49 protein-coding genes and 2 pseudogenes are annotated in these 50,495 nt (G+C 73.7%); 19 read left to right on the top strand and 32 right to left on the bottom strand.

The window, feature by feature from the left end:
* Positions 1–306: 306 nt before the first annotated feature.
* From RM555_RS27845 to RM555_RS27815, 7 genes are all read right to left on the bottom strand, one after another.
* Positions 307–642 carry a hypothetical protein gene (locus tag RM555_RS27845; protein ID WP_311414497.1) on the bottom strand — a complete coding sequence of 112 codons (336 nt, stop codon included), beginning with the start codon at positions 640–642 and terminating at the stop codon, positions 307–309.
* A gap of 55 nt (positions 643–697) precedes the next feature.
* Positions 698–1,345, bottom strand: coding sequence for a transcriptional regulator (locus RM555_RS27840; RefSeq protein WP_311414496.1), 648 nt, complete (start codon positions 1,343–1,345; stop codon positions 698–700).
* Positions 1,346–1,421: 76 nt separating this feature from the next.
* A complete protein-coding gene (locus RM555_RS27835) occupies positions 1,422–2,438 on the bottom strand; it encodes a branched-chain amino acid ABC transporter permease (protein ID WP_311414495.1) in 1,017 nt (338 codons plus the stop codon).
* Complete coding sequence (locus tag RM555_RS27830; protein ID WP_311414494.1) at positions 2,435–3,316, bottom strand: branched-chain amino acid ABC transporter permease; 882 nt, start codon at positions 3,314–3,316, stop codon at positions 2,435–2,437. The genes RM555_RS27835 and RM555_RS27830 overlap by 4 nt, the downstream gene beginning before the upstream one ends.
* Before the next feature lie 7 nt (positions 3,317–3,323).
* Positions 3,324–4,583, bottom strand: coding sequence for an ABC transporter substrate-binding protein (locus tag RM555_RS27825; RefSeq protein WP_311414493.1), 1,260 nt, complete (start codon positions 4,581–4,583; stop codon positions 3,324–3,326).
* A 40-nt stretch (positions 4,584–4,623) separates the two neighbouring features.
* Positions 4,624–5,316, bottom strand: a complete 693-nt coding sequence (locus RM555_RS27820) for an ABC transporter ATP-binding protein (protein ID WP_151455606.1) — start codon at positions 5,314–5,316, stop codon at positions 4,624–4,626.
* On the bottom strand, positions 5,303–6,064 hold the full coding sequence (locus RM555_RS27815) for an ABC transporter ATP-binding protein (RefSeq protein ID WP_311414492.1): 762 nt from the start codon (positions 6,062–6,064) through the stop codon (positions 5,303–5,305). The genes RM555_RS27820 and RM555_RS27815 overlap by 14 nt, the downstream gene beginning before the upstream one ends.
* 309 nt (positions 6,065–6,373) lie before the next feature.
* Here RM555_RS27815 and RM555_RS27810 point away from each other — a divergent pair, with 309 nt between their 5' ends.
* Entirely contained in the window at positions 6,374–7,234 is an 861-nt protein-coding gene (locus RM555_RS27810) for an SPFH domain-containing protein (RefSeq protein WP_311414491.1), read from the top strand.
* Between the two features lie 41 nt (positions 7,235–7,275).
* Here the strand turns inward: RM555_RS27810 and RM555_RS27805 are convergent, their stop codons facing one another.
* The 5 genes from RM555_RS27805 to RM555_RS27785 form a co-directional block, all read right to left on the bottom strand.
* Positions 7,276–8,313, bottom strand: coding sequence for an aminotransferase class V-fold PLP-dependent enzyme (locus RM555_RS27805; protein ID WP_311414490.1), 1,038 nt, complete (start codon positions 8,311–8,313; stop codon positions 7,276–7,278).
* Positions 8,314–8,384: 71 nt separating this feature from the next.
* A complete protein-coding gene (locus RM555_RS27800) occupies positions 8,385–9,308 on the bottom strand; it encodes a hypothetical protein (RefSeq protein WP_311414489.1) in 924 nt (307 codons plus the stop codon).
* Between the two features lie 29 nt (positions 9,309–9,337).
* Positions 9,338–10,579, bottom strand: a complete 1,242-nt coding sequence (locus RM555_RS27795) for an RNA polymerase sigma factor (RefSeq protein WP_311414488.1) — start codon at positions 10,577–10,579, stop codon at positions 9,338–9,340.
* Positions 10,580–10,647: 68 nt separating this feature from the next.
* The gene (locus RM555_RS27790) at positions 10,648–11,019 is read right to left on the bottom strand and encodes a YciI family protein (RefSeq protein ID WP_311414487.1); all 372 of its coding nucleotides are present in this window, start codon (positions 11,017–11,019) and stop codon (positions 10,648–10,650) included.
* A 41-nt stretch (positions 11,020–11,060) separates the two neighbouring features.
* The gene (locus RM555_RS27785; protein WP_311414486.1) at positions 11,061–11,696 is read right to left on the bottom strand and encodes a DUF998 domain-containing protein; all 636 of its coding nucleotides are present in this window, start codon (positions 11,694–11,696) and stop codon (positions 11,061–11,063) included.
* 150 nt (positions 11,697–11,846) lie between these two features.
* Between RM555_RS27785 and RM555_RS27780 the strand changes: the two genes are divergently transcribed.
* On the top strand, positions 11,847–12,272 hold the full coding sequence (locus RM555_RS27780; RefSeq protein ID WP_151455613.1) for a DUF1579 domain-containing protein: 426 nt from the start codon (positions 11,847–11,849) through the stop codon (positions 12,270–12,272).
* A gap of 44 nt (positions 12,273–12,316) precedes the next feature.
* On the opposite strand, the gene dnaE is transcribed toward RM555_RS27780, so the two are convergent.
* Positions 12,317–15,847 carry a DNA polymerase III subunit alpha gene (gene dnaE / locus RM555_RS27775; RefSeq protein WP_311414485.1) on the bottom strand — a complete coding sequence of 1,177 codons (3,531 nt, stop codon included), beginning with the start codon at positions 15,845–15,847 and terminating at the stop codon, positions 12,317–12,319.
* A gap of 269 nt (positions 15,848–16,116) precedes the next feature.
* On the opposite strand from dnaE, the gene RM555_RS27770 reads away from it, so the two are divergent.
* From RM555_RS27770 to RM555_RS27760, 3 genes are all read left to right on the top strand, one after another.
* Positions 16,117–16,680, top strand: coding sequence for an RNA polymerase sigma factor (locus tag RM555_RS27770; protein WP_311414484.1), 564 nt, complete (start codon positions 16,117–16,119; stop codon positions 16,678–16,680).
* Complete coding sequence (locus RM555_RS27765; RefSeq protein ID WP_311414483.1) at positions 16,677–17,309, top strand: hypothetical protein; 633 nt, start codon at positions 16,677–16,679, stop codon at positions 17,307–17,309. Before RM555_RS27770 ends, RM555_RS27765 begins: the two co-directional genes overlap by 4 nt.
* Positions 17,310–17,408: 99 nt before the next feature.
* Positions 17,409–18,257 (top strand): NmrA/HSCARG family protein, encoded by an 849-nt coding sequence (locus tag RM555_RS27760; RefSeq protein WP_311414482.1) that lies wholly within the window; start codon positions 17,409–17,411, stop codon positions 18,255–18,257.
* Here the strand turns inward: RM555_RS27760 and RM555_RS27755 are convergent.
* Complete coding sequence (locus tag RM555_RS27755; protein ID WP_311414481.1) at positions 18,254–19,774, bottom strand: serine/threonine-protein kinase; 1,521 nt, start codon at positions 19,772–19,774, stop codon at positions 18,254–18,256. The genes RM555_RS27760 and RM555_RS27755 overlap by 4 nt on opposite strands.
* Before the next feature lie 207 nt (positions 19,775–19,981).
* Here RM555_RS27755 and RM555_RS27750 point away from each other — a divergent pair, with 207 nt between their 5' ends.
* From RM555_RS27750 to RM555_RS27720, 7 genes are all read left to right on the top strand, one after another.
* Entirely contained in the window at positions 19,982–20,617 is a 636-nt protein-coding gene (locus RM555_RS27750; RefSeq protein ID WP_311414480.1) for a hypothetical protein, read from the top strand.
* Positions 20,618–20,749: 132 nt separating this feature from the next.
* Positions 20,750–21,091: a PadR family transcriptional regulator gene (locus RM555_RS27745; protein WP_089001033.1), complete on the top strand. Its 342-nt coding sequence runs from the start codon at positions 20,750–20,752 to the stop codon at positions 21,089–21,091.
* Positions 21,088–22,038, top strand: a complete 951-nt coding sequence (locus tag RM555_RS27740) for a permease prefix domain 1-containing protein (RefSeq protein ID WP_311414479.1) — start codon at positions 21,088–21,090, stop codon at positions 22,036–22,038. The genes RM555_RS27745 and RM555_RS27740 overlap by 4 nt, the downstream gene beginning before the upstream one ends.
* Before the next feature lie 127 nt (positions 22,039–22,165).
* On the top strand, positions 22,166–23,452 hold the full coding sequence (locus RM555_RS27735; RefSeq protein ID WP_311414478.1) for a sensor histidine kinase: 1,287 nt from the start codon (positions 22,166–22,168) through the stop codon (positions 23,450–23,452).
* 14 nt (positions 23,453–23,466) lie between these two features.
* The gene (locus tag RM555_RS27730) at positions 23,467–24,168 is read left to right on the top strand and encodes a response regulator transcription factor (protein WP_311414499.1); all 702 of its coding nucleotides are present in this window, start codon (positions 23,467–23,469) and stop codon (positions 24,166–24,168) included.
* 81 nt (positions 24,169–24,249) lie between these two features.
* Entirely contained in the window at positions 24,250–25,143 is an 894-nt protein-coding gene (locus RM555_RS27725; RefSeq protein WP_311414477.1) for an ABC transporter ATP-binding protein, read from the top strand.
* Positions 25,140–26,204 carry an ABC transporter permease gene (locus tag RM555_RS27720; protein ID WP_311414476.1) on the top strand — a complete coding sequence of 355 codons (1,065 nt, stop codon included), beginning with the start codon at positions 25,140–25,142 and terminating at the stop codon, positions 26,202–26,204. The genes RM555_RS27725 and RM555_RS27720 overlap by 4 nt, the downstream gene beginning before the upstream one ends.
* Before the next feature lie 120 nt (positions 26,205–26,324).
* Here the strand turns inward: RM555_RS27720 and RM555_RS27715 are convergent, their stop codons facing one another.
* From RM555_RS27715 to pgsA, 8 genes are all read right to left on the bottom strand, one after another.
* Positions 26,325–26,987: a DUF402 domain-containing protein gene (locus RM555_RS27715; protein WP_311414475.1), complete on the bottom strand. Its 663-nt coding sequence runs from the start codon at positions 26,985–26,987 to the stop codon at positions 26,325–26,327.
* Between the two features lie 196 nt (positions 26,988–27,183).
* A complete protein-coding gene (locus tag RM555_RS27710; protein WP_101409175.1) occupies positions 27,184–27,933 on the bottom strand; it encodes a YebC/PmpR family DNA-binding transcriptional regulator in 750 nt (249 codons plus the stop codon).
* Positions 27,934–28,340: 407 nt separating this feature from the next.
* Positions 28,341–28,949, bottom strand: a complete 609-nt coding sequence (gene pdxT / locus RM555_RS27705) for a pyridoxal 5'-phosphate synthase glutaminase subunit PdxT (RefSeq protein WP_311414474.1) — start codon at positions 28,947–28,949, stop codon at positions 28,341–28,343.
* Between the two features lie 99 nt (positions 28,950–29,048).
* Positions 29,049–29,966, bottom strand: coding sequence for a pyridoxal 5'-phosphate synthase lyase subunit PdxS (gene pdxS / locus RM555_RS27700; protein WP_151456191.1), 918 nt, complete (start codon positions 29,964–29,966; stop codon positions 29,049–29,051).
* 215 nt (positions 29,967–30,181) lie between these two features.
* A complete protein-coding gene (locus RM555_RS27695; protein WP_311414473.1) occupies positions 30,182–30,685 on the bottom strand; it encodes a hypothetical protein in 504 nt (167 codons plus the stop codon).
* Positions 30,686–30,688: 3 nt separating this feature from the next.
* Positions 30,689–31,849: a glycosyltransferase family 4 protein gene (locus RM555_RS27690; protein WP_311414472.1), complete on the bottom strand. Its 1,161-nt coding sequence runs from the start codon at positions 31,847–31,849 to the stop codon at positions 30,689–30,691.
* 15 nt (positions 31,850–31,864) lie between these two features.
* Entirely contained in the window at positions 31,865–32,797 is a 933-nt protein-coding gene (locus RM555_RS27685) for a phosphatidylinositol mannoside acyltransferase (protein ID WP_311414471.1), read from the bottom strand.
* Positions 32,798–32,840: 43 nt separating this feature from the next.
* Complete coding sequence (gene pgsA, locus RM555_RS27680; protein ID WP_101409171.1) at positions 32,841–33,473, bottom strand: phosphatidylinositol phosphate synthase; 633 nt, start codon at positions 33,471–33,473, stop codon at positions 32,841–32,843.
* Between the two features lie 252 nt (positions 33,474–33,725).
* On the opposite strand from pgsA, the gene RM555_RS27675 reads away from it, so the two are divergent.
* The gene (locus RM555_RS27675; protein WP_311414470.1) at positions 33,726–35,888 is read left to right on the top strand and encodes an elongation factor G-like protein EF-G2; all 2,163 of its coding nucleotides are present in this window, start codon (positions 33,726–33,728) and stop codon (positions 35,886–35,888) included.
* Positions 35,889–35,924: 36 nt separating this feature from the next.
* Here RM555_RS27675 and RM555_RS27670 read toward each other — a convergent pair whose 3' ends face one another.
* Together RM555_RS27670 and RM555_RS27665 are read right to left on the bottom strand one after the other, a co-directional pair.
* Positions 35,925–36,983 carry an aldo/keto reductase gene (locus RM555_RS27670; RefSeq protein WP_311414469.1) on the bottom strand — a complete coding sequence of 353 codons (1,059 nt, stop codon included), beginning with the start codon at positions 36,981–36,983 and terminating at the stop codon, positions 35,925–35,927.
* Positions 36,984–37,177: 194 nt separating this feature from the next.
* Positions 37,178–37,690, bottom strand: coding sequence for an HIT family protein (locus RM555_RS27665; RefSeq protein WP_199729380.1), 513 nt, complete (start codon positions 37,688–37,690; stop codon positions 37,178–37,180).
* 224 nt (positions 37,691–37,914) lie between these two features.
* On the opposite strand from RM555_RS27665, the gene RM555_RS27660 reads away from it, so the two are divergent.
* Positions 37,915–38,652 carry a D-Ala-D-Ala carboxypeptidase family metallohydrolase gene (locus RM555_RS27660; protein ID WP_311414468.1) on the top strand — a complete coding sequence of 246 codons (738 nt, stop codon included), beginning with the start codon at positions 37,915–37,917 and terminating at the stop codon, positions 38,650–38,652.
* 61 nt (positions 38,653–38,713) lie between these two features.
* On the opposite strand, the gene thrS is transcribed toward RM555_RS27660, so the two are convergent.
* A complete protein-coding gene (thrS, locus tag RM555_RS27655; RefSeq protein WP_311414467.1) occupies positions 38,714–40,714 on the bottom strand; it encodes a threonine--tRNA ligase in 2,001 nt (666 codons plus the stop codon).
* A 275-nt stretch (positions 40,715–40,989) separates the two neighbouring features.
* On the opposite strand from thrS, the gene RM555_RS27650 reads away from it, so the two are divergent.
* Positions 40,990–41,895: a YcnI family protein gene (locus RM555_RS27650; RefSeq protein WP_311414466.1), complete on the top strand. Its 906-nt coding sequence runs from the start codon at positions 40,990–40,992 to the stop codon at positions 41,893–41,895.
* 75 nt (positions 41,896–41,970) lie between these two features.
* On the opposite strand, the pseudogene RM555_RS27645 reads toward RM555_RS27650, so the two are convergent.
* Positions 41,971–42,882 (bottom strand): annotated as a pseudogene (locus tag RM555_RS27645) (ADP-ribosylglycohydrolase family protein); the annotation flags it as partial.
* 74 nt (positions 42,883–42,956) lie between these two features.
* Here RM555_RS27645 and RM555_RS27640 point away from each other — a divergent pair.
* Together RM555_RS27640 and RM555_RS27635 are read left to right on the top strand one after the other, a co-directional pair.
* A complete protein-coding gene (locus RM555_RS27640) occupies positions 42,957–43,646 on the top strand; it encodes a response regulator transcription factor (RefSeq protein WP_089001050.1) in 690 nt (229 codons plus the stop codon).
* A 29-nt stretch (positions 43,647–43,675) separates the two neighbouring features.
* Complete coding sequence (locus RM555_RS27635) at positions 43,676–45,064, top strand: HAMP domain-containing sensor histidine kinase (RefSeq protein ID WP_311414465.1); 1,389 nt, start codon at positions 43,676–43,678, stop codon at positions 45,062–45,064.
* Positions 45,065–45,303: 239 nt separating this feature from the next.
* Here the strand turns inward: RM555_RS27635 and RM555_RS27630 are convergent, their stop codons facing one another.
* Together RM555_RS27630 and RM555_RS27625 are read right to left on the bottom strand one after the other, a co-directional pair.
* Positions 45,304–46,329, bottom strand: a complete 1,026-nt coding sequence (locus tag RM555_RS27630; protein WP_311414464.1) for an adenosine deaminase — start codon at positions 46,327–46,329, stop codon at positions 45,304–45,306.
* Positions 46,326–47,123, bottom strand: a complete 798-nt coding sequence (locus RM555_RS27625) for a class I SAM-dependent methyltransferase (RefSeq protein WP_396888853.1) — start codon at positions 47,121–47,123, stop codon at positions 46,326–46,328. The genes RM555_RS27630 and RM555_RS27625 overlap by 4 nt, the downstream gene beginning before the upstream one ends.
* Between RM555_RS27625 and RM555_RS27615 the strand changes: the two are divergent.
* Both RM555_RS27615 and RM555_RS27610 read left to right on the top strand, forming a co-directional pair.
* Positions 47,007–48,191 (top strand): annotated as a pseudogene (locus RM555_RS27615) (aldo/keto reductase); the annotation flags it as partial. The gene RM555_RS27625 and the pseudogene RM555_RS27615 sit on opposite strands and share 117 nt — an antisense overlap.
* 40 nt (positions 48,192–48,231) lie before the next feature.
* Positions 48,232–48,426, top strand: a complete 195-nt coding sequence (locus RM555_RS27610; protein ID WP_151456903.1) for a hypothetical protein — start codon at positions 48,232–48,234, stop codon at positions 48,424–48,426.
* A gap of 196 nt (positions 48,427–48,622) precedes the next feature.
* Here RM555_RS27610 and RM555_RS27605 read toward each other — a convergent pair whose 3' ends face one another.
* From RM555_RS27605 to RM555_RS27590, 4 genes are all read right to left on the bottom strand, one after another.
* Positions 48,623–48,826 (bottom strand): cold-shock protein, encoded by a 204-nt coding sequence (locus tag RM555_RS27605; protein WP_007075740.1) that lies wholly within the window; start codon positions 48,824–48,826, stop codon positions 48,623–48,625.
* A 293-nt stretch (positions 48,827–49,119) separates the two neighbouring features.
* Positions 49,120–49,392, bottom strand: coding sequence for a DUF4235 domain-containing protein (locus RM555_RS27600; RefSeq protein WP_089001055.1), 273 nt, complete (start codon positions 49,390–49,392; stop codon positions 49,120–49,122).
* Positions 49,389–49,739, bottom strand: coding sequence for a DUF3618 domain-containing protein (locus RM555_RS27595; RefSeq protein ID WP_311414463.1), 351 nt, complete (start codon positions 49,737–49,739; stop codon positions 49,389–49,391). The genes RM555_RS27600 and RM555_RS27595 overlap by 4 nt, the downstream gene beginning before the upstream one ends.
* A complete protein-coding gene (locus tag RM555_RS27590) occupies positions 49,736–50,170 on the bottom strand; it encodes a phage holin family protein (protein ID WP_311414462.1) in 435 nt (144 codons plus the stop codon). Before RM555_RS27590 ends, RM555_RS27595 begins: the two co-directional genes overlap by 4 nt.
* Positions 50,171–50,495: the final 325 nt, after the last annotated feature.

The raw sequence follows: 50,495 nt of genomic DNA, 5'->3' as shown, positions 1-50,495 counted from the left end.
GGATGGCAGGACATGCCCCTGACCAAGGCCGCCCAGACCGTGCAGGTGTCGGCCTACCCCGACCACTACGCCCAGTGGGAGCAGCAGGCCGCCGACCTCGTCACCGAGCACTGGAACAGCTGACACAGACTTTCCACCACAAGGGGGATCGCTGGCCGGCACCCGAACACGGGGTGCCGGCCAGCGGCACGTCCACCGTCGGCCATCCCGCGAGGACTCGACGTCAGGTTCCTGGCGGACGGCGGCCGAAGCCGACGGGCTGGTGGGCAGCCGGAGGCGAGCGGGTGGGCAGCCGGAGCGGACGCTCTACCCTTCGTCAGGGGCGGACGGCTGGCTGAGCCCGTAGATCTGGTTGAGGTCGAGTACGTGGTGCCCGGCCACCGATGCCGTCCGAAGGTCGAGCACGAGCGCCAGGAACACGTTCGGGGTGTCGCAGGCGATGAGGACGTGCTGATGCGTCCCGTCCGGCATCTGCCACACGTGGGTGACTTCCTCGTTGCTGAAGTCGTGCCCACCGAGGTCCTCGCGGGGGATGGCGTCGAAGTAGGGCCAGAAGTCGAACGGAGCAGACTCATCGACGTTCACCGGCGTCGGTGGTGTGCCGATCGTGGCGGTGAACTCCTCGGCGGTAAGTAGTCGCACGGGCTGATGGTGCCTGGTCCGTCGGCGGGGACGTGGTGTCGCCCCCACGCCCCCGTCAGGGCAGGAGCGGCACTGGCGGTGACGGCGGCGCGGCGCAGGCGGTGACGGCGGCGGGCAGCGTGGACAGTCGGGTCGCCGGCGCGGCGAGCGGCTCGATCCAGCCCGGGCCGGCGCCGTACACCCGGATCGCCGGGAAGTCGCGGGCGAAGCGCACCAGGCGGTACGCGCGCCCGGTGACCGGCGTCTGCGCCCAGACCACGACGATGCGCGGGCGGACCCGACGGGCGGCGCTGGCGAGCGCCGTCCACGGCAGTGCCGGCCCGAGCAGCAGGCTGCCCCGGAACCGCTCGCGCAGCGCGGCGGCCAGCGCGTGCAGGCCGAGGCAGTGCGTCTCCTGCTCCGCGCCGGCCAGCAGCACGCCGCCGGTGGGCAGGGGACGGCCCGGTACGCGCCGGAACACGTCCAGGCCGACGCGGACGCCCTCGGCGAGGGCGTGCTCGACGGCGACCTCGATGGCGGTGTGCCCGGGCAGTGCGGCCAGCATCGGCACGCAGACCTGTTCCCACAGCGCCGCCGCGCCCCATTCGTCGGCCACCTCGACGACGAGCGCGGCGACCCGGTTGGCGTCGAGGTCCTCGGCGGCCAGCGACAACCGCTTTCGCGCGGTCTCGACGGCCCCGACCGGCATGGGATCTGTCAGCACCAGACGTACCCCCGGGTAGACGTTCACTACCCGGGGGTTCGTCGGGAGGGCCGCGGATGGATGCGCCCGGGTGCGACTACCGGCGGCGGGACGCCGCCCAGCGCGTCGCCAGGGCGGCGGCGCTGCCCCAGATGCCGCGCCGGAACACCAGGACGACGAGGACGAAGATCCCGCCGGTGACCAGGCCGATCGCCTCGAACCCGGAGAACGACAGCCAGTCCTCCAGGCGGACCAGGATGCCCGCGCCGAGCACCCCGCCCCAGAGTGTGCCGATGCCGCCGAGCACCACCACGATGACCGCCTTGCCGGAGGTGGTCCAGTGCAGCACGTCGAGGGAGACGAAGCGGTGGCCGACGGCGAACAGCCCGCCACCGAGCCCGGCGATGAAGCCCGACAGCACGAACGCGGTCAGCTTGTAGCGGTGCACGGGGTAGCCGAGCGCGCGGGCGCGGGCCGGGTTGTCGCGGATGCCGACCAGCACCCGCCCGAAGGGCGAGTGCACGATCCGCCAGGCGGCGGCCAGCCCGAGCAGCACGATCGGCAGGATCGCGTAGTAGAAGTAGTAGTCGTCGGTCAGGTCCAGCCCGAACAGCTCGCGGGGCACGCCCTGCAGGCCGTTCTCGCCTCGGGTGACCGAGCGCCACTCGTTGGCGACGTAGTAGACCATCTGCGCGAACGCCAGGGTGACCATGGCGAAGTAGATGCCCGTCCGCTTCACCGCCAGGTAGCCGATCGGCACCGCGAGCACGGCCGCCGCGAGCGCCCCGGCCAGCACGGCCGCCGGGAACGGCAGGCCGAGGTGGATGGCCGTCAACCCGGTGACGTACGCGGAGGCGCCCCAGAAGGCCGCGTGTCCGAAGGACATCAGCCCGGTGAAGCCGAGCAGCAGGTCCACGGCGACGGCGAACAACGCCCAGCAGAGGATGTCCACCGCCACCGCCGGATAGAGCCCGTTGGGCAGCCAGAACGCCACCAGCAGCCCGACGGCGAGCAGCGCGTACCGGACCCAGCCGGGGGCCCGGGTCACGGCGACCAGCCCGGACCTCGGCGCCGGGCGACCGGCGTCGGTCCCGGTGTCGACGGTGCTCGTCATGCCGGTGCCTCCTCACGGCCGAACAGCCCGGCCGGGCGCCAGAGCAGCACGGCGGCCATCACGATGAAGACGATCGTCTGCGACACGATCGGGAAGTCGGACAGGTACGCCTCGCCCCACGCCTGCACCAGGCCGATGCCGAAGCCGGCGGCGACGGACCCGAAGATCGAGCCCAGCCCGCCGATCACCACCACCGCGAAGACCACGATGATCAGGTCGGCGCCCATCAGCGGGTTCACGGCCCGCATCGGCGCGGCCAGCACCCCGGCCAGCCCGGCGAGGCCGATGCCGAAGCCGAAGACCGGGGTGACCCAGCGCCCGACGTCGATGCCGAACGCCCGGGTCAGCTCGGGCCGCTCGGTCGACGCCCGGACCACCATGCCGATCCGGGTGCGGGTGAGCACCCACCAGACGCCGGCGCAGACGGCGAGCGCGAAGCCGAGGATGAAGACGCGATAGGTGGGGAAGTCGAAGAGTCCGAAGTCGACCGATCCGCTGAGCGCGGACGGGGTCTCGTACGGGCTGGACTGCACGCCGTAGCGGAGCTTCACCAGGTCCTGGAGGATGAGCGTCAGGCCGAAGGTGAGCAGGAAGTTGTAGAGCGGGTCGAGCCGGGTGAGCCGGTGGATGAAGGCCCGCTCCAGGGCCATGCCGACCAGGGCCAGCCCCACCGGCATGATCACCAACGCCGCCCAGAACGGCACGCCCGCCTCGGTGAGCAGCACGTACGCGCCGAAGGCGCCCAGCATGTAGAACGCCCCGTGGGCGAAGTTGACCACCCGCAGCATGCCGAAGATGACGGCGAGCCCGAGGGCGAGCAGGGCGTAGAACGCCCCGCTCACCAACCCGTTGAACGTGTTCTGCAAGAAGCTGGTCATGCCCTGGTCACATCTTGCAGTCCGCCGACGGGGCGCGGAACGCCTCGGCGGCGGGGATGGTCTTGAGAACCTTGACGTAGTCCCACGGCTCACTGACCTCGGACTGCGGCTTCACCTGGGCGAGGTAGGCGTCGTGGATGACCCGGTGGTCCTCGGCGCGGAACTTGCCGTTGCGCAGGAAGACGTCGTTGACCTCCTTGCCCTCCAACTCCTTGACGATCGCGTCGGCGTCGTCGGTGCCGGCGGCCTGCGCGGCCTCCAGGTACTGCATCGCGGCGGAGTAGTTGGCCGCGTGCGCGAAGGACGGCCGGGTGCCGGTCTCCTTCTGGAACCGGTCGGCGAACTCGCGGTTCTGCTGGTCGGAGTTCCAGTACCAGGCGTCGGTGTAGGTGGTACCGGCGAGCGCGGCCGGGGTGAGCGAGTGGATGTCGGTGATGAACATCAGGCCGACCGCCAGCCCGACGCCCTTGTCACGCAGCTTGAACTCGTTGTACTGCTTGACCACGTTGACCAGCTCCGCGCCGGCCTGCATGGTGCCGAGCACCTGCGGCTTCGGGTTGAGCGTCGGCGCCTTGAGCAGGAAGGTGGAGAAGTCGCCGCTGGTGTTCGGGAACGGCGCCCCGTCCTTGCCGACGACCTGCCCGCCGGCGGCGGTGATGGCGGTGGTGAAGCTCTTCTCCATGTCCTGGCCGAAGGCGTAGTTCGGGTAGAGGATGTACCAGTTCCTGCCGACCTGCTCGGTGGTGACCTTGCCCGTTCCGTTGGCCAGCATGTAGGTGTCGTACGCGTAGTGGAACGTGTACTTGTTGCAGCTCTTGCCGGTCAGGTCGGTGGTCGCGGCGCCGATGTTGAAGTAGAGCTTCCTCTTCTCCTTCGCCACGTCGGCCACCCGCAGCGCCGCCGACGAGGTGGGCACGTCGAGGATCAGGTCGACGCCCTGGCGGTCGTACATCTCCTGGGCCTTGGTGTTGGCGATGTCCGGCTTGTTCTGGTGGTCGGCGGTCTCCACGGTGATGTCCTTCGTCACCGCCTTGTCGCCGTGCTTCGCCTTGAAGTCGGCGATGGCCATCTCCACGGCCTTGACCGAGTTCTTGCCCGACAGTTCGGAGTACGCGCCGGACTGGTCGTTCAGCACGCCCAGCACGATCTTGCCGCCGGTCAGCTTCTGGTCCCCGCCCGCCTGGGGACCACCGCCGCCGCAGCCGGCGACCAGCACCATCGCCGCCGCCGAAGCGGCGGCCACACCCACCGTCCTACGCATGCCCATCCCTCCATCCCGCGCGCCGCGCGGGTCGTCGAATCGGAATTCAGATGCCGAGGTACGACAGCAGCTCCCGTTCCCGGGAGCGCACCTCGGAGTTGTCCATCGCCTCCACGACGCGTCCCTCGGCCAGCAGGTAGTGCCGGTCGGCGACGCCGGTGGCGAAGTGCAGGTTCTGTTCGACCAGCAGCACGGTCACCCCGTGCCGCTTGGCCTCGCGCAGGAGGTCGCCGACCTGCTGCACGAGCAGCGGCGAGAGCCCCTCGGTCGGTTCGTCGCAGAGCAGCAGCCGGGCGCCCATCCGCAGCACCCGGGCCAGCGCGAGCATCTGCTGCTCGCCGCCGGAGAGCATGGTGGCGGCCGAGTCCCGCCGCTGGTGCAGGGCGGGGAACGCCTCGTACACGCGCTCCAGCGACCACGGGTCGGGCCCGACGGTCGGCGGCAGGGTGAGGTTCTCCGTCACGCTCAGCGTGGCGTAGCTGCCCCGGTCGTCGGGGACCCAGCCGAGCCCCAACCGCGCCCGCCGGTACGCGGCCAGCCTCCCGACGTCCCGCCCGTCCAGCTCGATCCGGCCGCGCTGGCCGGCGTGCAGGCCCATCACGCAGCGCAGCAGGGTGGACTTGCCGGCGCCGTTGCGCCCGACGAGGGTGACCACCTCGCCGGCGGCGACGTCCAGGCTGACCTCCCGCAGCACCTGCGCCTCGCCGTACCAGGCGGACAGGTTCTCAATGCGCAGCATCGGCGGCTCCCAGGTAGGCGGTGATCACGCGCTCGTCGGCGCGCACCTGCTCGTACGGGCCCTCGACGAGGACCTTGCCGGCCTGCAGGACGGTGACGGTGTCGGCGAGCCGCCCGACCACGCTCATGTTGTGCTCGACCAGCACCACCGTCCGGCCCCGCCGGACCCGCGCGACCAGTTCGACGGTGCGGTCGACGTCCTCCAGGCCCATTCCGGCGGTCGGCTCGTCGAGCAGCAGCACCTTCGGGTCCAGGGCGAGGGCGATGGCCAGCTCCAGCGCCCGCTTGCGCCCGTACGCCAGCGCCTCGGCGGGGGCCTCGGACAGCTCGGCCAGCCCGACCATGTCGAGCAGTTCGCCGGCCCGGTCGGTGTAGCGGCGCATCAGCTTCGCCGAGCGCCAGAACCGCCAGCCCAGCCCGCTCGGGCTCTGCAACGCCAGCTCGACGTGCTCCCGCGCGGAGAGCTGCGGGAAGAGGCTGGTGATCTGGAACGACCGGGCCACGCCGAGCCGGGCGACCCGCTCGGGGGGCAGCCCGGTGACGTCGCGGCCGGCCAGCTCGATACGCCCGCCGCTGGGCCGCAGGAAGCCGGTGAGCAGGTTGAACAGGGTGGTCTTCCCGGCGCCGTTGGGGCCGACGAGCGCGTGGACGCTGTCCGCCGCGATGTCGAGGTCGACCCCGTCGACCGCCCGGAAACCCCGGAAGTCACGGGTCAGCCCGCGGGCCGACAGGAGCGCTTGCCCGGCCATCGCCTACTCCTTCGTAGGTCCGGCGACGGCCTGATCGGTGACCGGGGTCACATGGCCGTCGTGTGCTGGAAACCTACGGCGGTGCCGGATGTCGAACTATGTCGATGGCAGCCACATTCCGGGACGCCGGACCGTGCGGGAACTCCACCCCGCCGCCCGGCCACCCCGCCCGTCGGCATCGACGGCGGTGACTGTGGAGTCACGGCGTACCACGTCATGTGGGCGCGCCACGGTCGCGCCCCACCTGCGTTTCGCCTTGACCGGTGCCCCTAGGGTGATGGCCCCCTCCCGCGAAAGGTGCCGAGCGAAATGCCCTTCGGCTTCACTGTTGCGATCATCTTCGCCGTCGGCCTGGCGATCTCCGGCCTGCTGGCGCTCGCCGCCTCGAAGACGTCGACGAAGGGGACCGCCACCCTGGCCGCGGTCGCCTGCCTCGTCGGCGCGGTCGTGTTCACGATCGGCTCCAGCGCCCACTCCGTGCCGATCCGTTCGGTCGGCATCGTCACCAGCTTCGGCAAGCCGACGGGGAAGGTCACCGGCTCCGGCCTGAAGTGGGTGGCACCGTGGCAGAAGGTCGGCGAGTGGGACGCCGGCCGGCAGAAGTACGACCACATCGGCGGCGACCACTGCGTGCGGGTCCGCACCGGCACCCTCGCCGACGCCTGCGTCGAGGTGCTCGTCGAGTGGCAGGTCAAGCCGGAGAACGCGCCCAAGCAGTTCATGGACTACAAGGGCGACTTCGACAGCTTCCGGGGCCAGCGGGTGGGCGTGCAGCTCGACAGCGCCGTCAACGACGCCTTCGCCACCTACAACCCGCTGGAGAAGATCGACTCGAACACCGGCAGCCTGAACGTGGACCTGAAGCCCTTCGCCGAGAGCATCAAGACCAGCGCCGAGGCGCGGCTCTCCAGCGACGTCGACATCCTGTCGGTGACGATCACCCGGGTCAACCACGACGACAAGACCGAGGGCAACATCAAGGCCTTCCAGGACAAGCTCGCCCAGACCCGCAACCTGGAGCAGGACCGGAAGAACGCCGCCATCCAGAAGCAGATCACCGAGACCAACGCGAAGGTCGACAAGGTGTCGCGGTGCCTGGAGATCGCCGAACGCAACGGCAGCAACCCCGGCCTCTGCATCAACCCCGGGATCGTCACCGGCGCCAAGTGACGGCCGGCCGGCGTCGACCCGCCCCTGGCCGCGTCCCGGCTTCAGCCGGTGAGCGCGTCCAGGGCGAGGTCGACGTCGGCCTCGGTGGAGTAGACGTGGAAGGACGCCCGCACCCGGCCGGCACGGACCGCCGCCCGGACGCCGGCCCGCTCCAGCCGCTCCGCCGCGCCCGGCACCTCCACCGCGACGATCGCGCTCTCCCCCGGCGGCCGGCCCAGCCCGGCGAGGAAGCGGTTGGCCAGGGCGACGTCGTGCGCGTGCACGGCCGGCACGCCGATCTCGGCGAGCAGTTCCAGTGCGGGGGCCGTGCCGACCCAGCTGAACCACGCCGGCGAGATGTCGAACCGGCGCGCGTCGCCGGCCAGGCGCAGCGGCGGGCCGTAGTAGGAGGCGTGCGGGTCGTCCCCCGCGTACCAGCCGGCGGCGTCGGGGCGCAGCCGCTCCCGCAGCGCGGGCGCCAGGTAGGCGAACGCGGAGCCGCGCGGGGCCATCAGCCACTTGTACGCGCCGACCGCGACCAGGTCGGCGAGGCTCGCGTCGAACGGCAGCCAGCCGCACGCCTGGGTGGCGTCGACCGCGACGAACGCGCCGTGCGCCCGGGCCGCCGCGACCACCTCGGCGTACGGGGCGATCGCGCCGTCGGCCGACTGCACCAGACTGAACGCCACCAGGTCGGTGTCGGCGTCGATCGCGTCGACGAGCCCGGCCAGCGGCACGGTGCGCACCCGCACGCCCCGCTCGACCTGCACCAGCCACGGGAAGAGGTTGGAGGTGAACTCGACCTCCGGCACCACGACGGTCGCGCCGGCGGGCAGGGCGGCGGCGACCGGGGCCAGCAGCTGCGAGACCGTGCTGCCGACCGCGACGTCGGCGACCGGCACCCCGACCAGGCCGGCGAAGGCGGCCCGCGACCGCTCGGTGGCCTGGCCCCAGCCCTCCCACGACGTGCGCCCGGCCCGCCAGTCGGTCAACGCCTCCTGCACCGCGTCCCACACCGGATCGGGCGGGAGCCCGTAGCTGGCGGTGTTCAGCCAACCCGGCTGCGGCTGCCACAACTTCTGCGCCTGTGCGATATCCACCCCACCGACGCTAGCCACCCGCGCCGCGTACCGGGACGGCCAATCCCGCGCTCGCGGCCCCGGGTGCCGCCTCAGGTCGCCGCGCGCAGGGCGCGCAGACCGCGTCGCACCTCGTCGAGCCCCCGGTCGAGGTCCCAGGCGGCGATCTCGTGCAGCGGGTGCCGCTCGCGCAGGAGCCGGACCAGTTCCAGGCCGACGAGGTAGCCGCAGCGGCGCGGCAGGTCGCCCCGGTGGGCGCTGTCGCGCATGAGGAACCAGGCGGCGTACCGGTCGAGGTCGGTGGCGTCCACGTCGGCGGCGATCCGGTGCAGGATCTCCGGCCAGCGGCGCCGGCAGTCGGCGAGCCACCGCCGGTGGGTGGCGCCCATCCAGAGGTACTCGTCGTCCGGTCGTCGCGGGTCCAGCTCGGCCGTCACCTGGGTGGCCAGCCCCTCGGTGAGCAGCGCGTGGGCGACCCCGTGCTCCGGCCAGTGCCGGATGCGGGCCAGCCGGTCGTGCACCACGTGCGCCACCTCGTGCCGGACCAGCAGCTCGTCGTGCTCCGGCTCGCCGAGCCGCTCGACGGCGAGGAACAGGGCGAAGCGGCCCCGGAACTCGTCGGCCCAGCCGTTGGCCTGCTCCAGCCCGACCAGCAGGACGCAGTCGAGCGGTTCCCCGTCGCCGGGCCAGCCCATCGCCCGGCCCACCCCGGCGACGGTGGCGGGCAGCAGCGCGGCCAGCCGCTCCGCGCGCGCGGCGAACACCGCCTCCCGCCCGTGCAGCCGCTCCAGGGCACCTTCGAGGTCGTCCACTCCGGACCAGTCGCCCTGGCGGTCCAGCGCCGCGTAGAGGTCGCGGTGGGGTGCCAGGTAGTGCGTCCGCCACAGCTGCGCCCACCGCTGCCGGGGGACGTGCGCGGCGCGGCTCGCGTACGCCAGGAAGTCCGGCACCAGGTCGCGGACCCGTAGCGGGCTCGCGACGGCCTCCCCGGCGGGCACGGTCATGCCCGCGATCATGCCGCATCCGTCGCGGACCCGCTCGATCGTCAGTCGAGGCGGTCGGCGCGGTGGAGCAGGTACCGCCGCTCGACCTGGTTCTCCGTCAGGGTGGCCGCCTCGCGGTACCGCGTCGCCGCGCCCTGCGCGTCGCCGATCATCTCGAGCAGGTGGGCGCGCACCGCGCGTTCCCGTTGCCGGGTCAGCGGTTCCCGGTCGAGACCGAAGCGCCGGTTGAGGTCGTCGAGCAGGGCCAGCCCCCGGGCCGGCCCGTACGCCCGGGCCACCGCGACCACCCGGCTCAGCCGTACCGGCGCGGTGGGGTGCAGTCGTTCGAGCCACAGGTAGAGTGCCGCGATCTGCGGCCAGTCGGTGTTCTCCGGCGACCCGGCGCCGGCGTGCACGGCCGCGATCGCCGCCTGCAACTGGTAGGGGCCCACCTCACGCCGGTGCCAGACGCTGTCGATCAGCGCGGTGCCCTCCCGGATGAGGTCGGGGTTCCACCGGGTCCGGTCCTGCTCGTCCAGCGGCACCAGCTCGTCGTCACGGCCGGTGCGGGCGGCGCGCCGCGACTCGGTGAGCAGCATCAGCGCGAGCAGGCCGGCGACCTCGGCGTCGTCAGGCAGGCTGGCGTGCAGCATCCGGGCCAGCCGGATCGCCTCGCGGGTCAGGTCCACGCGGGCGAGTTCGGCCCCGGCGGAGGCCGTGTATCCCTCGTTGAAGATCAGGTAGAGAACCCGCGTCACCGCGGTCACCCGGTCGTGCCGGTCGGCGTCGGTCGGCGGGGTGAAGCGGGCGCCGGCACGGGCCAGTTGCTGTTTGGCGCGGCTGATCCGGGTACCCATGGTGGCTTCGGTCGTCCCGTGGGCGTGCGCGATCTCGGCGGTCGTCAGACCCCCCACCGCGCGCAGCGTGAGCGCCACCTGGGAGGTGCTGCTCAGCGCCGGATGGCAGCAGAGCAGCAGCAGGGTGAGGCTGTCGTCGGTCTCCGGCGGAGGGGAGGCCAGCCGGGCGGGTTCCCGCATGGCCAGTTCGGCTGTTCCGGCTTCCCGCTCGCGTCGGCGCCGGGCCCCCTCGGAGCGGAGCAGGTCGACCATCCGCCGGTAGCCGATCCGGATCAGCCAGCTGCGCGGGTTCTCCGGCACGCCGTCGACCGGCCACGCCCGGCTCGCGGCGAGCAGTGCCTCCTGCACCGCGTCCTCGGCGACGTCGAAGTGCCCAAAGCGCCGCACCAGCGCGCCGAGCACCTGCGGCGCCTCGGTACGCAGCAGGTGCTCGACGTCCGTGGGCATGCCGGCGTCCCCCTTCGTACCCGCGCCCGGGCCTGCGCCCGCAATGGGTGCGGGCCGGCGCGGATGGGTCATGCCGTGAAGTCCTCGCCCATGATCGGCCGGATCTCGATGGGCTCACCCAGCGCCTCGACGATCCGCGAGGCGATCTCGACGGCCCGTTCCCGACTTGCCACGTCGATGACGGCGAAGCTGGCCAGGACCTCCTTCAGCTCGGCGAACGGCCCGTCGGTGGCGACCACGCCGGCCGGGGTCGGGCGGACGGTGGCGCTGACCACGGGGTGGCCGAGTCCCTCGCTGCCGACGAGCTCGCCGGTCTCGGTCAGCTCGCGCTCGAACCTCTGGTACGCGGCGAACGCGGCCATCGCCTCCTCGGACGCGACGTCGGCGGTCGCGCCGTCCCAGGCGGCGGCCGGCGTGTAACTGAGCAGCAGGTATTTCACGGGTTCTCTTCCTGGTCGGGCCTGGATCGACGGTACGTGGGTCAGGCGGGACGGCGCAGGGACAGGGCGAGGACTGTCGTCCAGGTGAAGGCGACGAGTCCGTTCACGGCGATCTGGATGCTCATCCGGTCCGGCGACATGGGCAGCAGCAGGACGAGCGCGGCGAGGCCGCTCAGCACGGCCGGTAGCACGGCCCGGCGGCGCCCGCACCGCACGGCCAGCACGATGGCGGCGACGGCCAGCGCGGTGAAGGCGACGGTGGCCGAGGCCGAGTGCGCGACGCTGTGCCAGGACATCCGGTCGACCGGACCGTCGGGGGTGCCGGCCGGGAAGCCGTTCTCCGGGTCCATGGTGAACAGGCCGGCGGCGACCAGGCCGGCGCCGAAGGTCCCGACGAGGATCGGCAGCGCGCGCCGGCCGACCCCCTCGGTGAGGGTGCGGCTGATCCCCGCGGCCAGCGCCAGCCCGCCGAGGCCGGCGAGGACGAAGGTCGTGATCTGGATCCAGCCGAGGCTGCCGGTGGCGAGCTGGCTGATCGGGTGCCGGGTGATGTCGAAGCCCTCCCGGGTCAGCATCTGGACGACGGCCGAGGCGAAGAAGACCGGTCCGGCGAGGGCACCGGCCAGCAACAGGCGGGCGGGTGAGCGGCGCGCGGTGGGGGCGGCGAGGGTGGCCACGGGTTCCTCCTTGGTGGGTTCCTGCCGCTACCTCGTGGCCGGCCCGGGGATCTCGACACGGCCGGGCAGTGATCGGGGTCACATCAGGCGCGTGTCGAGACCTGCCGGCCGCCTCCGAGGTACCGGCAACGACCCATCAAGGAGGACGAGATGTCTGAGACCCATCAGCCGAGCGCCGACCTGACGGCCCTGGACCGCCTGGTCGGCACCTGGACGGTCACCGGCGGTGCCGAGGGAACCGTGACGTACGAATGGATGGAGGGCCGGTTCTTCCTGCTCCAGCGCGTCGCGCTCACCCAGTTCGGCCAGCCCGTCACCGGCCTGGAGGTGATCGGCAACCTGCGCCCGTTCGGCGAGCCGGTGAGCGCGGACGTGGTGTCGCGGTTCTACGACTCGACCGGCAACACCCTCGACTACGTCTACGAGCTGACCGGCGACAAGCTGACGATCTGGGGCGGCGCGAAGGGCAGCCCGGCCTACTACCAGGGCACGTTCAGCGCCGACGACACCACGGTCACCGGTGAGTGGGTCTACCCCGGCGGGGGCGGCTACCCCTCGACCATGACCCGGGTCTGACCTCGCCCACCCCGCCGGCCAGCCTGGCCGGCGGGGTGGTGGCGTCAGCTGACGTTGGCGGGGCCGAGGACGCTCTTCAGGTCGCCCATCAGCGCGGTGGTGGCCGCCACCCGGAACGGCCCCAGCCGCAGGGTGGTGGTCCGGCCGCCGTTGAGCAGCTTGACGTGCACCTCGGTGTCGCCCGGATGCAGCACCAGGGTCTCCTTGAGCCGCTCCACCAGCGGCGGGGTGCACCGGTGCACCGGGATGGTCAGGGTGACCGGCTTGCTCCCCGGGGTGCTGCTGACGTCCGGCATGGACATGTCCATCGCCATGATCCGGGGCGTGTCGTCGCGCCGGTCCACCCGCCCCTTGACCACCACGATGGCGTCCTCGGCGATGTACTGCCCGATCACCTCGTACGTGTTGGGGAAGAAGAGGGTCTCCACGCCGCCGGCGAGGTCCTCCAGGGTGGCCGACGCCCACGCCCGGCCCTGCTTGGTGACCCGGCGCTGCACCCCGGAGAGGATGCCGGCGAGGGTCACCACGGCCCCGTCCGGGACGGTGCCCTCCTCGGACAGGGAGGCGATGGTGCAGTCCGCCGCCGCGCCGAGGACGTGCTCCAGGCCGAAGAGCGGGTGGTCGGAGACGTAGAGGCCGAGCATCTCGCGTTCGAAGGCGAGCTTGTCGCGCTTGTCCCACTCCCCGTCGCCGATGACCGGCATCACCGTGGTGCTGTTGGTCTCCGCGTCGCCGAAGCCGGCGCCGAAGAGGTCGTACTGGCCGACGGCCTCCTTGCGCTTGACGTCGGCGTACGCGTCGATCGCCTCCGCGTGCACCGTGAGCAGCGCCTTGCGGGAGTGCCCGAGCGAGTCGAACGCCCCGGCCTTGATCAGCGATTCGATGGTCTTCTTGTTGCAGACCACGGCGTCGACCTTCGACAGGAAGTCGTAGAAGTCGGCGTACTCGCCCTTCTCGTCCCGGCAGCGCATGATCGCGGCGACGACGTTGGCGCCGACGTTGCGCACCGCGCCGAGGCCGAAGCGGATCTCCTTGCCGACCGGGGTGAACGGCCCCGCGGAGGTGTTCACGTCCGGCGGCAGCACCTGGATGCGCATCCGGCGGCACTCCGACAGGTAGAGCGCCATCTTGTCCTTGTCGTCGCCGACGGAGGTGAGCAGCGCCGCCATGTACTCGGCCGGGTAGTGCGCCTTCAGGTACGCCGTCCAGTACGACACCAGCCCGTACGCCGCCGAGTGCGCCTTGTTGAAGGCGTAGCCGGCGAACGGGACCAGCACGTCCCAGACCTTCTGGATCGCCTCGTCCGAGTAGCCCCGCTCCCGGCAGCCGTCCCGGAAGGGGATGAACTCCTTGTCGAGGATCTCCTTCTTCTTCTTGCCCATCGCGCGGCGCAGCAGGTCGGCCTGGCCGAGGGTGTAGCCGGCGAGGATCTGCGCGGCGCGCTGCACCTGCTCCTGGTAGACGATCAGGCCGTAGGTGGGCGCGAGGATCTCGCGCAGCGGTTCCTCCAGCTCCGGGTGGATCGGGGTGATCTCCTGGAGGTTGTTCTTGCGCAGCGCGTAGTTGGTGTGCGAATCGACGCCCATCGGGCCGGGCCGGTAGAGCGCGAGGACGGCGGAGATGTCCTCGAAGTTGTCCGGCTTCATCATCCGCAGCAGGGAGCGCATCGGCCCGCCGTCGAGCTGGAACACGCCCAGGGTGTCGCCCCGGGCCAGCAGCTCGTACGCGGGCCTGTCGTCCAGCGGCAACGCCAGCAGGTCCAGCTCCTTGCCGTGGTTGAGCTGGATGTTCTTCACCGCGTCGTCGATGATCGTCAGGTTGCGCAGGCCGAGGAAGTCCATCTTCAACAGCCCGAGCGACTCGCACGTCGGGTAGTCGAACTGGGTGATGATGACCCCGTCGGAGTCCCGGCGCATCAGCGGGATGTGGTCGATGATCGGCTCGGCGGACATGATGACGCCGGCGGCGTGCACGCCGGTCTGCCGGATCAGCCCCTCGATGCCCCGGGCCGTGTCGATGACCTTCTTGACGTCCGACTCCGCCTCGTACATGCCCCGCAGCTCGCCGGCCTCGGCGTAGCGGGGGTGCTTGGGGTCGAAGATGCCCTCCAGGGGGATGTCCTTGCCCATCACCGCCGGGGGCATCGCCTTGGTGATCCGGTCGCCCACCGCGTACGGGTAGCCGAGCACCCGGGCCGAGTCCTTGATCGCGGCCTTCGCCTTGATCGTGCCGAAGGTGGCGATCTGGGCGACCTTGTCCTCGCCCCACTTGTCGGTGACGTACTTGATCACCTCACCGCGCCGGCGCTCGTCGAAGTCGATGTCGACATCCGGCATGGAGACGCGCTCGGGGTTGAGGAAGCGCTCGAAGATCAGGCCGTGCTGGATCGGGTCGAGGTCGGTGATGCCCAGCGCGTACGCGACCAGCGAGCCGGCGGCCGAGCCACGGCCCGGGCCCACGGCGATGCCCTGGTTCTTGGCCCACTGGATGAAGTCGGCGACCACGAGGAAGTACGACGGGAAGCCCATCTGGATGATGACGCCCAGCTCGTACTCGGCCTGCGTGACGTGCCCGTCGGGGATGCCGCCGGGGTAGCGCCGCTCCAGCCCGGCGAAGGTCTCCTTGCGGAACCAGGACTCCTCGGTCTCCCCCTCCGGGACCGGGAAGCGCGGCATCAGGTTGTGGAACTCGAACATCCCCGCGGGGTCGACCTTCTCGGCCACCAGCAGGGTGTTACGGCAGCCCTCCAGCCAGAAATCGGAGTTGTCGACGGCGCGCATCTCGTCGGCGGACTTGATGTAGTAGCCGCTGCCGTCGAACCGGAACCGGTTCGGGTCGGCGACGTTCGCCGCCGTCTGCACGCAGAGCAGCACGTCGTGCGCCTCGGCCTGCGACTCGTGGGTGTAGTGCGAGTCGTTCGTGACCACCGGCGGGATGTCGAGCTTGCGGGAGATGTCGTGCAGCTCCTGGCGGACCCGGCTCTCGATGCTGATGCCGTGGTCCATGACCTCCAGGAAGTAGTTCTCCTTGCCGAAGATCTCCTGGTACCGCGCGGCGGCCTTGAGCGCCTCGTCGTACTGGCCCAGGCGCAGCCGGGTCTGCACCTCGCCGGAGGGGCAGCCGGTGGTGGCCATCAGCCCGTCGGCGTTGGCGGCGAGCAGCTCCGCGTCCATCCGCGGCCACTTGACGAAGAACCCCTCGGTGTACGACCGGCTGGTGAGCTTGAAGAGGTTGTGCAGGCCGGTCTTGTTCTTCGCCCAGATGGTCATGTGGGTGTAGCCGCCGCTGCCGGAGACGTCGTCGCTCTTCTGCTCCGGCCGGCCCCACTTCACCCGCTGCTTGTGGAACCGCGACTCGGGCGCCACGTACGCCTCGATGCCGAGGATCGGGGTGACGCCGGCGGCCATCGCCTGCTTGTAGAAGTCGTTCGCGCCGTGCATGTTGCCGTGGTCGGTCATCGCCACCGCCGGCATGCCCTGCCGCTTGACCTCGGCGAAGAGGTCCTTCAGCCGGGCCGCCCCGTCGAGCATCGAGTACTCCGTGTGCACGTGCAGATGCGCGAACGAATCGCCCATGCGTGGCGCCCCCCGGGTCGGATCTTGGGATGGTCGAGCTCGGACGGCCTACCCTATCGCCGCCGCCGAAGGCGGCTCCAGACGCCGCGCGGACGGGCCGGGCCGGGGTGGCGCGGGTCTCTTCCGACCGCTCCGCCCCGCGCGGGCCGCCGACGCTCGGCGGGGCCCACGACGGCTTCCGGCAGTCGGTTCCCGGACTCGGGGCGCCCCGATCGGCGGCGGCGGCCGTAGCCTGGGCGGACGGTATCCGGCGAGCATTGGACGACCTGATGCCCCTCCCGGACGGTGTCGAGGAGCTGGTCGAGTCGGCGGCGCGCGGCGATCCCGCGGCGCTCGACGCGCTGCTGGTCGCGGTCCGCCCGGAGGTGCTGCGGCTCTGCGCCCGCCTGCTGCCGAACCGGGAGGACGCCGAGGAGGCGTGCCAGGACGCGCTGCTCGCGCTGGCCCGGGGCGTCGGCCGGTTCGAGGGCCGCTCGTCGTTCCACACCTGGCTGTACCGGCTGACGGCCAACCGGGCCCGCTCGACGTACCGGGTGCTGCGGCGGCGCTGGCTGGTGGAGGCCGGCGGCGTGCCGCTGCCGGAGCCGGTGGACCCGCGCCGCACGAGCGTGGTCGCCGGCACCCGGCTGGACCTGCTCGACGCGCTCGACGCGCTGCGCCCCGAACTCGCCGAGGCGGTGACCCTGCGCGACGTTCTGGGGCTGGGCTACCGGGAGATCGCCGGCCTGCTCGGCGTGCCCGAGGGCACCGTCAAGTCGCGGATCCACGAGGCCCGCCGGCAGCTGCGCCACCGGCTCTCCGGTGAGCGCGCCGCCGGCGAGGGCCGGCGGTGACGGCGACGGGCCGCCGCCGGCGCGCGCCGCGCGGCTCCGGCGGCGCACGGTTCTCCGCGCCGCGGCTCGCCGGGATCGCGGTGGTCGCCGTGACCGTGGCCGTGCCGCTCGCGGGGTGCCGCGGCGGGGACGCTCCCGTCTCGCCGCTGCCCGTGCAGGCGTCGGCCTCCCACTCCCCCGGCCCGGCCTCGCCCGCCCCGTCGGGCCTCCCACCGTCGGCCTCCCCGCCGTCGCCGAGCACGCCAGGTCGTCCGCCGGGCACGTCGGCCGTCGTCCCGCCGTCCCGCCGGCCCCCGCCGGCCGCGCCCCCGACGACCGCCGCCGGGCGTACGCCGACCGCGACGCGCTCGCCGGGCGAGCTGCCCGGCACCTGCTTCGGGGCGGTACGCCACGACCTGGTGCTGGCCGAGACCGAGCTGGCGCTGGTGCGCTCGCTCTGCTTCGCGACCGGCGGGGTGCTGCGGATCATCGGCATCGGGCCGGGTGAGGTCGGCGTGGACCGGGAGGACCTGGTCTCCCGCAGCTACGAGGCGGGGGTGGTCGACATCCGGTTCGTCCGCCCCGGCACGGTGGACGTGCTGATCCCCCAGGGCGGTACGACGCACACGGTCACGGTGGTGGTGCGCTAGCTCCGACGGAGGGCGGTGCGCCGGCGCGGGCGTACGCCCCCGTCGATGGCGGGCCCCTCGCCGTCGGGCTGACCAGCCGTTTCCCTAGGCTGGACCGTCATGACGGAGCGGAAGACGATCCTCGTGACCGGTGCCACCGGCAATCAGGGCGGCGCCACGGCCCGCCGGTTGCTCCAGGACGGCTGGCAGGTGCGGGCACTCGTCCGCGATCGGACCAGGCCGGCCGCGCGCCTCCTCGCGGAGCAGGGCGCCACCCTGGTCGAGGGGGACATGGACGATGCCGGGTCGCTACGCGCGGCGATGCGCGGCGTGCACGGGGTCTTCAGCGTCCAGGCCCTGGCGCACACCCCGGACGGCCTCGCGGCGGAGGTCAGGCAGGGCAGGACGGTCGCCGACGTGGCCGGGGAGACCGGGGTCGCGCACCTGGTCTACAGCTCGGTGGGCGGCGCGGAGCGGCGGACCGGCATCGACCACTTCGAGACCAAGGCCGAGATCGAGCGGCACATCCAGGCGTCGGGCCTGCCCGCGACCATCCTGCGCCCGGCGTTCTTCATGAACAATCTCCTCCACTACGCCGACGCTGAGGGAGAACGGGTCCTGCGCCTCCAGGTCCTTCCCGACCGACCGCTGCAGATGATCGCCTCCGACGACGTCGGCCGCATCGCCGCGTACGCCTTCGCGCACCCCGCGGACCACCTCGGCACGCAGATCGAGATCGCCGGGGACGAGCTGACCTTCACCCGGGTCGCCGAGATCTACGAGGCGCTCACCGGCACCCCCACCCGCCTGGAACCGCAGCCGGTCGAGCACCGCATGTACGCCTGGTTCGCCGAGAGCGGATACCAGGCCGACATCGCCGGCCTGCGGAACCGGTTCCCCTGGCTGCTGACGTTCGAGGAGTTCCTGCGCGACCGCCTCGGCCGGGCGGCGGCGTCCGCTCCGCACTAGCCCACCCGCACCCCGGCCAGCAGCGTGTCGACGAAGTCGGCCCGGCTGCCGGCCGGGGGCGTGATCTGCACGTAGACCAGGCCGGCGCGGCCGGGTGCGAGCCCGGCGGCCTCGACCACCTCGGGCCGCCCCCGGTCACAGATGAACCGGGCCACCACCCAGTCCACGCCCGCCTGCCGGGTGCGGCGTACGGGTGCGGCGACACACGCCGCGTGGGGACGCTCGGCGACGAATCCCGCCGGGCTGGTGCGCGCGGCGATGCTGGCGGACAGCCCGACGAAGGCACCCGGCACGGTGGGGTCGGCCGCCCACCGGTGCGGGTCGGGCGACATCACCAGGGCCGGTTCGAGCCGGCCGTCGGGTCCGTACCGGCCGGCCCAGCCGGTGCCGGTGGCCCGCCACCCGGGCGGCAGCGCGACGGTGACCGGCCCGCTCGTCCAGCTTCCGGCGTCCCGCCGGCCCGTCGGGTCGTCGCCGGCGGTGGCCCCGGCCGCCAGGAGGGTCAGGGCCCCCAGCGCCAGCGCGCCGAGCCGCCGCCGGGCGACCGGCCGCCTCTCCGTGCGCGCCCGCCGGGCCGGATGCCTGACCGTCCCGGCGGCCGGCGCGGGAGCAGCCGGGGCGGGGGCAGCCGGGGCGAAGGCGGCCGGGACGGGGGCAGCCGGAACGGGGACGGCTGGGGCGGAGGCAGCTGGGGCGGAGGCGGCTGGGGCGGAGGCGGCTGGGGCGGGGCGGCGCAGGGCGGCGCGGAAGGCGGTGGCGTCCGGGTACCGGTCGGCGGCGCGGGGCGCGGTGGCCCGCCGCAGGACCGCGGCCACCTCCGGCGGGGCGCCCCCACCTGCCCCGCCCGCCGCCTGGGCGACGGCGACGGTGCCGGGGGCCGCACCGCCGTCGGCGGCCGGGGCGAGGAGGCGGAGGCCGAGCCGGCCCAACGCGTACACGTCGGCGCGGGTGTCGACGATGGCGAACGGGTCGTCCTGCTCCGGGGCCATGTAGCCGGGGGTGCCGGCCCGGGCGGTGAGACCGGAGGCGGCGGCGAGGGCCTTGGCCAGCCCGAGGTCGGCGATGAGCACCCGCTCGCCGTCCGGGCCGGAGCGGAACAGGACGTTGCCCGGGCTCAGGTCGCGGTGCACCACGCCGTGCCGGTGCAGGACGGCGACGCCGGCGGCGATCTCGGCCAGCAACTCCAGGGCGGCGGTCGCCGGCACCGGCCCGGCCGCCAGCCGGTCGCGCAGGCTGCCGCCGTCGGCCCAGGTCAGCACCGAGTACGGCCGGCCGTCGGCCAGCTCGCCGACCGCGTGGACGCGGACCAGCCGCTCGTCGTCGAGCCGGCGCAGCAGGCGGGCCTCGTCCAGGAAGCGCTCCCGTACCCGCAGGTCGTGGTGCCAGTTCTCGGCCAGCACCTTGATCGCCACCCGGGAGTCGAGCACCGGGTCGTGGGCCAGCCACACCGTCGCGAACGACCCCGTGCCCAGCAGCCGCTCGACCCGGTAGGGCCCGATCCGCCCCGGACTGGTCACCGCACCACCCCCGACACCGGCACCGCCGGTCGCCGTTCCGCCTCGACAGTAGACGGCGGAGCGGGCCGGGGGCAGCCCGTGACCGCCACGCGGGGTGGGCGCGCCGGGCGGGCCGGGACGCATCGGTCGGGAAAACGACGAACCGATCCGGCCGGACGGGTGACCAACAGGACAAGGACACCCCGCACTCCGGAGGAGGAGATCCCCGTGCACCGTCTCTCGTACACCGTCGTCACCGCCCTGCTGGCCACGGCCGGGCTTGTGCCGATCACCGCGGCGGCACCGGCTGCCGCCGCGCCCAGGCCGGCCGCCGTCGCCGGGAACCTGTCCGAACGTGCCGACGGCCGCCTCGGCACGGGTACGGACGGCGCCGCCCGCCCGGCCGCCGCCGATCCCGACGAGGTCCGGCTCATCAGCGTCCGGGGCGCGGGGCCGTTCCGGATCGGGGCCGACCTGGCTCGCCTGTCGGCGGCCGGCCTCATCGACTGGGTGGCTCCCGCCTGCGACGGCACGGTCCATGCCGGCGTCACCGGGGCCTGGGCGGGGAAGATCCTGCTGGCCTTCCGCGACGGGCGGCTGGTGGAGGTGGGTACCGCCACCGCGCCGCCGCGCACGCCCGCCGGCGCGGGGGTGGGCATGTCCTTCGCCGCCTTGGAGGAGATCTACGGCCCGCGGGGCTCGATGATCCGCAACGACGCGGGCGACGCCTCGGCCTATCTGGTGCGCGTCGGTTCCCGGGTGGAACTGTTCACCGGCCACCCGATCCGACCGGGGGTCGGCTACCTCCAGGTCGGGCCGGCGTCCGTCGTCGAGCGCGGCTTCCGGGAGGGCCGGTCCTGCTGAGCGACAGGCACCCACGGCGGCGGACCCCTCCGAGGGCCCGCCGCCGTCCGTTTCGCCCGAACACACTGATGTTGACGCGCACCATGATGTAACACTGGACGATAGTGTGTGCCACACAGTATGGTGTGACACATGGTTAGCGATGAGATCCTGCGAACGCACCTCCAGGAGTTGCGCCGGGGCACCGTGGTGGTGGCCAGCCTCGTCGCGCTGCGCCGGCCCGACTACGGTTACGCGTTGCTGCAACGCCTCTCCGACCACGGCTTTCCGGTCGATGCCAACACGCTCTACCCGCTGCTGCGGCGGCTGGAGGAGCAGGGGCTGCTGACCAGCGAGTGGAACACCGAGGAGAGCCGGCCACGCAAGTTCTACCGGACCAGCGAGGAGGGCGAGTCGGTGCTGGGCCGGCTCCTCACCGACCTCGCCACAGTGCAGACCTCCCTGACCGGGCTGATCGAAGGAGCCGACCGATGACCACCCTGACCGACCGATACCTCACCGCGACCCTGCGTTCGGTGCCGGTCGCGCGCCGCGCGGAGATCGACACCGAGCTGCGCGCCTCGATCGCGGACATGGTCGAGGGCCGCACGGCCGGCGGGCAGGACGCCGCCGCCGCCGAGCGGGAGGTGCTCACGGAGCTGGGCGACCCGGACAAGCTCGCCGCCCGCTACGCCGACCGCCGGTTGCAGCTCATCGGCCCGGCCTACTACCTGGCCTGGTCGCGGCTGATGAAGCTGCTGCTCAGCTTCATCCCGGCCCTGGTCGGCGTGCTGGCCGGCCTGCTCAGGGTCGCCGACGGCGGCAACGCGGGCGAGGGGATCGGCGCGGGCATCACCACCGCCTTCCAGGTGGCCGTCCAGATCGCCTTCTGGGTGACAGTGGTCTTCGCGGTGCTGGAGCGCACCAAGACCCCCCTGCACCTGCCCGCGTGGAGCGTCGACCAGCTTCCGGAGGACACGACCGACCGGCAGATCACCCTCACCGACATCGCCGCCTCGGTCACCTTCCTGGCGCTGGTCATCGCCTACCTGCCGATGCAGCACTTCCGCTCGTTCGTGCCCACCGACGACGGCGAGAACCTGCCGGTCCTCGACCCGGCGCTGTGGAGCTTCTGGCTGCCGTTCCTGATCGCGGTGCTGGTGGCCACGATCGGCCTGGAGTTCGCCAAGTACCGGGTCGGGCGCTGGACCTGGTCGCTGGTCGCGGCCAACGCGGTGCTCGGCCTGGCGTTCGCGGCGCCGGTGGTCTGGCTGATGTCGACCGACCGGCTGCTCAACCCCGAGTTCGTGGCCCGTTTCGAGTGGCTCGGCGAGGGCGACAACCTGCACCTGGTGGCGACGGCCGTGATCGCCGGCACGGTGCTGGTGACGCTCTGGGACATCCTCGACAGCGCCGTCAAGACGTGGCGCAACCGCACCTGATCCACCACCGTCACGGCCCGGCGCGCCACGCGTGCCGGGCCGTGACGCGTCCGGCCCCGCGACGGGCCGGGCCGCCCCGGCCGGGTGCCGGACCGGCGGCGCCCGGCGGGATGAGATCCTGACCTGGATGAACAGCGACACCGACGAGGACTGGCGGCGCCCGGGGCCCACCCCGGAGCAGCGCCGGCTGGACGTCTACACCGGGCTGGCCGCGACCGTCCTGGCGCTGTTCAGCCTGACCCTGGCCCGCAGCGCCGGAGCGTTCCTGCTCGGCCCGCCGCCCTCCGGCCCGGAACAGATCTTCTGGACCGTCGCGGTGACCCTGCCGCTGATCTGGCGACGCCGGTTCCCCGCCGCCGTCACGCTGGTGGTCTCGATCGCGTTCATCGCCGCGCAGGCCCGCTCCGCCCCGGAGACGCAGCTCGCCTCGTGGGCGCTGTTCGCCGCCCTCTACACGCTGGGCGCGTGGGGCCGGGAACGGCGGCTGTCCCGGCGGCTGCGGATCGGCGTCATCGCCACCATGTTCCTGTGGCTCGGGGTCTACTACGCGACCACCTACACCACCATCCCCCCGGACGCGTTCGCCCGCGCCGTCGGGCCCGTGCCCCCGTTGCTCGCGGCCATGGTGAACGGGGTGCTGGTCAACGGCCTCTACTTCGGGTTCGCGTACTTCTTCGGGGAGACGGCATGGCTGGCCGCCCGGCGGCAGCACGAGGTGCAGGCCCGGGCCGAGGAGCTGCGCCGCTCGCAGGCCGAGATCCGCGAGCACGCGGTGGTGGGCGAGCGGGTCCGCATCGCCCGGGAGCTGCACGACGTGGTCGCCCACCACGTGTCGGTGATGGGGGTGCAGGCGTCCGCCGCCCGCCGGGTGTTCGACAAGGACCCGGTCAAGGCCCGCGCGGCGCTCAGCGCGATCGAGGAGACGGCCCGCACGGCCGTCGACGAGCTGCGCCGGATGCTCGGCCTGCTCCGCGCCCGCGACGGCGGCCCGGACCGCCCGGACCAGCCGGGACCCGCCGGAGTCGACCAGATCGCGGCCGTGGTCGAGCGCGCCCGCGAGGCCGGACTGCGGGCCACCATAGGCGTGTACGGGGACCCGGCGCCGCTGCCGGAGTCGGTCTCGCAGGCCGCGTACCGGGTGGCCCAGGAGGCCGTGACGAACACGCTCAAGCACGCCGAGGGCGCGACCGCGCTCGACGTGCGCATCCGCTACCTGGCACACGAGGTGGAGGTCGACGTGACCGATGACGGACGGGCGACCCGCCCCGCGAACGCCGACGGGCTCGGCCTGGTCGGGATGCGCGAGCGGGTCGCCACCCACGGCGGCGCGCTGGAGGTCGGCCCACGCGCCGGCGGCGGCTGGCGGGTACGGGCCCGGTTCCCGCTGCCGCTGCCGGTGGGGCGGCCCGCGTGAGCGCCGGACAGGAGGTGCCCGGGACCGACCGTCCGGTCCGGGTGCTGCTCGCCGACGACCAGCACCTGGTCCGTACCGGCTTCCGGGTCATCCTGGAAGTGGAGGACGACATCGAGGTCGTCGGGGAGGCCGCCGACGGGGAGCGCGCCGCCAGCATGGCCCGGGCGCTGCGTCCCGACGTCGTGCTGATGGACGTCGAGATGCCCGGGGTCGACGGGCTGGAGGCCACCCGCCGGATCACCGCCGGGGAGGACGGGCCGGGCGGACCGGCCGTACTGATCCTCACCACGTTCGACCGGGACGACTACCTGTTCGCCGCGCTGCGCGCCGGGGCCAGCGGCTTCCTGCTCAAGAACGGCACCCCGGAGGCCCTGATCGAGGCGATCCGGGTGCTCGCCCGGGGCGACGGTCTGCTCGCCCCGGAAATCACCCGGCGGGTGATCGCCACCTTCGCCCGCCCCGGCGATCCCGGCCCGCCGGGCAGCCCGAGGACGGCTCCCGAGGCGGCGCTGCGGGACCTCACCCCCCGCGAGCGGGAGGTCCTGGTCCTGGTCGCCGGCGGCGCCAGCAACGCCGAGATCGCCGCCGCGCTGCACCTGGGCGAGGCGACGGTGAAGACCCACGTCAGCCGGGTGCTCGCCAAGCTGGGCCTGCGCGACCGGGTGCAGGCGGTGGTCTTCGCGTACGAGCACGGGGTGGTGCGCCCCGGCGGCTGATCCGGCTCCGCCATGAGGGGGACGTCGTGCTCGATCTCGGGGCGGACGGCGGGGCGCGGCCGGCGATCTAGCGTGGACGCCGTGACCAATGTGCTCCGCCTCGACGGCGTCGACCGCAGCTTCGGCGACCGGCGGGTGCTCCAAGACGTGTCCTTCGACGTGGCCGCCGGCCGGATGACCGGCTTCGTGGGCGGCAACGGCGCCGGCAAGACCACCACCATGCGGATCATCCTCGGGGTGCTCGCCCCGGACGACGGCGAGATCACCTGGCAGGGCGCTCCGCTGAGCCGGCAGGCCCGCCAGCGCTTCGGCTACATGCCGGAGGAACGCGGCCTCTACCCGAAGATGAGCGTCCGGGACCAGGTGAGCTACCTGGGTCGGCTGCACGGGATGACCGCCGCCGCGGCGCGACGCAACACGGACGCGCTGCTGGAGCGGGTCGGGCTCGCCGAGCGCGGCGACGACCTGCTGGAGACGCTGTCGCTGGGCAACCAGCAGCGCGCACAGATCGCCGCCGCCCTGGTGCACGACCCCGAGGTGCTGGTGCTCGACGAGCCGTTCTCCGGGCTCGACCCGTTGGCCGTGGACACGGTCGTGGCGGTCCTGCGGGAGCGGGCCGCCGCGGGCGCGCCGGTGCTCTTCTCCAGCCATCAGTTGGACGTCGTCGAGCGGCTCTGCGACGACCTGGTGATCATCGGGGGCGGCGTGGTCCGGGCCGCCGGCAGCCGCGAGGAGCTGCGCGCGACGTACACCGTGCCCCGGTACGAGCTGGTGGTGGAGACCGACGCCGGCTGGCTGCGGGACCAGCCGGGGGTGACCCTCGTCGACCTGGACGGCGCGCGCGCCGTGTTCGACCTCGCGCCCGGCGCGGACGAGCAGCCGGTGCTGCACGCGGCGCTGGCGCGCGGCCCGGTCCGCGCGTTCCGCCCGGTCAGCCCCTCCCTCACCGAGATCTTCCGAGAGGTCGCCCAGTGAACACGATGCAGGCCACCCGGCTGGTCGCCGCCCGGGAGATCCGGGTCAAGCTGCGCGACCGCACCTTCCTGTTCAGCACCCTGTTCTTCCTACTGATCGCCGCCGCCGCGACCATCCTGCCGCCGCTGCTCTCCGGCGGCCCGTCGAGCGTGGCGGTGACCGCGTCGGCGGCCGGCCCGCTGCGCGAGGCGGGGCTGGAGGTCCGTACGGTCCCCGACGACCGCGCCGCCGAGCAGGCCGTACGCGACGGCGACGTCGACGCCGCGGTGGTCTCCGGGCCGGCGGTGCTGGCCATGGACGAGGCCCCCGACGACGTGGTGGCGGCGCTGAGCACGCAGCCCGCGGTCCGGCTGCTGGACCCCGACGCGGTGGACCCGGTGGTGGCCTTCCTCGTGCCCTTCGCCTTCGCGTTCATCTTCTTCGTCACCTCGCAGACCTTCGGCGTGCAGATCGCGCAGAGCATCGTCGAGGAGAAGCAGACGAGGATCGTGGAGATCCTGGTCGCCGCGGTGCCGGTACGGGCGTTGCTGGCCGGCAAGATGATCGCCGGCACGGTGCTGGCGCTCGGGCAGATCGCCCTGGTCGCCCTTGTCGCCCTGGTCGGTGTGCAGTTCGGCGACAGCGGCGGGCTGCTCTCGCTGCTGGCCCCGGCGATCGGCTGGTTCCTGCCGTTCTTCCTGCTCGGCTTCGTGCTGGTCGCGGCCATGTGGGCGGCGGCCGGCGCACTGGTGAACCGGCAGGAGGACATCGCCGGCGTGTCGACGCCGGTGCAGCTCGCGGTCATGCTGCCGTTCTTCGCGGTGATCTTCCTGAACGACAACGCGACGGCCATGCGGGTGCTGTCCTACGTGCCGTTCTCCGCGCCGACGGCCATGCCGTTGCGGCTGTTCACGGGGGACGCGGCCGGCTGGGAGCCGCTGGTGTCCCTGGCCCTGCTGCTGGTCGCGGCCGCCGCGTTCGTGGCCGCCGGGGCCCGGGTGTACGAGGGCTCGTTGCTGCGCACCAACGGCCGCACCTCGGTGCGGGCGGCGTGGCGGTCGCGCGAGAAGACGCTGGGCTGAGCACCGGCGCCGGCGGGCCACCGGCCCGCCGGCGCCATCCGCGGCACGTGCGGCCGGCGGCGGATACGGCCGGCTACGGATACGGCGGCCCTGCGCGACGTCGGACCCGGCTGCCGACGATCAGCGGGGCGGTGGGACCGTGTCCCAGCCGGACGGCAGGGCCGGCACCGGCCAGGCCGGGTCCGGACGCCAGGTCGACCAGGCCTCGTCCCACCAGCGCTCCCCCGCGTCGAGCAGGGCGGCAATCCGGTCGCCCTCGGCCCGGATCGTGTCGGCCAGCCCCGGGTAGCGCCCCTCTTCCAGGCGCTGGGCGAACAGCTCCACGTCCTTCCAGACGTAGTGGTCGGTGCCGGCACCCCACCAGAGGTCCAGCTCGTGGTCGAGGGTGTCCACCCCGATCGGGGTACGCCGCAACGGCTCCTGGAGGTTGAAGTACCACCCGGCGAAGGCGCGCCGCGGGCCGGTCCAGAAGACGTCCACGGAGTGCGCCTCACCCGGGCGGTGCAGCATCAGCTTGCCGTGCCCGCTCCACGCCCGGTGCCCGGCGACCTGCCACGGGTGCCGCCCGCACGGGAACCCGCCGGCCTCGGGGAAGCCGAACTCCGCACCCGGGGGCAGGTAGAGCACGAGCAGGTCGGGCGTGTCCTCGACGCAGATCGTCGGGCAGCCGAACCACACCTCGCCGCGCAGGATCTCGCGCCGGACCACGACGTCGCCCGGCGCGAACCGGCCACCGTCGTCCGCCCGACCATCGTCTCGCTCCGCCCGGCCCGAGTGGTCCACGCCCGCAGCCTAGCCAGCGCGGGGCGGCACACCCCCGACCACGGACCCCGCGAGTCCGGCGAAATCGGCAGTCGGACAGAACGCGCCCGCGCGGCGGCGACACACGGGCCACCGCCTCCCGCCGCCGGCTCCCCGGTAGTGCCGGGAGTCGACGGCGGTCACGGCGGTGCCGGCCCGCGCGCCGGGGACGTCGGGATCAGCCGACGGCCTCCATCACCTCGTCGCTGACGTCGAAGTTCGCGTAGACGTTCTGCACGTCGTCGCAGTCCTCCAGGACGTCGATCAGCTTGAAGATCTTGCGGGCGCCCTCCTCGTCGAGGGGGACGTTGACGCTCGGGATCAGCGACGACTCGGCCGACTCGTACTCGATGCCGGCGTCCTGGAGCGCGGTGCGCACGGCGATCAGGTCGGTCGGCTCGGAGACCACCTCGAACGCCTCGCCCAGGTCGTTGACCTCCTCGGCGCCGGCGTCGAGGACCGCCATCATCACGTCGTCCTCGGTCGTGCCGGCCTTGGGGACGAGCACGACGCCCTTGCGGGAGAACATGTACGACACCGAGCCCGCGTCGGCGAGGGAGCCGCCGTTACGGGTCAGCGCGGTGCGCACCTCGGTGGCCGCGCGGTTGCGGTTGTCGGTGAGGCACTCGATCAGCATCGCCACGCCGTTGGGGCCGTAGCCCTCGTACATGATGGTCTGCCAGTCGGCGCCGCCGGCCTCCAGGCCCGAGCCGCGCTTGACGGCGCGGTCGATGTTGTCGTTGGGGACCGAGTTCTTCTTCGCCTTCTGGATGGCGTCGTAGAGCGTCGGGTTGCCGGCCGGGTCACCGCCGCCGGTACGCGCGGCGACCTCGACGTTCTTGATCAGCTTGGCGAACATCTTGCCGCGCTTGGCGTCGATGACCGCCTTCTTGTGCTTGGTCGTCGCCCACTTTGAGTGGCCGGACATCTGCTACCTCCGTTGCTACCCGCCGTCTGCATCGACCGACCGCGCACGCCCCCGCTCCCGCCGGCGCACGCGGTGGTGCCGGGCAGCCCTGCGGGAAAGCCGTGGACGGGCAGCTGGCCCCGCCGAATCTCGGCAATCCTACCGACGCCCGGCGGGTCGCTGTCACCGCGCCGCGCGCCGCCGCCCCGCCCCGCCCGCCCGCAACGGGACGGACGGGACGAAAGCGCGGCTGCGGTCAGGACCCGAAGCCGTACGAGCCCAGCACCCTGAACCCGGAGGTGGGACCGCGGTTCGCACCGGTCCGCCAAGCCGGGCCGGCAGCTCTGCGGGCCGCCTGCCCGGGCACCTGCGCTCGGTGGCCGGCTGAGGCGACGGGCCCTCCCGGGCGGAGGACCCGTCGCCGCCACTCAGCGGGACGCGCGGACCAGCTCCACGAAGTACGCGTGCACCCGCGCGTCGCCCGTCAGCTCGGGGTGGAACGAGGTGGCCAGCAGGTTGCCCTGCCGCACCGCCACGATCCTGCCGGCTGCGGGGCCCTCGGTGACCGTGCCGAGCACCTCGACGCCGTCGCCGACCCGCTCGACCCACGGCGCCCGGATGAACACCGCGTGGAACGGGCCGCCCTCGACGCCCGTGATCCCCACGGACGCCTCGAACGAGTCGACCTGCCGGCCGAACGCGTTGCGCCGCACGGTCATCTCGATGCCGGCGAAGCCGCGCTGGTCCGGGCGGCCGTCGAGGACCTCGGTGGCCAGCATGATCATGCCGGCGCAGGAGCCGTAGACCGGCATGCCGTCGGCGATGCGCTTGTCGATCGGGTCCCGCAGCTCGAAGATGTCGGCGAGCTTGCTGATCGTGGTCGACTCACCGCCGGGAATGACCAGCCCGTCCACCGCGTCCAGCTCCCGCGCACGGCGTACCGGGCGGGCGTCCGCGCCGGCCTCGGCCAGCGCGGCGACGTGCTCGCGCACGTCGCCCTGGAGGGCGAGCACGCCGATCACGGGTGCGTCGCTCATCTGCCGTTCCTCTCGTGGTGAACGTGACGGCCTGGTCGCTTGGTAAGGAAGGGCACCTTCCTATGCACCAGGCGATAGGAAGGTGCCCTTCCTAACAGCTCACCAGCCGCGCTCGGCCAGGCGGTGCGGCTGCGGGATCTCGTCGACGTTGATGCCGACCATCGCCTCGCCCAGGCCCCGGGAGACCTTGGCCAGCACGTCCGGGTCGTCGTGGAAGGTGGTGGCCTTGACGATCGCGGCGGCGCGCTGCGCGGGGTTGCCGGACTTGAAGATGCCGGAGCCGACGAAGACGCCCTCGGCACCGAGCTGCATCATCATCGCGGCGTCGGCCGGAGTGGCGATCCCACCGGCGGTGAAGAGCACCACCGGCAGCTTGCCGCTCTCGGCGACCTCCTTGACCAGCTCGTACGGCGCCTGGAGCTCCTTGGCGGCCACGAACAGCTCGTCGGTCGGCAGCGAGCTCAGCCGGCGGATCTCCTGGCGGATCTTGCGCATGTGGGTCGTGGCGTTGGAGACGTCACCGGTGCCGGCCTCGCCCTTGGAGCGGATCATGGCCGCGCCCTCGGTGATCCGGCGGAGGGCCTCGCCGAGGTTGGTCGCCCCGCAGACGAAGGGGACGGTGAAGGCCCACTTGTCGATGTGGTTCGCGAAGTCGGCCGGGGTCAGCACCTCGGACTCGTCGACGTAGTCGACGCCGAGCGACTGGAGGATCTGGGCCTCCACGAAGTGACCGATCCGGGCCTTGGCCATGACCGGGATGGAGACGGCGTTGATGATGCCGTCGATCATGTCGGGGTCGCTCATCCGGGACACCCCGCCCTGGGCGCGGATGTCGGCCGGCACCCGCTCGAGCGCCATCACCGCGACGGCGCCGGCGTCCTCGGCGATCTTGGCCTGCTCGGCGTTGACCACGTCCATGATCACGCCGCCCTTGAGCATCTCGGCCATGCCGCGCTTGACGCGGGCGGTGCCGGTGACGGGGCTGGCGCTAGCGTTCTGGGCAGTGGTTTCGGGCACGGGTCATCGCTCCTCGAACATGCTCGGGGGGTGGCTGCGGAAATGCTACGACGGCTCCAACGCCGATCCGACAGCCAATCAGACCCACGGTGGCCTGCACTGTGGCAGCCATCACCGCCCCCGCGTGGTTCCTCACCGCCCGTCCCGCTGCTCCCGGATGCGAAGTCCGTCCCCTCCCCGCCCGCGATGCTCCCGTGCGGGGACGCCCGCTGGGGTCAGGTGGCGGGGACGTCAGCCGGGACGGTGAGGGTGGGGTCGTCGATGTCGAAGTAGGTCGGCCAGGGGCGTCGGCGCCCCATCCGCAACAGGCGCACCAGCGGGCGGCCCCGCGCCGCGCGGGCGTCGCGGACCAGGTCGGTGTGCACCTGACGGGCCAGGGCGAGCCGCCGGCTGGCGCCGATCACCGCCTCGCAGCCCGGATCCGCCGGGTCCAGCTCCACCGCCCGCAACTGGCGGGTGAGGTCGTTCTCGGCGGCCTCCCGCTCGTCGGGCTCGGCGTCCAGCGCGATCCGCGCCGCCGCGTACAGCTCGACGCCGTAGCGGCGCTCGGCCAGGACCGCGGCGGCCGCCGCCCGGCGCAGCAGGTGGGCCTCCAGGGCGCGGGCCGCCAGCTCCGCCCGCGCGTGCAGCCGGCCGACCCGCCCGGCGGTCCAGACGAGGTACGCCGCCACCAGCCCGACGACCAGGGCCGCGAGCACCACCCACCACACGCCCGACATCGTCTAGTCCAGCCCCACCCATTCGGTGTCCATGACCCGCCCGTCGGTGGCCTCGATCGCCGCCGCGTACACCTCCAGCACCCGCCGGGCGACCACGGGCCAGTCGAAGGTGGCCACCACCTGGTCACCGCAGGCGGTCAGCGCGGCCCGGGCGCCGGGATCGTCGAGCAGGTCGGCGAGGGCGGTACGCAGCGCGGCCGGGTCCCCGGTCGGGAAGAGCCGGCCCGCCCGGCCGCCGTCGAGCACGCGGCGGAACGCGTCGAGGTCGCTGGCGACGACGGTCGTGCCCGCCGCGAGCGCCTCGGTGAGGATCATGCCGAAGGACTCGCCGCCGGTGTTCGGCGCCACGTAGAGGTGCACGCTGCGCAGCATCCGCGCCTTGTCCTCCTCGGAGACCAGCCCGAGGAAGGTCACCCGGTCCCGCAGGTCGGCCGGGAACCGGCCGAACAGGTCGTCCGCGTCGCCGGGCCCGGCCACCAGCAGCCGCAGGCCGGGCCGTTGCCGGGCCAGCTCGACGAAGGCGTCGCGCAGGATCGGGAAGCCCTTGCGTGCCTCGGTGAACCGGCCGAGGAACCCGATCGCCCCGTCGCGGCCCGGCGGGCACTCCCCCGGCCAGCCCGGCAGGGGCTGCGCGTGGCTGAACTTCGCGACGGCCACCCCGTTGGGGATCTCCACGGCCCCGCCGTCCATGTGCTCGACCTGCACCTTGCGCGCCAGGGCGCTCACCGCGATCCGGGCGGTGATCCGCTCCAGCACGATCTGGAGCACGCCCTGCGCGGCGGCCAGCGCCCGCGACCGGGTCATCGCGGTGTGGAAGGTCGCCACCACCGGGCCACGGGCGGAGAGCACGGCCAGCAGCGACAGGCTCAGGGTCAGCGGCTCGTGCACGTGCAGCACGTCGAACTCGCCCCGGATGATCCACCGCCGCACCCGCGCGGTGGAGACCGGGCCGAAGGCGATACGGGCCACCGAGCCGTTGTACGGCAGGGGCAGGGCCCGTCCCGCCGGCACCACGTACGGCGGCAGCGGGGAGTCCTCGTCGGCCGGGGCGAGCACGCTCACCTCGTGCCCGAGCCCGATCAGCGCCTCGGCGAGGTCCATGACGTGGTTCTGCACCCCACCGGGCACGTCGAAGGAGTACGGGCACACGATGCCGATGCGCACGTGCAAACGCCTCCCTTACGCCTGTCCGGCGGCCGGGGAGGGCAGGGCCGCGTCGCCGCCCCTGCCATGCTGGTCCAGCCACATCTGCTGCAACATGTGCCAGTCTTCCGGATGCCGGGCGATGCCCGCCGCCAGACCGTCGGCGATCCGCTGGGTCAGCGACCGGACCCGCTGGTCGAGCGGGCCCTCCTCCGGGCCGGGCAGCGGCAGCGGTCCCTCGATGGAGGCGCACGCCGCGTCCGCCTCGTACCACATCGAGGCGACGTAGAGCGGCGCTCCGGTGCGCAGCGCGAGCAGGGCCGGGCCCGGGGGCATCCGGGTGCGGTGGCCGAAGAACTCGACCTCCACGCCCCGCGCGGAGAGGTCCCGGTCGGCCAGCAGGGGCACCACCGTGCCGGCCCGGACCCGGTCGACCAGCACGTCGAAGGCGTTCCGCTCGCCGCCGTGGGTGGGCAGGATCTCCATGCCCAGGCTCCGGCGGAAGGCGAGGAAGCGCTGGTAGACGCCCTCGGGCTTGAGCCGCTCCGCGACGGTGGTGATCGGCCAGCCCGTCGCCGCGACCCAGGCGCCGGCGGCGTCCCAGTTGCCGGCGTGCGGCAGCGCCACCACCGCGCCCCGGCCGGCCGCCACGTCGGCGGCGAGCTTCTCCTCGCCGTCGAGCCGGAAACCGGCCAGGATCGCCGCCCGGCTGAGCGCGGGCAGCCGGAACGCCTCCAGCCAGTACCGGGCGTACGAGCGCAGGCCACGACGGACCAGCTCGTCGAGCTCGGCCTCCGGCAGGTCGGGGCCGACCACCCGGCGCAGGTTCGCGCGCAGTCGGGTCGTACCCCCGCCGCCGCGACGGTGGGCGCGGTCGGCGCCCGCCCGGAACGCCGCCGCCCCGACGGACCGGGGCAGCGCGCGGATCACGCGCCACCCGGCGACGTAGCCGAGCTCGGTGAGGTTCACCGGCGCCGGCCCTCCGGCCCCGGCCGACCGGCGGATGTCGCGCTCACCCCTGCCCGCCCGGGGTGTGCACCCGCTGGGCCTGGCGGTAGACGTGCGCCATGCGCTGGCCCACGGTGAAGATCGACACGGCGGCGAGCAGCCAGAGCGCGATCTCCAGCGCGGGCTTGACGTTGAAGCCGGTGAGCAGCCCGCCGACGCCGACGATGAGCAGCCGCTCGGTGCGCTCGGCGATGCCCACGTTGCAGGTCATGCCGAGCCCCTCGGCGCGGGCCTTGACGTAGGAGACCAGCCCGCCGGCGGCCAGGCAGAGCAGCGCGGCGGCGACGCCCGAGTACTGGTGCTGGGTGGCCAGCCAGTACGCCACCGCGCCGAAGACGGCGCTGTCGGCGACCCGGTCCATGCTCGAATCGAGGAACGCCCCGAACTTCGTCGAGCCCCCGCTCATCCGGGCCATCGTCCCGTCGAGCAGGTCGGTGAGCGCGAAGAAGGTGACTATCAGGGCCCCGGCGACCAGATGACCGCGGGCACCGAAGCCGAGCGCGCCGACGAGCACCCCGAGGGTGCCCGCCACGGTGACCGCGTTGGGAGTTACGCCCGCTCGGAGCAGGCGGCGTGCGACCGGCTCGACGACGCGGGTCATCCCCGCGCGGGCCGACACTTGGAAGATCTTCGCCATGGCGGTCCCACGATAACGGTCCGCGTAGCAGCAGTGGTACGGCCGGTCAGGCGACCCGCGGGGACGGAGCCTTGTGCCGACCCCGGATCGGGTGTGAGATCGGGGCAGGGAAGTGAGCCAGCTCACCCACCCGCCCGTTGATTACCCGCACACCGGCACCACACCGGAGGATGTCGCCGCGGAACCCGACCGGGCCGCTTCCCCGTCGCGCGCGGCGGTCGCCACCAACCACGGCTGAGGGAGGTGCGCCCCATGGCGCAGAAGAGTCAGGAGAAGGGGGCCGCCGGCGGCGCGCCGGTGGTGACCGAGCCCGGCAGGATCCGCAACGTGGTGCTCGTCGGGCACTCCGGGGCGGGCAAGACGACCCTGGTCGAGGCGCTGCTCGCGGCGAGCGGCACGATCGGCCGGGCCGGCGACGTCGCCGACGGCACCACCGTCTGCGACCACGACCCGGCAGCCGTACGCCAGCAGCGCTCGGTGAGCCTGGCCTGCGCCCCGCTGCTGCACGGCGGGATCAAGGTCAACCTGCTCGACACCCCCGGCTACGCCGACTTCGTGGGCGAGCTGCGGGCAGGTCTGCGGGCCGCCGACGCGGCGCTGTTCGTGGTCTCCGCCGTCGACGGGATGGACGCCGCCACCGCCGCCCTCTGGGAGGAGTGCGCGGCGGTCGACATGCCCCGGGCGGTGGCCGTGGCCCGGCTGGACCACCCGCGCGCCGACTTCGACGAGGCCGTGGCGCTGTGCCAGCGGGTCTTCGGCGACAACGTGCTCCCGCTCTACCTGCCGATGCTCGGCGACGACGGGATCTCCACCGTCGGCCTGCTCGGCCTGATCACCCGCCGGGTCTTCGACTACACCGCCGGCCTGCCGGCCGAGGTACGCGAGCCGGACCCGCAGCACCTGCCCGCCATCGTCGAGTCCCGCGACGAGCTGATCGAGGGGATCATCGCCGAGAGCGAGGACGAGTCCCTGATGGACCGCTACCTCGACGGGGAGGAGATCGGCACCGACGTGCTCGTCGACGACCTGGAGAAGGCGGTCGCCCGCGGCCACTTCTACCCGGTGGTGCCGGTCTGCGCCGAGACCGGCGTGGGGCTGGACGCGCTGCTGGAGGTGCTCACCGCCGGCTTCCCCTCGCCGCTGGAGCACGAGCTGCCGGCGGTCGCCGGGGTGGACGGCTCCCCCCGGCCGCCGCTGACCTGCGACCCGGACGGCCCGCTGGTCGCCGAGGTGGTCAAGACGACCGTGGACCGGCACGTCGGCCGGGTCTCCCTGGTCCGGGTCTTCTCCGGCACCCTGCGTCCCGAGCAGACCGTGCACGTCTCCGGGCACGGCATGGCCGAGCGCGGCCACCCCGACCACGACGCCGACGAGCGGGTCGGCCACATCTACACGCCGCTGGGCGCGAGCCTGCGCGAGGTGGGCGTCTGCGTGGCCGGCGACATCTGCGCGATCACCAAGTCGGGCAGCGCGGAGACCGGCGACACCGTCTCCGCCAAGGACGACCCGCTGCTGATCGCCCCCTGGGAGATGCCCGAGCCGCTGCTGCCGGTGGCCGTCGTGGCCCGCAGCCGCGCCGACGAGGACGCCCTCGCGCGCAACCTGGCCCGCCTGGTCGCCGGCGACCCCACCATGCGGCTGGAGCGCAACCCGGAGACCCACCAGCTGGTGCTCTGGTGCATGGGTGAGGCGCACGCCGACGTGGTGCTGGAGCGCCTGCGCGCCGGCGGGGTGGAGCTGGACACCGAGCCCGTCCGGGTCGCGCTGCGCGAGACGCTGACCGTCGCGGCGAAGGGGCACGGCCGGCACGTCAAGCAGTCCGGCGGCCACGGCCAGTACGCCGTCTGCGACATCGAGGTCGAGCCGCTGCCGCCCGGCGCCGGATTCGAGTTCGTCGACCGGGTGGTCGGCGGGGCGGTGCCGCACAACTACGTCCCCTCCGTCGAGAAGGGCGTCCGCGCCCAGATGGAACGCGGCCTGGTCGCCGGCCACCCGGTGGTGGACCTGCGGGTGACCCTCGTCGACGGGAAGGCGCACAGCGTCGACTCCTCCGACGCGGCCTTCCAGACCGCCGGCGCCCTCGCCCTGCGCGACGCCGCCGGGAAGGGGCAGCCGGCGCTGCTGGAGCCGATCGACGAGGTGGCGGTCCGGGTGCCCGACTCCTCGGTGGGCGCGGTGCTGGGCGACCTGTCCGGCCGGCGCGGCCGGGTGCTCGGCACCGAGGCCGACCCCGAGGCCGAGGGGCGCACCGTGGTCCGCGCCGAGGTACCCGCCACCGAGCTGCTCCGCTACGCGGTCGAGCTGCGCTCCATGACGTCGGGCACCGGCACGTTCCGCCGCCACTTCGTCCGCTACGACCCGATGCCCGCCCACCTGGCCGACCAACTGCGCAAGGAACACCCCGCCCACCCCTGAGCACCGGCGGGCAACCGGTCCCCGGCCGGGGACGGGTCAGGGGCGGGCGGTGGGGGGCAGGGGGCTCGGCCGGTAGGGGCGGTCGGCGTCGCGGAGGGCGGCCGAGCGCAGCGCGGCCAACTGGCGCTCCACCTCGGCGAACTGGTCGGCCGGCAGCGGACCCCGGCGCAGGGCTCCGGCGTTCTCCTCCACCTGGGCCACGGTGCGGCAGCCGGGGATCGGGACGGTGCGCTCGCTGCGCGCCCAGAGCCACCCGAGCGCGCCCTGGGCGAGGGTACGCCCGTCAGCGGTCAACGCCGCCCGCACGGCGGTGACGCGGCGCAGCCACTCCGGCGCCGGCCGGCCGCCCCGGAACCACTCCAGCCAACCGGGGGCGACCCCGCGCACGTCGTCGCGGGGCAGCGTGGAGCCGGCCGTGTACTTGCCGGAGAGCAGGCCCATGCCCAGCGGTCCCCGGTTGACGCTGGCGAGGTCGTACTTGTCGCAGACGGCGAGCAGTTCGGGGGCGTCCCGGAGCACCGACAGCGTGTGCTGCACGGCGGTGGCGTGCCGGGCGTCCCGCCCGAACGCCGCGGCCCGGTCGGGGCGGTCGGTGCTCCAGCCGTACGCCCGGATCAGCCCTTCGGCGACCAGGTCCTCCAGGGTGCCGACGAGCGCCTCGGCCCGCGGCACCGGCAGGTCCGCCAGGTGCAGCTGGTAGAGGTCGATCCGGTCGGTGCCCAACCGGCGCAGCGAGTGCGCGACGGCCCGCCGCAGGTACGCCGGGGACGGGTCCTCGCCGGTGGCCTGGCGGGTGGCCTCGTCGAAGGTCCAGCCCCACTTGGTGGCGATCACGGCCTCGTCGCGCCGGCCGGCGAGGGCCCGGCCGAGCACCCGCTCGCCGTGCCCGGCCCCGTAGGTGTCGGCGGTGTCGAAGAGCGTCACGCCGAGGTCGAGCGCGTGCCGGATCGCGCGGACCGACTCGTCGTCGTCGACGGCGCCCCAGCCCAGCGGCTGGCTGCCCTCGGCCCAGGGGCCGCCGATCGCCCAGCACCCCATGCCGAGGGCGCTGACCTCGATGCCGCTGCGGCCCAACGTCCGCGTCGTCACTGCCATCGACAGATCGTGCCACCTCGCGCCCGGCCTGGGACAGGAAGTCCACCGACGACACGACCGCCCGCAGCCGTCGACCGGCCCGGACTCTTCTCGGGGGTGTCGATCGGTGCGGGAGCGGGGCCGGCGGGCGGGGAGGGGCCCCGGCAGGCGGAGCCGCACACCGTCACGGACCGCCGGAAAGAGCGAGGGTCGGTCTAGGTCGGCCAGGCCCTGGTGAACAGGTCGCGGGTGTCGGTGAGCAGTTGCGGCAGGACCTTCGTCTGCCCGATCACGGGCATGAAGTTGGCGTCGCCGCCCCAGCGGGGCACCACGTGCTGGTGCAGGTGCGCGGCGATGCCCGCGCCGGCCACGCCGCCCTGGTTCATGCCCAGGTTGAACCCGTGCGCGTTGCTCACCTTGCGCACCACCCGCATGGCGGTCTGGGTGAACGCCGCCAGTTCGGTGGTCTCGGCCAAGTCCAGCTCGGTGTAGTCGGCCACGTGCCGGTAGGGGCAGACCAGCAGGTGCCCGGGGTTGTAGGGATAGAGGTTGAGCACCGCGAACACGTGCTCGCCCCGGGCCACCACCAGGCTCTCCTCCGGCGCCAGCCCCGGGGCCCGGCAGAACGGGCAGCCGGCGGGCCGCTCGTAGCCGCCCTCGGGCCGGTCCTCCCCGGAGATGTAGGTCATCCGGTGCGGAGTCCAGAGCCGCTCCAGGCCGTCGGCCATGCCGCTGTCCATGTGCCGTTCCACCCCAGTCACGCCACCGATCCTACGTTCCCGGCGACGGTCGCTCCGGACGCCGTACGCCGGTCCGCGCCCGCCCCCGACGCCCCCCTGGGGCCCGGATCGCGTTCAGGGGGACGGATAGGGGGTGAAGGTTCTTGACGAACTGATGAACGTGAATGAAGAATCCATCCACACACATCATCCCCTGTCGATGGGAGCCCATCGTGAGAACCGCATTCCGCCGCTTTGGCCGGGCGCTCGCCGCCTGCGCGCTCGCCGCCTCCACCGCCCTCGTGGGCGTGGTGGCGACCAGCAGCCCCGCGCAGGCGGACGGCTGCTACACCTGGGGACGCACCCTGGCGCAGGGGGCGGCCGGCGAGGACGTCCGGCAGCTGCAGATCCGGCTCGCCGGCTACCCCGGCTACAACGCGGTGCTCGGCCTCGACGGGGCGTTCGGCCCGGCCACCCGGTCCGCCGTGATCCGCTTCCAGCAGGCGTACGGCCTGAGCGCCGACGGCGTGGCCGGCCCGCAGACCTTCAACACTCTCTACGCGCTCCAGGACGACGACTGCACCCCGGTCAACTTCACCTACGCCGAGCTGAACCGGTGCAACAGCACCTGGTCCGGCGGCGCGGTCTCCGCGAGCACCGCCCGGTTCAACGCGCTGGTGTCGATGTGGAAGCTCCAGGCCATGCGCAAGGCCCTCGGCAGCGTGTCGATCAACATCAGCAGCGGCTTCCGCAGCTACTCCTGCAACAGCGCGGTCGGCGGCGCCTCCAACAGCCGGCACCTCTACGGCGACGGCGTCGACCTGGTCGGGTCGCCCTCGTTCTGCCGCCTCGCCCAGCAGGCCCGCTACCACGGCTTCGGCAACATCCTCGGCCCCGGCTACCCGGGCCACAACGACCACACCCACGTCGGGGCGGTCGGCGGCTGGTCCGCGCCGAGCTGCGGGATCTGACACCTGACGACCCCATGACGAAGGCCCCCCGCGTCGCGGGGGGCCTTCGGTGCGTCGCGGGTCAGGCGGCGGACGGGCCGACGTTGGTGCGGGAGCCGACCACGTCGAGCACGTGGGCCACGGCGTCGGCGACCGGCACGCCGTTGCGCTGCGAGCCGTCCCGGTAGCGGAACGAGACGGTGCCGGCCGCCACGTCGTCGTCGCCGGCGATCACCATGAACGGGACCTTCTGCTGCTGGGCGGTGCGGATCTTCTTCTGCATCCGGTCGTCGCCCGCGTCGACCTGGGCGCGGACGCCCTCGGCGCGCAGCGCGGCGACGAAGCCGTGCAGGTAGTCGGTGTGGTCCTCGCGGATCGGGATGCCGACCACCTGCACCGGGGCCAGCCACGCCGGGAACGCGCCCGCGTAGTGCTCGGTGAGCACCCCGAAGAAGCGCTCGATCGAGCCGAAGAGCGCCCGGTGGATCATCACCGGCCGCTGCCGGGTCCCGTCGGCGGCCTGGTACTCCAGCCCGAAGCGCTCCGGCAGGTTGAAGTCGACCTGGATGGTGGACATCTGCCAGGTCCGGCCGATGGCGTCCTTGGCCTGCACCGAGATCTTCGGGCCGTAGAAGGCCGCGCCACCCGGGTCGGGCACCAGGTCCAGCCCGGACTCCTCGGCGGCGGAGCGCAGGGCCTCGGTGGCCCGCTCCCAGTTCTCGTCGGTGCCGACCGACTTCTCCGGGTTGCGGGTGGACAGTTCCAGGTAGAAGTCGTCCAGGCCGTAGTCACGCAGCAGTTCGAGCACGAAGACGAGCAGCGACTTCAGCTCGCCCGCCATCTGCTCCTCGGTGCAGAAGATGTGCGCGTCGTCCTGGGTCATGCCGCGTACCCGGGTCAGGCCGTGCACCACGCCGGACTTCTCGTAGCGGTAGACCGTGCCGAACTCGAACATCCGCAGCGGCAGCTCGCGGTAGGACCGCCCCCGGGACCGGAAGATCAGGTCGTGCATCGGGCAGTTCATCGGCTTGAGGTAGTAGCTCGCGCCATCGACCTCCATGGGCGGGAACATGCCGTCGGCATACCAGTCCAGGTGCCCGGAGACCTCGTACAGGTGGCCCTTGGTGATGTGCGGGGTGTTGACGAAGGCGTAGCCGGCCTGCTCGTGCTTGATGCGCGAGTAGTTCTCCATCTCCCGGCGGATGATGCCGCCCTTGGGGTGGAAGACCGCCAGGCCCGAACCCAGCTCGTCGGGGAAGCTGAACAGGTCCAGGTCCACGCCGAGCTTGCGGTGGTCGCGCCGCGCGGCCTCCTCCAGCAGCTTCAGGTACGCCTTCAGCTCGTCCCGGGTCGGCCAGGCGGTGCCGTAGACCCGCTGGAGCTGCGGGTTCCTCTCCGACCCGCGCCAGTACGCGGCGGCCGAGCGCATCAGCTTGAACGCGCCGATCAGCCGGGTGTTCGGCAGGTGCGGGCCGCGGCACAGGTCCGACCAGCAGACCTTGTCCTCGTTGGCGGCGAGGTTGTCGTAGATGGTCAGCTCGCCGCCGCCCACCTCCATCACCTCGGAGGTGTCCAGCCCCTCGCCCTTGACGTCGATGAGCTCCAGCTTGAACGGCTCGGCGGCCAGCTCGGCCTTCGCCTCGTCGAGGCTGCCGAAGCGCCGGCGGCGGAACCGCTGGCCGGACTTGACGATCTCCTGCATCCGCTTCTCGAGCTTGCCGAGGTCGTCCGGCTGGAACGGCTTGTCGACGGCGAAGTCGTAGTAGAAGCCGTTCTCGATGGGCGGGCCGATGCCGAGCTTGGCCTCCGGGAAGACGTCCTGCACGGCCTGGGCGAGCACGTGCGCGCAGGAGTGCCGCAGCACGTCGAGCCCGTCCGGCGAGTCGAGGCTGACCGGCTCGACCTCGGTGTCGGCCTGCGGGGCCCAGTCCAGGTCGCGCAGCTGGCCCTGCGGGTCGCGGACCACCACGATCGCCTTCGGGCCGGACGCGGGCAGACCGGCCGCGGCCACCGCGTCGGCCGCCGTGGTCCCGGCGGCGACGACGACGGGGTCGGCCACGGCGGGGGTACGGGGTGCGGACACGGTGACTCCTCCAGCAGACGGCACGGATGACGCCGAACGTTCGGCTCCTGCGATGCTATCGGTCGCCCCCGCCGGCACGGTCGCCGACGCCACCGCCCCCAGGGTCCGTGGGACGGGCGCCGCCCCGCCGGCACCCCGGGACGGGCCGGGCGCGCCGGGTCCGGCCGGCGTCCTGAGCCCTGCGTTGAACCTTTGCGTCCCCGGATCCGAACTACCGGATGTGGCCGGAACCGGTGCCGGCCCCGTGGAGACGGATGGGACCGACGATGGCGACGATGCACGGTGTGCGGCCCGAGTCCCGGCGCCGGGCCGCGACGGTGGCCGCCCTGGCGGCGGCCGGGGTGCTGACCTGGCCCGCCCCGGCGTACGCGGCCGACGTGACGACCAGCCCGACGCAGGCGCGGCAGGGCGGTTCGGTGAAGCTGGAGTTCGTGGTGCCCGACGAACTGCCGGGCGCCCGCGCCGAGCGGATCGAGATCCGGCTGCCGGCCGACGCCCCGATCGCCGAGGTCTATCCGATGTCGGTGCCCGGCTGGGCGCCCCGGATCACCTCCCGCAGGCTCGACCAGCCGGTCGCCGGCATCCACTCGTCCCGGGTCGACGAGGTGACCAGCGCGGTGACCTGGGTCCGGATGCCCGGCACGGCTCCCGGCCCGGCCCGGCTCACCCTGTCGATGGGGCCGTTGCCGCAGACCGACCGGCTCGCCTTCGAGGTGCTGCGCACGTACGCCGACGGCACGGTGGTGCGCTGGGCCGGGCCGACCGGGGCTCGCCGGGCGCCGGCGCTCACCCTGCTGCCGGCGGCCCCCGGCGCGGCGGCCGGGCACGGCGGTCACGGCGCCGCCCCGGCGGCCGGTGCGCCGGTTGGCGGGGCGGGCGACGTCCCGGCCACGGGGGCCCGGGCGGCGGGTGGGCCGGCGGCGGGCGACGCCCCGGCGGCGAGGGCCCGGGCGGCCGGTGTGCCGGCGGCCAGCGACGCCCCGGGCGGCGGCGGGAACGCGGACGGGATGCTGGCCGCCGGGCTGCTCGCCGGCCTCGGCGGGGGCGCGGCGATCGGCTGGCTGGTCAGCCGCTGGCGCCGCCGCGAGCCGGCCGAGCCGGTCGACCTGTCGGTGCTGCGGGAGGACCCGACGGCCCGGACCGACCCGGACGGGCCCGGGCCGGCCGCCGCCGGGGCGTAGTCGCCGGGCAGGCCGGTCGCCGCCCGCTGAGCGGGGCGGGCGGCGGGCCGTGGACCGGGGCGGCGGTCGGCCGGCCCAGTCCGGCAGGGGCTCGCGGGCGGCCAGCCAGTCGGTCGGCACCCCGCCCGGCGTGCCGACGCCGGTGTGCGCGGCCACCACCGCCCCGACGATGGCGGCGGTGGTGTCGACGTCCCCGCCGGCCTCGACGCACGCGCGGACCGCCGCCGGGTAGTCGTCCAGGTGCACGGCGGCCGCCCAGCAGGTGAAGGCGACGGTGTCCTGGGCGGTGACCCGGGAGCCGTTGCCGAGCACGTCGGCGGCCTCGGCGACCGAACGGTCGAGCAGCCCGGCGGCCCGGCGTACGCCCCGGTGCACCTCCGTGGCCGGGTCCAGCGCGGCGGTGACGCCGGCCAGCAGCCGCTCCGGGGCGGGCCGGTGGCCGTCGAGGCGGGCGCGGGCGGCCAGCGACGCGGCCACCGCCACCGCGACCGCGCCGGCGACGCCTTCCGGGTGCGCGTGGGTCACCTCCGCCGACGCCCGGGCCTGCGCCGCCGCCCGCGCGGTGGAGTCGGCGTACCACGCGCCCAGCGGGCCGACCCGCATCGCCGCGCCGTTGCCGCAGGAGCCCTGGCCGTCGAAGGCCGAGGCGGCCGCCACCGGCCACGGCGTGCCGGTGCGGATCAGCCGCAGGATGGTCACCGCGCCCGGCCCGTACCCCCGGTAGGGCTCGCAGCGCTCGGCGAAGGCCGCGGCGAGCGCGTCCCGGTCGATCCGGCCGGTCTCGGCCAGGGCGGCGACCACCGAGCAGGCCATCTCGGTGTCGTCGGTCCACTGCCACGGCGGTGGGGGCAGCTTCCCGGCGGCCAGGTCGGCCGGATGCCGGCCGGGAACGAAGAACTGTGAGCCGAGCGCGTCGCCCACCGACAGGCCGGCGAGCGAGTCCCGGGCCAGCGCGAGGCGGGTGTCGGGAAAGAGCGTGAAGGACATCGTTGTACCAGCTTGCCCTTCTGCGGCGTGCGCCGCAAACGCGATCGACTTGCCACCGCGAGTACGGTCTTGCTGTGGCCACCGTGCTCCTGGTCGAAGACGATCACGTCGTACGCGGCGCGATGCTGCGATCCCTCGCCGACCGGGGGCACGCCGTGCACGCCGTCGGCACGGCGCTGGACGCGCTGCGCCGGGTGGCGGCCGAGACCCCCGACCTCGTCGTGCTCGACCTCGGGCTGCCCGACCTCGACGGCTCGGACGCGCTGCGCATGCTGCGGGGCATCACCGACGTGCCGATCATCATCGCCACCGCCCGCGACGACGAGCAGTCCGTGGTGCGGCTGCTGCGCGCCGGGGCCGACGACTACATGGTCAAGCCGTTCACCGGCGCGCACCTCGACGCGCGGATCACCACCGTGCTGCGCCGGGCCGGGCGGGCCAGCCGCACGGTGCAGCCGGCCGTACACAGCGTCGGCGGGCTGCGGGTGGACGTCGGCGAGCGCAGCGCCCACCTCGACGGCGAGCCGCTGGCGCTGACCCGCAAGGAATTCGACCTGCTGGCCTATCTCGCCGCACGGCCGGGCCGGGTAGTGTCCCGCCGGGAGCTTCTGGAGGAGGTATGGCGGCAGCCATCGGTCGGCGAGGACCAGACCATCGACGTTCACCTGTACTGGCTGCGCCGCAAAATGGGCGAGTCCGCGGCGAAGCCGCGCTACCTGCGCACCGTGCGGGGGGTCGGCTTCCGGCTGGTGGCGCCGGACTGAGGCCGTCGCTGGCCCTGCTCACGGCCGGCATGTGCGCCCTGGTCGCGCTCGCGTTCCTCGTCCCGCTCGCCCTCGGTCTCGCCGACCGGGCGCGCGAGGAGGCCATCGCGGACGCCGCCCGGCGCAGCGCGCTGGTGACCGGCGCGCTCGCCGTCAGCACCGACCCCGCCGTGGTGCAGCGCGTCGTGGCGGCCAGCGGCGACGACCCGGCCACCCGGCCGGTCGTGCACGGGCTCGGGGTGGACGAGCCGGCGGGCCGGGCCGACGCCGGAAGCCTCGAGCGCGCGCGGGCCGAGCGGCGTTCCGTGGTCGTCGACGTCGAGGGCGGCGTGCTCCGGCTGGACCCGGTCGTGCTCGGCGACACCACGGCCGTGGTCGAGGTCTTCGTGCCCGAGTCGGAGCTGGCCGGCAACAGCCGGTGGCTGCTGCTGCTCGGGGTGGCCGCCGCCCTGGTGGGCGCGGCGGTGCTGGTGGTGGACCGGGTCGCCGCCCGCGCGGTCGACTCGGCCCGGGGCCTGGTCCGTGCGGCGCTCGCGATCGGCGACGGCGACCAGGGCGTACGCGTCGACCCGAGCGGCCCGCGGGAGCTGGCCGAGGCCGGGCACGCCTTCAACCGGATGGCCGACCGGCTGGACGCCGCCCGCACCGACGAGCGGGAGCTGGTCGCCGACCTGTCGCACCGGCTGCGCACCCCGCTGACGGTGCTGCGGCTCGACGCGGAGGCGCTGGAGTCCGACGACACCAGCGTGGGCTCGTTCAGCGAGGCGGAACTGGACCGGCGGCGCGGCATCCGCCGGATCCGGCAGGCGATCGTCACCCTCGAGGGCGAGATCGACGTGCTGATCAAGACCACCCGCAAGGCAATCGCGCACGAGGCCGGGCCGGCGATGTGCGACGTCAGCGAGGTCGTACGGGACCGGATGGTGTTCTGGGCCGCCCTGGCCGGCGACCAGAACCGGCCGCACCGGGTCAGCGGCGCCCAGCTGCGCATCCCGGCACCGGTGCCCCGGGCCGAGCTGGCCGCCGCGCTGGACGCGGTGATCGGCAACGTCTTCCGGTACACCCCGCAGGGCACCGCGTTCGAGGTGGCGGTCTCGCGCCGCGACGGATACGTGGCCATCCGGATCGACGACGCCGGCCCGGGGATCGCCCACCCGGACCGGGCGCTGCGCCGGGGCACCAGCGACCAGGGCTCGACGGGGCTGGGGCTGGACATCGCCAAGCGGGTGGCGTTGCAGGCGAACGGCTCGGTCAGCATCGACCGGGCCCGGCTGGGCGGGGCGAGCGTGGTGATGCTGCTCGCCGACCCGGAGGCGACGCCCCGGCAGGTCAGCCGGTTCGGTCTGGTCGGCCGGATGGCCCGGGAGCAGAAGACCGGCAGCCGCCGCTGGCCCCGCCAGCGGCCCACCGACGACTGAGCCGCGGCCCGGCCGGGCGCCCCGGTCCGGCGGCCGGTTGTGGGGCGGCGCAAGTCTTCCTTAGATCGTGGTTAACCGTGGTGCCCGAGCGGGCCGGCGCTGACAGGATCGAATCCGAACCCATCAGTTCCACCGGTCAATGCCTCGGGGCACCCCACCGGCCGGTGGAGCCGGGCGCGCGGCGGGAGACTCTGGTCCCCCCACACCTCCTCCCGCCGCGCGCCGCCCCCTCTCCGCGCTCAGCCGGTGGCGGCGGCCAGGTGGGCGTCGATCTCGGCGGTGATCCGCCGCTTGCCGGCCGGGTCCAGGAACGAGGCGGTCACCGCGTCGCGGGCCAGCGCCGCCAGCCCCTCCGGGCCCACGTCGAGCAGCCGGGCCGCGACGGCGTACTCCTCGTCGAGGGTGGTGCCGAACATCGGCGGGTCGTCGGAGTTGATGGTGACCAGCAAGCCGGCCTCGACCAACTGCCGCAGCGGGTGCTCCTCGATGCTGGCGACCGCGCGGGTACGCACGTTGGAGGTCGGGCAGACCTCCATGCCGATGCGGTGCTCGGCGAGGTAGGCCAGCAGCTCCGGGTCCCGCGCGGCGGAGATGCCGTGCCCGATCCGCTCCGCGCCGAGGTCGCGCAGCGCGTCCCAGACCGTCTGCGGGCCGGTGGTCTCGCCGGCGTGCGGCACCGAGCGCAACCCGGCCGCCCGGGCCCGGTCGAAGTACGGCTTGAACTGCGGCCGGGGCACCCCGATCTCGGGGCCGCCGAGGCCGAAGCTGATCAGCCCGTCCGGGCGCTCCTCGAGCGAGATGCGCAGCGTCTCCTCGGCCGCCGGCAGGCCGGCCTCGCCGGGGATGTCGAAGCACCAGCGCAGCTCGATGCCGAAGTCCGCCTCGGCCCGCTTGCGGGCGTCCTCGATCGCCTCGCAGAAGGCGGGCGCGGGGATCCCCCGGTGCACGTGCGAGTAGGGCGTGACCGTCAGCTCGGCGTAGCGGACCTGCTGGCGGGCCAGCTCGCGGGCGACCTCGTGGGTGAGCAGCCAGACGTCCTCGGGGTCGCGGATGAGGTCCACGACGCTCAGGTAGACCTCGATGAAGTGCGCGAAGTCGCGGAAGGCGAAGTAGTCGGCGAGCGCGGCCGGGTCGGCGGGCACGGGGCTGCGGCCCTCGTGGCGGGCGGCCAGCTCGGCGACGATCCGGGGCGAGGCGGAGCCGACGTGGTGCACGTGCAGCTCCACCTTGGGCAGTCCGGCGATGAAGGTTTGCAGGTCGGTCACTGGTTCTCCTCTGCGCGGGCGCCGGTGCGGGCGACGAAGAAGACGCGGCGGAACGGGAAGTGCACCTGAGCGTGCCGCACCGGATACGCCTCGGCGAGTCGTACGCCCAGCTCGGCCCGGAAGTCGGCCCAGCCGGCGGCGTCCAGGGCCGCGCGGACCGGCCGGAGCGCGGTCCCCTCCAGCCAGCTCAGCACGGGGTGGTCCGCGTCGACGCGGGCCGGCAGCAGGTGCACGTAGGTAGTCTCCCAGGCGTCCACCGCGCAGCCGGCACCGGTCAGCAGCCCGGCGTAGCCGACGGCGGTGTCGTCGGCCGGGGGCCGGCGCAGCAGCGGGGCGACGTCGGCACGCCACGCCGGACGGTCGGCGACCTCGCGCAGCGCCCGGTGCGAGGGGGCGTCGAAGTTGCCCGGCACCTGCACGGCCAGCCAGGCGCCGGCGGGCAGTTCCCGGGCCCAGCGGGTGAGCAGCTCCCGGTGGCCGGGCACCCACTGGAGCACGGCGTTGCTGATCACGACGTCCACGTCGGATTCCGGGTGCCAGTGCCGGACATCGCCGACGAGCGCTCCCGGCCCTTCCACGACCTGCTCGCCCGAGTCCCGGCCGAGCGCCCGCGCGCGGTGGTCGACCTCGGCTGCGGCCCGGGCAACCTGACCGCCACCCTCGCCGCGCGGTGGCCGGACAGCCGGATCGCCGGCCTCGACTCCTCGCCGGAGATGATCGCGGAGGCCGTCGGCAGCGCCTCCGGAGTCTCCTTCGCCGTCGGCGTAGCGCAGGTACGTCGTCGGATCCCACATCGCCGCCTCCCAAACCGTACGTCCGTCTTGTTTACCGTACGGCCCGCCGCGCGACCGGACAAGCCGATCACTAGGCTCAGTCCCATGGAGCAGCGCACCTTCCCCCTGCTGGGGCGGCGCGTCGGGGTGATCGGGCTGGGCGCCTGGCAGCTCGGCGCGGACTGGGGCACGGTCAGCGAGGCCGACGCCACCGCCGTGCTGACCGCCGCCGTCGAGTCGGGGGTCACCTTCCTCGACACGGCGGACGTCTACGGCGACGGGCGCAGCGAGCAGCTCATCGGGCGGTTCCTGCGCAGCCGGCCCGACGCCGGGCTGACCGTGGCCACGAAGATGGGCCGCCGCGTCGCGCAGACGCCCGAGGCGTACACCCTGGCGCACTTCCGCGGGTGGACCGACCGGTCCCGGCGCAACCTCGGCACGGACACCCTCGACCTGGTGCAGCTGCACTGCCCGCCCACCGCCGTCTTCGCCGACGACGCCGTCTTCGACGCGCTGGACACCCTGGTCGCCGAGGAACGCGTCGCCGGCTACGGGGTCAGCGTGGAGACCTGCGAGCAGGCGCTCACCGCCATCGCCCGGCCGGGGGTGGCCAGCGTCCAGATCATCCTCAACGCCCTGCGGCACAAGCCCCTCGACCGGGTGCTCCCGGCCGCTGCCGCCGCCGGGGTCGGCGTCGTCGCCCGCGTCCCGCTGGCCAGCGGGCTGCTCTCCGGCCGGTACGACGAACACACCACCTTCGCCGCCGACGACCACCGCACCTACAACCGGCACGGCGAGGCGTTCGACGTGGGCGAGACCTTCTCCGGTGTCGACTTCGCGCTGGGCCTGGCCGCCGTGCGCCGGCTGGCGCCGCTGGTCGGCGACGGGCGCACGATGGCCCAGTTCGCGCTGCGCTGGGTCGTCGACCAGCCCGGCGTCACCGTGGTCATCCCCGGCGCCCGCGACGCCACCCAGGCCCGGGGCAACGCCGCCGTGGCCGGCCAGGCCCCGCTCTCCGGACGGGAGCTGACGGCGGTGGCGGAGGTCTACGACGAACTGGTCCGTCCGCGGGTGCACGACCGGTGGTGAGTCGGGCGGCCCGGACGGGGATCGACGGAGGGAAGACGCGATGAAGGGCTGGCTGCCGCTCACCCTCGGCCTGCTCGCCGTGGTCGGCGGTGCGGTGTGGACGGTGCAGGGCCTCGGCTACGTCGAGGGCAGCGTGATGACCGACCAGCGGATCTGGGCCGTGCTGGGGCCCGTCGTCGTCCTGGCCGGGCTGGTCGCGCTCTGGTTCGGGCTGCACGCCCGCAAGCGGCGCTGAGCGTTGTCCGCCACTCGCCTCTCCCGGTGGGCGGCCAGTTGGCGAGCGACAGGCCGGGCGCCGGCAGCTCGCGTACCGGCTGCGGGGGCGGTCCCCGTGAACGCGGAAAGCCCCGCATCCCGGGCGGGATACGGGGCTTCGCTGTGATCCGGGCGCCGGATCACCGCACTGGCCGGCGGCTGCCGACCGGCACTGCTCAGATGGGGCGGACCTGCTCGGCCTGCGGACCCTTCTGACCCTGGGCGATCTCGAACTCCACCCGCTGGTTCTCCTCCAGCGTGCGGTAGCCGCTGGTCTGGATGGCCGAGAAGTGGACGAACACGTCAGCACCCCCGCCGTCGACGGTGATGAAGCCGAAGCCCTTGTCTGCGTTGAACCACTTCACGGTTCCCTGCGCCATGTGTATCTCCTTCTAAAACTGGCGGCCGAGCACGCCGTGCGGCCGATTGGCCGTTTTCGAGCAGCGGTGCCTGAGGCGGCCCCCACGAAGGAGACTTCGCTCAACCCACGCCATCTCTCAACAGCGTGGAACAGCAAACCACGTAGCGAAAACTCTGCACAGAGTACCGGACGAAATTCTTCGACATGTGACCTGACGGGTGCCGAAGATCCGCTGGGTGGGCCCTTGCACCCGTGCGAAAAGACCCCCGCACCAGCACGCCGGTACGGGGATCCTTTTCGTCGTTGTCCGCCTCAGTCCGGCCAACTTCCGGTGAACCGGCGTACGCCCACCGCGCCACCCCGGTCGACGGCGGCCCGGACGACCGCGAAGATGGCGCCCTGCAACGCCGCCGCCGCCAGGACCTCGCCCCAGCCGCGGTCCTCGTCGGTGGCGCTGGGCGCCTCGCCGTCGCCCGCCGTCATCTTCCACACCTGCCGGAAGATCGCGCCCGCGACCGTTCCGGCGGCGATGCCCATCAGCACGCCGACCGGCTTGTACGCGGCCTTCCCGATACCCCTGCTCACCGCTGCCTCCCCCGCACGATCACCAACACGATCACGGCCGCCACCGCGCCCGCCGCGAGGGCGACGAACGGCGTCGGGTTACGCCGTACGACGGCGCCCTTCTCCTGCGCCTGCTCCCGCGCGAGCTGCGCCTTCTGCGCCGCCTGCCCGCGCACCCGGGCCACGGTCTGCGCCGTCTGGTCCCGCACCCGCTCCTTCGCCTGGTCGGCGGAGGATCTCAGCCGCGCCTTGACGTCGGCCTTGGCCGCCAGCGCCTCCATCGTCTCGCCCAGCTCGACCCGGGTCCGCCGGATCTCCTCCCGCAGCGCCTCGGTGTCGCCGGTGCCCCGGCCGTTGCCCGTCGTCATGCCCGTCCCCTGTCCTTCACGGCGGCGGCGACCGTGTCCACGTCCGCCCGGACGCTACGGACCGCGGCCTGCGGCACCGGCGGGACCGCCTGGCTGACCTGCTTCTTGCCCACCAGGGCCAGGACCCCGGCCATCGCGAAGAGCACCACCGCGACGATCAGGGCCGCCGCCCAGGCCGGAAGCACCAGGTCGAGCAGCAGGATCGCGGTGGCGACCAGGGCACCCAGGCCGTAGAGCGCCAGCGCCCCGCCGCCGCCGAAGAGACCGATGCCGATACCGGCGTGCTTGCCCTTCTGGGTCAGCTCCGCCCGGGCCAGGGCCAGTTCGTCGCGGACCAGGCGGGAAACCTGCTCCGTGGCCCGCTGCACCAGCTCGGCGGTGGACGGCTCGCTCCCGGTACGGGATGTGCGGGTGTTCGCCACGTCAGCCATGCTGTCCTCCTTTCATCATCACCGCGCTGTATGCCCGGAGTCGCCGCCCGTCAATCCTTCGCCCGGCAGCCGTTGAGCCCGGACCGCCGCGTCCCCGAGCCGCCGCACGGCGCGGAAGAAGGTGCAGAAGCGTCGCGCAGCAGGTCCCCGCCAAACGCCCGGTCAAACTTCCCGAGCCTGCGCACTCCGCCCGGCCGCCCCACGAGGCACAACCCCGCCCACACCTCCAACGCCCCCGCCCCCCACAGGTCACGCCCCACCCCACCCCACCCCGCGCCCCCACCCCACCCCGCGCCCCCGCCCCGCCCACCGCTGGGGTCGCTCA

Origin of the sequence: Micromonospora reichwaldensis, assembly GCF_031845925.1 — a bacterium.
In the GTDB taxonomy this organism is placed as follows: Bacteria; Actinomycetota; Actinomycetes; order Mycobacteriales; family Micromonosporaceae; genus Micromonospora; species Micromonospora reichwaldensis.
The sequence above is the reverse complement of the archived record's forward strand: the minus strand, read 5'-3'. Positions and strand labels throughout refer to the sequence as shown.

Excerpts from the sequence above, each read along its gene's own strand:
- RM555_RS27635 (WP_311414465.1), top strand. The coding sequence starts at position 43,676 with ATGTGCGCCCTGGTCGCGCTCGCGTTCCTCGTCCCGCTCGCCCTCGGT.
- pdxT (WP_311414474.1), bottom strand. The coding sequence starts at position 28,949 with ATGAGCGACGCACCCGTGATCGGCGTGCTCGCCCTCCAGGGCGACGTG.
- RM555_RS27710 (WP_101409175.1), bottom strand. The coding sequence starts at position 27,933 with ATGTCCGGCCACTCAAAGTGGGCGACGACCAAGCACAAGAAGGCGGTC.
- RM555_RS27820 (WP_151455606.1), bottom strand. The coding sequence starts at position 5,316 with ATGCTGCGCATTGAGAACCTGTCCGCCTGGTACGGCGAGGCGCAGGTG.
- RM555_RS27830 (WP_311414494.1), bottom strand. The coding sequence starts at position 3,316 with ATGACCAGCTTCTTGCAGAACACGTTCAACGGGTTGGTGAGCGGGGCG.
- RM555_RS27835 (WP_311414495.1), bottom strand. The coding sequence starts at position 2,438 with ATGACGAGCACCGTCGACACCGGGACCGACGCCGGTCGCCCGGCGCCG.
- RM555_RS27815 (WP_311414492.1), bottom strand. The coding sequence starts at position 6,064 with ATGGCCGGGCAAGCGCTCCTGTCGGCCCGCGGGCTGACCCGTGACTTC.
- RM555_RS27595 (WP_311414463.1), bottom strand. The coding sequence starts at position 49,739 with ATGACGACGGGCAACGGCCGGGGCACCGGCGACACCGAGGCGCTGCGG.
- RM555_RS27780 (WP_151455613.1), top strand. The coding sequence starts at position 11,847 with ATGTCTGAGACCCATCAGCCGAGCGCCGACCTGACGGCCCTGGACCGC.
- RM555_RS27605 (WP_007075740.1), bottom strand. The coding sequence starts at position 48,826 with ATGGCGCAGGGAACCGTGAAGTGGTTCAACGCAGACAAGGGCTTCGGC.
- RM555_RS27675 (WP_311414470.1), top strand. The coding sequence starts at position 33,726 with ATGGCGCAGAAGAGTCAGGAGAAGGGGGCCGCCGGCGGCGCGCCGGTG.
- RM555_RS27735 (WP_311414478.1), top strand. The coding sequence starts at position 22,166 with ATGAACAGCGACACCGACGAGGACTGGCGGCGCCCGGGGCCCACCCCG.
- RM555_RS27665 (WP_199729380.1), bottom strand. The coding sequence starts at position 37,690 with ATGGCCGACGGCCTGGAGCGGCTCTGGACTCCGCACCGGATGACCTAC.
- RM555_RS27825 (WP_311414493.1), bottom strand. The coding sequence starts at position 4,583 with ATGGGCATGCGTAGGACGGTGGGTGTGGCCGCCGCTTCGGCGGCGGCG.
- RM555_RS27800 (WP_311414489.1), bottom strand. The coding sequence starts at position 9,308 with ATGATCGCGGGCATGACCGTGCCCGCCGGGGAGGCCGTCGCGAGCCCG.
- RM555_RS27740 (WP_311414479.1), top strand. The coding sequence starts at position 21,088 with ATGACCACCCTGACCGACCGATACCTCACCGCGACCCTGCGTTCGGTG.
- pgsA (WP_101409171.1), bottom strand. The coding sequence starts at position 33,473 with ATGGCGAAGATCTTCCAAGTGTCGGCCCGCGCGGGGATGACCCGCGTC.
- RM555_RS27810 (WP_311414491.1), top strand. The coding sequence starts at position 6,374 with ATGCCCTTCGGCTTCACTGTTGCGATCATCTTCGCCGTCGGCCTGGCG.
- RM555_RS27695 (WP_311414473.1), bottom strand. The coding sequence starts at position 30,685 with ATGTCGGGCGTGTGGTGGGTGGTGCTCGCGGCCCTGGTCGTCGGGCTG.
- RM555_RS27745 (WP_089001033.1), top strand. The coding sequence starts at position 20,750 with ATGGTTAGCGATGAGATCCTGCGAACGCACCTCCAGGAGTTGCGCCGG.
- RM555_RS27795 (WP_311414488.1), bottom strand. The coding sequence starts at position 10,579 with ATGCCCACGGACGTCGAGCACCTGCTGCGTACCGAGGCGCCGCAGGTG.
- RM555_RS27625 (WP_396888853.1), bottom strand. The coding sequence starts at position 47,123 with ATGTGGGATCCGACGACGTACCTGCGCTACGCCGACGGCGAAGGAGAC.
- dnaE (WP_311414485.1), bottom strand. The coding sequence starts at position 15,847 with ATGGGCGATTCGTTCGCGCATCTGCACGTGCACACGGAGTACTCGATG.
- RM555_RS27610 (WP_151456903.1), top strand. The coding sequence starts at position 48,232 with ATGAAGGGCTGGCTGCCGCTCACCCTCGGCCTGCTCGCCGTGGTCGGC.
- RM555_RS27590 (WP_311414462.1), bottom strand. The coding sequence starts at position 50,170 with ATGGCTGACGTGGCGAACACCCGCACATCCCGTACCGGGAGCGAGCCG.
- RM555_RS27760 (WP_311414482.1), top strand. The coding sequence starts at position 17,409 with ATGACGGAGCGGAAGACGATCCTCGTGACCGGTGCCACCGGCAATCAG.
- RM555_RS27670 (WP_311414469.1), bottom strand. The coding sequence starts at position 36,983 with ATGGCAGTGACGACGCGGACGTTGGGCCGCAGCGGCATCGAGGTCAGC.
- RM555_RS27650 (WP_311414466.1), top strand. The coding sequence starts at position 40,990 with ATGCACGGTGTGCGGCCCGAGTCCCGGCGCCGGGCCGCGACGGTGGCC.
- RM555_RS27770 (WP_311414484.1), top strand. The coding sequence starts at position 16,117 with ATGCCCCTCCCGGACGGTGTCGAGGAGCTGGTCGAGTCGGCGGCGCGC.